The 57,671-nt window shown below is 41.6% G+C and carries 52 protein-coding genes and 2 riboswitches (2 of these 54 cut by a window edge); of the genes, 27 read left to right on the top strand and 25 right to left on the bottom strand.

The window, feature by feature from the left end; genetic code table 11:
- From GM920_RS16495 to GM920_RS16440, 12 genes are all read left to right on the top strand, one after another.
- On the top strand, positions 1-1,364 hold the 3' portion of the coding sequence (locus GM920_RS16495; protein ID WP_182959517.1) for a HAMP domain-containing sensor histidine kinase. 391 nt of this gene lie to the left of the window's left edge; the window shows 1,364 of its 1,755 coding nt (coding positions 392-1,755); its start codon lies beyond the left edge, outside the window; its stop codon occupies positions 1,362-1,364.
- Positions 1,365-1,422: 58 nt separating this feature from the next.
- Positions 1,423-1,614, top strand: a riboswitch (cobalamin riboswitch).
- Positions 1,615-1,780: 166 nt separating this feature from the next.
- A complete protein-coding gene (gene metE, locus GM920_RS16490; RefSeq protein WP_182959516.1) occupies positions 1,781-4,099 on the top strand; it encodes a 5-methyltetrahydropteroyltriglutamate--homocysteine S-methyltransferase in 2,319 nt (772 codons plus the stop codon).
- Positions 4,100-4,156: 57 nt separating this feature from the next.
- On the top strand, positions 4,157-5,161 hold the full coding sequence (locus tag GM920_RS16485; RefSeq protein WP_182959515.1) for a beta-ketoacyl-ACP synthase III: 1,005 nt from the start codon (positions 4,157-4,159) through the stop codon (positions 5,159-5,161).
- Between the two features lie 65 nt (positions 5,162-5,226).
- The gene (locus tag GM920_RS16480) at positions 5,227-5,613 is read left to right on the top strand and encodes an acyl-CoA thioesterase (RefSeq protein ID WP_182959797.1); all 387 of its coding nucleotides are present in this window, start codon (positions 5,227-5,229) and stop codon (positions 5,611-5,613) included.
- Between the two features lie 83 nt (positions 5,614-5,696).
- Positions 5,697-6,071: a hypothetical protein gene (locus GM920_RS16475; RefSeq protein ID WP_182959514.1), complete on the top strand. Its 375-nt coding sequence runs from the start codon at positions 5,697-5,699 to the stop codon at positions 6,069-6,071.
- 111 nt (positions 6,072-6,182) lie between these two features.
- On the top strand, positions 6,183-6,617 hold the full coding sequence (locus GM920_RS16470; RefSeq protein WP_182959513.1) for a hypothetical protein: 435 nt from the start codon (positions 6,183-6,185) through the stop codon (positions 6,615-6,617).
- Positions 6,617-7,255 (top strand): SCO family protein, encoded by a 639-nt coding sequence (locus GM920_RS16465; RefSeq protein ID WP_182959511.1) that lies wholly within the window; start codon positions 6,617-6,619, stop codon positions 7,253-7,255. Before GM920_RS16470 ends, GM920_RS16465 begins: the two co-directional genes overlap by 1 nt.
- An 11-nt stretch (positions 7,256-7,266) precedes the next feature.
- Positions 7,267-7,656, top strand: coding sequence for a hypothetical protein (locus GM920_RS16460; protein ID WP_182959509.1), 390 nt, complete (start codon positions 7,267-7,269; stop codon positions 7,654-7,656).
- Positions 7,657-7,782: 126 nt separating this feature from the next.
- Positions 7,783-8,631 carry an MbnP family protein gene (locus GM920_RS16455; protein ID WP_182959507.1) on the top strand — a complete coding sequence of 283 codons (849 nt, stop codon included), beginning with the start codon at positions 7,783-7,785 and terminating at the stop codon, positions 8,629-8,631.
- 6 nt (positions 8,632-8,637) lie between these two features.
- A complete protein-coding gene (locus tag GM920_RS16450; RefSeq protein ID WP_182959505.1) occupies positions 8,638-9,681 on the top strand; it encodes a cytochrome-c peroxidase in 1,044 nt (347 codons plus the stop codon).
- Positions 9,656-10,666 (top strand): transporter, encoded by a 1,011-nt coding sequence (locus GM920_RS16445; protein WP_317171553.1) that lies wholly within the window; start codon positions 9,656-9,658, stop codon positions 10,664-10,666. The genes GM920_RS16450 and GM920_RS16445 overlap by 26 nt, the downstream gene beginning before the upstream one ends.
- A 152-nt stretch (positions 10,667-10,818) precedes the next feature.
- Positions 10,819-11,940: an acyltransferase family protein gene (locus GM920_RS16440; RefSeq protein ID WP_182959504.1), complete on the top strand. Its 1,122-nt coding sequence runs from the start codon at positions 10,819-10,821 to the stop codon at positions 11,938-11,940.
- A 193-nt stretch (positions 11,941-12,133) separates the two neighbouring features.
- Here the strand turns inward: GM920_RS16440 and GM920_RS16435 are convergent, their stop codons facing one another.
- The gene (locus tag GM920_RS16435) at positions 12,134-12,328 is read right to left on the bottom strand and encodes a hypothetical protein (protein ID WP_182959502.1); all 195 of its coding nucleotides are present in this window, start codon (positions 12,326-12,328) and stop codon (positions 12,134-12,136) included.
- A gap of 126 nt (positions 12,329-12,454) precedes the next feature.
- On the bottom strand, positions 12,455-14,224 hold the full coding sequence (locus tag GM920_RS16430) for a hypothetical protein (protein WP_182959500.1): 1,770 nt from the start codon (positions 14,222-14,224) through the stop codon (positions 12,455-12,457).
- 136 nt (positions 14,225-14,360) lie between these two features.
- On the opposite strand from GM920_RS16430, the gene GM920_RS16425 reads away from it, so the two are divergent.
- From GM920_RS16425 to hemN, 4 genes are all read left to right on the top strand, one after another.
- Positions 14,361-15,545 (top strand): PAS domain-containing sensor histidine kinase, encoded by a 1,185-nt coding sequence (locus GM920_RS16425; RefSeq protein ID WP_182959498.1) that lies wholly within the window; start codon positions 14,361-14,363, stop codon positions 15,543-15,545.
- A gap of 8 nt (positions 15,546-15,553) precedes the next feature.
- On the top strand, positions 15,554-16,612 hold the full coding sequence (locus GM920_RS16420; protein WP_182959496.1) for a response regulator: 1,059 nt from the start codon (positions 15,554-15,556) through the stop codon (positions 16,610-16,612).
- Between the two features lie 84 nt (positions 16,613-16,696).
- Entirely contained in the window at positions 16,697-17,167 is a 471-nt protein-coding gene (locus tag GM920_RS16415) for a Rossmann-fold NAD(P)-binding domain-containing protein (protein WP_182959494.1), read from the top strand.
- On the top strand, positions 17,145-18,527 hold the full coding sequence (gene hemN, locus GM920_RS16410) for an oxygen-independent coproporphyrinogen III oxidase (RefSeq protein ID WP_202986132.1): 1,383 nt from the start codon (positions 17,145-17,147) through the stop codon (positions 18,525-18,527). Before GM920_RS16415 ends, hemN begins: the two co-directional genes overlap by 23 nt.
- Before the next feature lie 65 nt (positions 18,528-18,592).
- Here the strand turns inward: hemN and GM920_RS16405 are convergent, their stop codons facing one another.
- From GM920_RS16405 to GM920_RS16365, 9 genes are all read right to left on the bottom strand, one after another.
- Complete coding sequence (locus tag GM920_RS16405; protein WP_202986131.1) at positions 18,593-18,997, bottom strand: group III truncated hemoglobin; 405 nt, start codon at positions 18,995-18,997, stop codon at positions 18,593-18,595.
- Between the two features lie 31 nt (positions 18,998-19,028).
- Positions 19,029-19,691, bottom strand: coding sequence for a sulfite exporter TauE/SafE family protein (locus tag GM920_RS16400; protein WP_235964559.1), 663 nt, complete (start codon positions 19,689-19,691; stop codon positions 19,029-19,031).
- 20 nt (positions 19,692-19,711) lie between these two features.
- Positions 19,712-20,143, bottom strand: a complete 432-nt coding sequence (locus GM920_RS16395; RefSeq protein ID WP_182959790.1) for a FixH family protein — start codon at positions 20,141-20,143, stop codon at positions 19,712-19,714.
- A 4-nt stretch (positions 20,144-20,147) separates the two neighbouring features.
- On the bottom strand, positions 20,148-21,548 hold the full coding sequence (gene ccoG / locus GM920_RS16390; protein WP_182959490.1) for a cytochrome c oxidase accessory protein CcoG: 1,401 nt from the start codon (positions 21,546-21,548) through the stop codon (positions 20,148-20,150).
- A 1-nt stretch (position 21,549) separates the two neighbouring features.
- A complete protein-coding gene (locus GM920_RS16385; RefSeq protein ID WP_182959488.1) occupies positions 21,550-22,344 on the bottom strand; it encodes a cbb3-type cytochrome c oxidase N-terminal domain-containing protein in 795 nt (264 codons plus the stop codon).
- Positions 22,341-22,508, bottom strand: coding sequence for a hypothetical protein (locus tag GM920_RS16380; protein ID WP_182959486.1), 168 nt, complete (start codon positions 22,506-22,508; stop codon positions 22,341-22,343). The genes GM920_RS16385 and GM920_RS16380 overlap by 4 nt, the downstream gene beginning before the upstream one ends.
- 18 nt (positions 22,509-22,526) lie before the next feature.
- The gene (gene ccoN, locus GM920_RS16375) at positions 22,527-24,638 is read right to left on the bottom strand and encodes a cytochrome-c oxidase, cbb3-type subunit I (protein WP_182959484.1); all 2,112 of its coding nucleotides are present in this window, start codon (positions 24,636-24,638) and stop codon (positions 22,527-22,529) included.
- A gap of 76 nt (positions 24,639-24,714) precedes the next feature.
- On the bottom strand, positions 24,715-24,900 hold the full coding sequence (ccoS, locus tag GM920_RS16370; RefSeq protein ID WP_182959482.1) for a cbb3-type cytochrome oxidase assembly protein CcoS: 186 nt from the start codon (positions 24,898-24,900) through the stop codon (positions 24,715-24,717).
- Positions 24,897-27,296 (bottom strand): heavy metal translocating P-type ATPase, encoded by a 2,400-nt coding sequence (locus GM920_RS16365; protein WP_182959480.1) that lies wholly within the window; start codon positions 27,294-27,296, stop codon positions 24,897-24,899. Before GM920_RS16365 ends, ccoS begins: the two co-directional genes overlap by 4 nt.
- 209 nt (positions 27,297-27,505) lie before the next feature.
- Between GM920_RS16365 and GM920_RS16360 the strand changes: the two genes are divergently transcribed.
- From GM920_RS16360 to GM920_RS16340, 5 genes are read left to right on the top strand one after another with little or no spacing between them, the layout of a single operon-like run.
- The gene (locus GM920_RS16360) at positions 27,506-28,732 is read left to right on the top strand and encodes a Pycsar system effector family protein (protein WP_182959478.1); all 1,227 of its coding nucleotides are present in this window, start codon (positions 27,506-27,508) and stop codon (positions 28,730-28,732) included.
- A 10-nt stretch (positions 28,733-28,742) separates the two neighbouring features.
- Complete coding sequence (gene ppk1, locus GM920_RS16355; protein WP_182959476.1) at positions 28,743-30,740, top strand: polyphosphate kinase 1; 1,998 nt, start codon at positions 28,743-28,745, stop codon at positions 30,738-30,740.
- Between the two features lie 14 nt (positions 30,741-30,754).
- Positions 30,755-31,636, top strand: a complete 882-nt coding sequence (locus tag GM920_RS16350) for an SdiA-regulated domain-containing protein (protein ID WP_182959474.1) — start codon at positions 30,755-30,757, stop codon at positions 31,634-31,636.
- A 20-nt stretch (positions 31,637-31,656) separates the two neighbouring features.
- Positions 31,657-34,017, top strand: a complete 2,361-nt coding sequence (locus tag GM920_RS16345) for a GAF domain-containing protein (protein ID WP_182959472.1) — start codon at positions 31,657-31,659, stop codon at positions 34,015-34,017.
- 7 nt (positions 34,018-34,024) lie between these two features.
- Positions 34,025-36,637 (top strand): BamA/TamA family outer membrane protein, encoded by a 2,613-nt coding sequence (locus tag GM920_RS16340; RefSeq protein WP_182959470.1) that lies wholly within the window; start codon positions 34,025-34,027, stop codon positions 36,635-36,637.
- An 85-nt stretch (positions 36,638-36,722) separates the two neighbouring features.
- On the opposite strand, the gene GM920_RS16335 is transcribed toward GM920_RS16340, so the two are convergent.
- Positions 36,723-37,568 carry a CvfB family protein gene (locus GM920_RS16335; RefSeq protein ID WP_182959467.1) on the bottom strand — a complete coding sequence of 282 codons (846 nt, stop codon included), beginning with the start codon at positions 37,566-37,568 and terminating at the stop codon, positions 36,723-36,725.
- A gap of 86 nt (positions 37,569-37,654) precedes the next feature.
- Here GM920_RS16335 and GM920_RS16330 point away from each other — a divergent pair, with 86 nt between their 5' ends.
- Together GM920_RS16330 and GM920_RS16325 are read left to right on the top strand one after the other, a co-directional pair.
- Positions 37,655-38,287, top strand: coding sequence for an ABC transporter ATP-binding protein (locus GM920_RS16330; RefSeq protein ID WP_182959465.1), 633 nt, complete (start codon positions 37,655-37,657; stop codon positions 38,285-38,287).
- A complete protein-coding gene (locus tag GM920_RS16325) occupies positions 38,281-39,372 on the top strand; it encodes a hypothetical protein (protein ID WP_182959463.1) in 1,092 nt (363 codons plus the stop codon). The genes GM920_RS16330 and GM920_RS16325 overlap by 7 nt, the downstream gene beginning before the upstream one ends.
- Positions 39,373-39,396: 24 nt before the next feature.
- Here GM920_RS16325 and GM920_RS16320 read toward each other — a convergent pair whose 3' ends face one another.
- From GM920_RS16320 to GM920_RS16265, 12 genes are all read right to left on the bottom strand, one after another.
- Positions 39,397-40,506 (bottom strand): HesA/MoeB/ThiF family protein, encoded by a 1,110-nt coding sequence (locus GM920_RS16320; RefSeq protein ID WP_182959462.1) that lies wholly within the window; start codon positions 40,504-40,506, stop codon positions 39,397-39,399.
- Between the two features lie 4 nt (positions 40,507-40,510).
- Positions 40,511-41,623: a 2-iminoacetate synthase ThiH gene (thiH, locus tag GM920_RS16315; RefSeq protein ID WP_182959460.1), complete on the bottom strand. Its 1,113-nt coding sequence runs from the start codon at positions 41,621-41,623 to the stop codon at positions 40,511-40,513.
- Complete coding sequence (locus tag GM920_RS16310; RefSeq protein ID WP_182959458.1) at positions 41,613-42,395, bottom strand: thiazole synthase; 783 nt, start codon at positions 42,393-42,395, stop codon at positions 41,613-41,615. The genes thiH and GM920_RS16310 overlap by 11 nt, the downstream gene beginning before the upstream one ends.
- Positions 42,396-42,409: 14 nt before the next feature.
- Positions 42,410-43,054, bottom strand: a complete 645-nt coding sequence (locus GM920_RS16305; protein ID WP_182959456.1) for a thiamine phosphate synthase — start codon at positions 43,052-43,054, stop codon at positions 42,410-42,412.
- The gene (locus GM920_RS16300) at positions 43,051-43,845 is read right to left on the bottom strand and encodes a hydroxymethylpyrimidine/phosphomethylpyrimidine kinase (protein ID WP_182959454.1); all 795 of its coding nucleotides are present in this window, start codon (positions 43,843-43,845) and stop codon (positions 43,051-43,053) included. The genes GM920_RS16305 and GM920_RS16300 overlap by 4 nt, the downstream gene beginning before the upstream one ends.
- Positions 43,827-44,423, bottom strand: a complete 597-nt coding sequence (locus tag GM920_RS16295) for a thiamine phosphate synthase (protein ID WP_182959452.1) — start codon at positions 44,421-44,423, stop codon at positions 43,827-43,829. The genes GM920_RS16300 and GM920_RS16295 overlap by 19 nt, the downstream gene beginning before the upstream one ends.
- Positions 44,424-46,307, bottom strand: a complete 1,884-nt coding sequence (thiC, locus tag GM920_RS16290; RefSeq protein ID WP_182959450.1) for a phosphomethylpyrimidine synthase ThiC — start codon at positions 46,305-46,307, stop codon at positions 44,424-44,426.
- Between the two features lie 53 nt (positions 46,308-46,360).
- Positions 46,361-46,564, bottom strand: a complete 204-nt coding sequence (gene thiS, locus GM920_RS16285) for a sulfur carrier protein ThiS (RefSeq protein ID WP_182959449.1) — start codon at positions 46,562-46,564, stop codon at positions 46,361-46,363.
- A gap of 63 nt (positions 46,565-46,627) precedes the next feature.
- A riboswitch (TPP riboswitch) is annotated at positions 46,628-46,715 on the bottom strand.
- A gap of 56 nt (positions 46,716-46,771) precedes the next feature.
- The gene (locus tag GM920_RS16280; RefSeq protein WP_182959447.1) at positions 46,772-47,317 is read right to left on the bottom strand and encodes a hypothetical protein; all 546 of its coding nucleotides are present in this window, start codon (positions 47,315-47,317) and stop codon (positions 46,772-46,774) included.
- Between the two features lie 65 nt (positions 47,318-47,382).
- The gene (locus tag GM920_RS16275; protein ID WP_182959445.1) at positions 47,383-48,933 is read right to left on the bottom strand and encodes a DUF6850 family outer membrane beta-barrel protein; all 1,551 of its coding nucleotides are present in this window, start codon (positions 48,931-48,933) and stop codon (positions 47,383-47,385) included.
- 102 nt (positions 48,934-49,035) lie between these two features.
- Positions 49,036-50,355: a DUF4876 domain-containing protein gene (locus tag GM920_RS16270; RefSeq protein WP_182959444.1), complete on the bottom strand. Its 1,320-nt coding sequence runs from the start codon at positions 50,353-50,355 to the stop codon at positions 49,036-49,038.
- Between the two features lie 10 nt (positions 50,356-50,365).
- Complete coding sequence (locus GM920_RS16265) at positions 50,366-53,146, bottom strand: TonB-dependent receptor (protein ID WP_182959442.1); 2,781 nt, start codon at positions 53,144-53,146, stop codon at positions 50,366-50,368.
- Positions 53,147-53,314: 168 nt separating this feature from the next.
- Between GM920_RS16265 and GM920_RS16260 the strand changes: the two genes are divergently transcribed.
- Both GM920_RS16260 and GM920_RS16255 read left to right on the top strand, forming a co-directional pair.
- On the top strand, positions 53,315-54,469 hold the full coding sequence (locus GM920_RS16260; RefSeq protein WP_182959440.1) for an MFS transporter: 1,155 nt from the start codon (positions 53,315-53,317) through the stop codon (positions 54,467-54,469).
- 74 nt (positions 54,470-54,543) lie between these two features.
- Entirely contained in the window at positions 54,544-55,095 is a 552-nt protein-coding gene (locus GM920_RS16255) for a hypothetical protein (RefSeq protein ID WP_182959438.1), read from the top strand.
- Between the two features lie 328 nt (positions 55,096-55,423).
- Here GM920_RS16255 and GM920_RS16250 read toward each other — a convergent pair whose 3' ends face one another.
- Entirely contained in the window at positions 55,424-55,822 is a 399-nt protein-coding gene (locus GM920_RS16250) for a YtxH domain-containing protein (RefSeq protein ID WP_182959436.1), read from the bottom strand.
- Positions 55,823-56,006: 184 nt separating this feature from the next.
- Between GM920_RS16250 and GM920_RS16245 the strand changes: the two genes are divergently transcribed.
- A complete protein-coding gene (locus tag GM920_RS16245) occupies positions 56,007-57,167 on the top strand; it encodes an MFS transporter (protein ID WP_182959434.1) in 1,161 nt (386 codons plus the stop codon).
- A gap of 55 nt (positions 57,168-57,222) precedes the next feature.
- A protein-coding gene (locus GM920_RS16240) for a DUF1572 domain-containing protein (RefSeq protein WP_182959432.1) crosses the window boundary here: on the top strand, positions 57,223-57,671 show its 5' portion. 82 nt of this gene lie beyond the right edge of the window; only the first 449 of its 531 coding nucleotides appear in the window; it begins with the start codon at positions 57,223-57,225; its stop codon lies off the right edge, out of view.

The raw sequence follows: 57,671 nt of genomic DNA, 5'->3' as shown, positions 1-57,671 counted from the left end.
TGGCAGCAATTGTTCGTAAAAATGAGGTTGCACAAAAGGCGATAGAGAAAGCCGCGATGTATGTGATTTTTGCTGCTTCTATTTGTTTTCTCATCCTGTTTTCTTTCATTGTAAATTTCCCTGGATTTGTGGCCAATCCATTGCGGGAATTCTCCGAAGCCATCCGGGAAATTAGTCGCAAGAACTACAAACAGCGGCTGGAATTTAATGGTACGGATGAGTTTGCTGAACTCGCGATTTCCTTCAATACGATGGCCCAGGAATTGAATCAATGGGAAAATAGTAACCTCTCCAAAATTCAGTCTGAAAAACGAAGAATCGAGGCCATTATTGAACAGATGCAGGATGCAATTATTGGGTTAAATGAGAAAAAAGAAATCCTGTTTTTCAATAAGGTGGCTGCAGAGCTTTTAAACTTAAATGACGAGGAAGTAATTGGTCAGAATGTGCAGGAACTGATGAAAAGAAATGACTTGCTGACCCGTATTCTTGAGGACAAACCAACGGCAAAACCGATGAAGATTTATGCCGATCAGAAAGAGTCTTATTTTCAGCTGGAGAAAAGAGAAATTACGGTTCCCGCTTATGGTGCGGAAGCTGAGGTTGCCATGGCACAAACCGCAAAAGCAGCAGGGGAAGTGTATATTTTGAAAAATATTACCCAGTTTAAAGAATTGGATGAGGCAAAAACAAACTTTATTGCGACAGTATCTCATGAGCTGAAAACACCAATATCTTCTATTAAAATGAGCTTAAAACTCATGGATGATGAGCGGGTAGGGCCAATGAATGTGGAGCAAAAAGAATTGGTGCAGCATATTAAAGAAGATTGTGGACGGTTACTGAAAATTACTTCTGAACTCCTGGATCTGGCGCAGGTGGAAACGGGAAATCTGCAATTGAATTTCGTGAAATCGGATCCCCGGAAGATTGCCATCTATGCGATGGATTCTGTGCGCTTCCAGGCGGAACAGAAATCTATTGAGCTGGAGCTCGTTAGCCGGAATGACCTGTCTAAAATCTATGTAGATGTAGAAAAAACGGCTTGGGTATTGGTGAATTTCCTTTCTAATGCACTTCGTTATAGCCCTGAAAAGTCTAAGGTGATCATTCAGGTTATAGAAAATGCAGATCATATCGAGTTTTCAGTCCGCGATTTTGGAAAAGGAATTGAAGAGGTTTACCAAAAAAGGTTGTTCGAGAAATATTTTCAGGTGCCTACAGATGGGAATAATAAATCCGGATCTGGTTTAGGACTAGCGATTTCCAAAGATTTTATCGAAGCGGAAAGCGGAAAGATTTGGGTGGAAAGTGCCCTTGGGGAAGGTAGTAAATTCTGTTTTTCATTACCTATTGCCATATAACAGCTACCAGATAGAGATTTTTCGCTACATTTGTTTTTAATAAGTTCTTTAATTTTTTCAATCATCAACCGGAAGAGGTTTTACTTAGCTGTAGATTAATAGGGAATCGTGTGCAAATCACGAGCTGTCGCGCAACTGTAAGTAACACAAAAAGGTTTTTACCCACGAGTATCCACTGTTCCAGAAATGGAATGGGAAGGATGGTAAAAATGTTACAAGTCAGGAGACCTGCCTTTACCGAATTGACAATGCTTTCGCGAGATGAAGCATGGGTCAGGTAGGTGTATATCCCATACATGCCTTTATGGTATGGCTGTGCCTATGCATTTATTTTCCATATTTCTTCTTTTCGTCAGCATTGTGATTTCAGCACAAGAACTTTTAACTGATCTTTTCATCAATTAAAAAGCAAGACAATGCTAACAAACAATCTAGGCTACCCGCGAATAGGTAGTAACAGAGAACTCAAAAAAGCCTGCGAGCAATTTTGGGCAGGGAAGAGTACGCTTCAAAATCTCGTACAAGTAGGCAGAGACATCCGCCAGCAGAACTGGGAACTGCAAAAAGGACAGGGAATTGACCTGATTCCTTCCAATGATTTTTCCTTTTATGATCAGGTATTGGACCTGTCGCTAACCGTAGGTGCAATTCCTAAGCGTTACCATCAGGTGATTCTAAACCCCGCAAACTCAGAATTGGATTTGTATTTCGCCATGGCCAGAGGTTATCAAAAAGATGACCTGGACATTACGGCCATGGAAATGACCAAATGGTTTGATACCAATTACCATTACATTGTTCCTGAATTCACGAGAGATCAGCAGTTCAAGCTCTTCTCTACTAAAATATTAGATGAGTATAATGAGAGTAAAAGACTGGGGATTAAAACCAAACCGGTGATCATCGGTCCGGTAACTTATTTGCTGCTCGGAAAAGAAAAAGAAAGTGGTTTTGAAAGAATCGACCTGATTAAAAACCTGCTGCCAGTTTACCTAGAATTGCTTAAAAAACTGGAGGAACAACATGTAGAATGGGTACAGTTTGATGAGCCATTCTTATCCTTAGACCTAACAGAAAAAGATAAAGCTGCTTTTAAATATGTCTACACAGAGATTAAAAGAGCTTTCCCTAAACTGAAGACTTTACTGACTACCTATTTCGAAGCTTTAAAAGACAATACTGAACTGGCCCTATCGCTACCTGTGCATGCCTTACATATTGACCTGGTGAGGAATCCTGAGCAATTGGAAAGTATGCTGACTGCCATTCCTACTTCACTTAAACTGTCTTTAGGCGTAGTAGATGGTCGTAACATCTGGAAAAATGATTTCCGCGCTTCACTAAAATTGATTGCGCTGGCAAAAGAGAAGCTGGGTGCCAACAGGTTGTTGATTAGCCCTTCTTGTTCGCTAATCCATTCGCCATGCGATCTGGATCTGGAAACTAATGATGCGGTTTTAACACCAGAAATCAAGCAATGGTTGTCATTTGCGAAACAGAAAGTGGAAGAGCTGGTGACCTTGAAGAAATTGGCCGAAAATGACCCTGAAGCATTGCCTAAATTGGAACTTAACATCCAGGCACAGGAGAACCGTAAAACTTCTGCGCTAATTCATAATCCTGCGGTTAAACAAAGGGTCGCTGGGATTACCAAAAAAGACGAACACCGTTCACAGCCTTATGCACTAAGAAGTGTGGCGCAGAAAGCAGCTTTAAAACTTCCTTTTTTCCCAACTACAACGATTGGTTCCTTTCCACAAACGCCAGAGGTAAGAAGCTGGAGAGCGAAGTATAAAAAAGGATTGCTGAGCCAGCAGGAATATGATGCGTTGATCGCCGAAGAAACGAAGGAAACCATTTTATTCCAGGAAAAAACAGGAATAGATGTGTTGGTTCATGGTGAATTTGAACGCAATGACATGGTCGAATATTTTGGAGAGCAACTGGCTGGATTTGCTTTCAGTAAAAACGGTTGGGTTCAAAGTTATGGCAGCAGGTGTGTGAAGCCGCCAATCATTTATGGGGATGTATACCGTCCGGAACCGATGACGGTAAAATGGTCCGCCTATGCACAGTCGCTCACCGAGAAATGGGTGAAAGGAATGTTGACCGGTCCGGTAACGATTTTACAGTGGTCCTTTGTCCGCAATGATCAGCCACGCTCAGAAACCTGTACACAAATTGCCTTGGCGATCAGAGACGAGGTGGTAGATTTAGAGCGCGCAGGTATAAAAATTATCCAGATTGATGAGCCTGCAATTCGCGAAGGATTGCCGCTTCGGAAGGCAGATTGGCAGGATTATTTGCAATGGGCGGTACGCGCTTTCCGTATTTCGGCCAGTGGTGTCGAAAATGAGACACAAATTCATACACACATGTGTTATTCTGAATTTAATGACATCATTCAAAACATTGCTGATATGGATGCCGATGTCATCACCATTGAATGTTCGCGTTCTCAGATGGAATTATTGGATGCTTTTGCAGACTTTAAGTACCCAAATGAAATAGGACCAGGGGTTTATGATATTCATTCGCCAAGAGTTCCTTCCAAAGAAGAGATGGTTTTTCTGCTTGAAAAAGCCCGCGCAGTGATCCCTGCTGCCCAACTTTGGGTAAATCCGGATTGTGGTTTGAAGACCAGACATTGGGAGGAAACAAAAAAAGCACTAATAGAAATGGTCGCTGCTGCAAAAGTACTGCGGGAATATGTTGAAGAAGCTGTAACTTTGTAAAAAAAATATAACAGGCAAGTGGCATGCTTGCCTGTTTCAATAGATACAGCACACAGAATGAGAATACGTAAAAATGCGGTGATAACCGGAGTTGGTGGTTATGTTCCGGAAACTGTTTTAAGCAACCATGACCTGGAAAAAATGGTAGATACCAACGAAGAGTGGATCGTGTCCAGAACCGGGATCAAGGAGCGAAGAATAGCAAACGATGTGAATATGGCCACTTCGGATATGGCTACAAAAGCCTTGTTGAGGTTAATGGAAAATGGGAATGTAAATCCGGATGAAATAGACTGTGTGATTGTATCGACATCAACTCCAGACTATGTGATGGTTTCTACAGGGAGTATCGTGTGTGAAAAAGCAGGCCTGAAAAATGCCTGGGGTATTGATACCAATGCCGCTTGTAGTGGTTTCCTTTATGCATTGACTTTAGGGGCAAGTATGATTGAAAGTGGCCGTTGCAAACGCGTTGTGGTTATTGGTGCCGATAAAAACAGTTCGATCATTAACTATAAAGACCGCAATACCTGCATTCTTTTTGGTGATGGTGCCGGAGCAGTTTTATTAGAACAAACAGAAGAAGAAGTTGGATTAATTGATAGTTTTTTCAGAACTGATGGAAGCGGTAAGGAAAACCTGATTGTAACTGCCGGTGGCTCTAAATATCCTGCAACTCAGGAAACATTAGACCAGAAATTGCATTATGTGCGCCAGGATGGTCGTGTGGTGTTTAAAGCAGCAATTCAGGGCATGACAGATACCTGCGGAGAAATCTTAAGAGCAAATGATCTGGACATCAAACAAATCAATTACCTGATTCCTCACCAAGCTAATTTAAGGATCATTCAAGCCGTAGGAGAACAGCTGGGCTTAACGGAATCGCAGGTAAAAGTGAATATCGAGCGTTACGGAAATACCACTGCTGCAACTATTCCATTGGTTTTATGGGATTTTAAAGACGATTTCAAATACGGCGATAAACTACTGCTAACCGCATTTGGCGCTGGATTCTCCTGGGGTGCTACCTATTTAAAATGGGGCAAACTGAGAGGGAAATAGTATTTCTCCCGAAGGGAAACGATTAAAGAAAAAAAATGATAGTAGAAGATAGCATTAAAGAAAGCATTACTGTAGAAGACAGAATTAAGGCTTCTGAGACACGGATTTTTAAAGCTGTGTTTCCTAATACAACCAACCACTACGACACTTTATTTGGCGGAACAGCCATGCACATGATGGACGAGGTAGCTTTTATCACCGCTACACGTTTCAGCAGACAGATCATGGTGACTGTAAGCAGCGACAGGATTGACTTTAAAAGGCCTATTCCTGCCGGAACCATTGTTGAGCTTATCGGTACCGTCACGCATATCGGGAATACCAGTTTGAAGGTGAGAGTCGAAATATATGTGGAACAGATGTACTCCGAAGACCGTGAGAAAGCGGTAACCGGAGAGTTTTCATTTGTAGCCATCGATGAACACAAGAAACCGATTAAAATATTAAAATAATCAATTGAAAAGCAGGCTCTGGCCTGCTTTTTTTATGCTTTTCTTGGTAAGATCCCCGTATTTGTTCCTTATCTTTGCGCCAGATGTTAATCAAACCAACAGCCATATTGCTTTTGCTCAGTTTACTTACCGTAAATTTCGCCAATGCGTTTGTATTTGCTGGTTTTGAAATGAATCAGCGCTATATCGCCGCTGAACTCTGTGTCAATAAAGACAAACCCCAATTGCAATGTAACGGGAAGTGCTATTTAATGAAAAAATTAAAACAAGCACAAGACAAGGAACAAAAGCAAGAAAGACAAGCACAGAAAACACAAATTCAAGATGCATTGGTGGTGACGCCATTCGTGTTTAATCAATATCCCTTTTCGGAAATTACCCTACACGTTCCTGTTTCTACAGGAATGCCGCAGGCCATTCGTAATTCCATTTTTCACCCGCCTCAGTTTATCGGATAATCTTTAAAGAATGCGCTATAAATGCGAAAACTGAAGCTTGAAATGAGCTTCTGATTTTCCTGGTATGCGCTGTTTTTTGACCTACCTACCTGTATTTATTAAAATAATAAGATGAAAAAATTAGTTGGAGCAATGCTACTGGCCATCACTGCTATGGCCTGCACGCAAACTGTAGATTATAAGAAAGAACGCGATGAAGTTATGAAATTTCATGACCTGGTGATGGGCGACCATAGTATGATTGTAAACTATCAAATGAAATTAGATACGTTACAGCAGCATATGGCGGCTTTGAAAACAAAGTTCCCTGAAATTGATACGCTAAAAGAAAAGGAAAATATCAAGGGACTTTTGAAAGATCTCTCTACTGCTGAGGATAGTATGAACGATTGGATGCACAAATTTGAACCGGATATTACCGGTAAATCAAATGAAGAAGCTGTCCGGTATTTTCAAAAAGAAAAAGCAAAGATTGTGGCGGTCGACAGCCTCTATAAAAAAGAGATTAAATCATCGGAGGCCTACTTCAATAAATTCAAAAAATAATGAGGTTAATTTTAGCTGGCCTGAGTCTCTCCACCTTGTTCCTTTTTAGTTGTAAAGAACAACCAAAAAGACTTCCTTTTCTACAATTGGAACAAATAGAAAGGGTGGTTGATGGCAAAACGGTAATAGATAGCGTTTTTAGGACGATTCCGGCCTTTAAACTCTTTAATCAGGATAGTACGGTGGTAACGGAGAAAGACTTCGATGGAGCGATCTATGTGGCCGATTTCTTTTTCACCTCCTGTCCCACGATCTGCCCAACCATGCACCGCAACCTGATGAAGGTATACGAAAAGTATAAAGGTAATCCGGAAGTGAAATTCGCCTCCCATACCATTGATGTGAAATATGATACGCCTTCCCGAATGAAAGCTTACGCTGAAAAACTGGGTGTTAAAGGTACCCAATGGGAGTATTTATGGGGGAGTAGGGATGAAATTTATGCCCTTGCAGAACGCAATTATCTGGTTTCCGCGCAAGAAGATCAGAAGGCACCTGGTGGTTTTATACACCAAGGGTACCTGGTGTTGGTAGACAAAGAGAAACGCATCAGAGGTGCCTATGATGGTACGCTGGATACCGAAGTGAAACAACTGATGACCGATATGGACGTCCTGTTAAAGGAGTATGAAAAATAAATAGGAAACCCATGCTCAAGCGCTTTACCGCAGTCTTATTATTGATCACCTTGCTACTGGCTCAGTTCAGCAGGGTGTTCGTATATGCTGGTTTTGAGCTCAATGAGCGGTATATTGCGACGGTGCTTTGTGAAAATAAAGACAAGCCAGCCATGCATTGCAACGGTAAATGTTACCTGGCTAAAAAGCTGAAACAGGCAGAAGAAAAAGAAAAGAAACAGGAAAGAGATGCGCAAAAGAAAAATGCGCAAGATGTTTTCTTTGTCAGGTCTGCCGCTTTGCCTATTCTGCCTTTAATTGTTCAGCAAACTGAATTTCCTATGGAAGCTTCTTTTGAGCTACCAGTGCACAATAACGAGATCCCCCATCCGCCACCCAGCTCAATTTTCATTTTTTCTTAGCAGCGTAGCGTTGTTCTTTTGATCAAAAAATTCCTACAACGCTAAATTTCTTCAATTATCAATTAATCATAAAATGCCGCTCTTTCGGCTTAACGGAAGAGTTATGGCCCAGCCATTTCAAATAAAATGAAAAGAATACTTACTTCAATAATCTTAATTTCAGTGCTTTGTATCGGTCTTGTTGGATGTTCTAAAAAGGATAATCCTGTACCCGAATTTCAGGAAACAAACCTGGCGCCTTTATCCATTGAGTTCGACAATATTGTGGGCGCCCGGACTTTCACATTAAACAATACCGGAAGTCCCTATAAAAATGCCGCAGGAGAGGAGTTTACCATTTCTTTTCTCCAATACTTTATCAGCAATATTAAAGTAGAAACTGCTGCAGGAAAAAGTTATACTGTAAACCCGGATAGCAGTTATTTTCTGATTAAAGGGGCAGATAAAGACAGTCGCTTTGCAAAGGTAAGGGTGCCCGAAGGAGATTATGCCAAACTGACTTTTACGTTGGGGGTAGACAGTCTGCGGAGTACCATGCCAATCGATAAACGCACTGGTGTCTTAGATCCGGCTGCGGGCGCTGACCACGAAAATGGTGGCATGTATTGGGGCTGGAATAGCGGCTATATTTTCTTTAAATATGAAGGCAATTCGAAGGTGATTTCTGATGATGCCAATGGAGATCCTACCGGTAAGAAACAATTCAAATATCACATTGGATTTTTTGGCGGTTATTCAGTGCCTACCATCAACAACATTAAAGTGATTACCATGGATTTAAATGCCGCAGGGATCGCCAAAGTGAGGAAAGACAGACAAAGCAATGTGCATCTTTTTGTGGACCTGATGAAGGTTTTTAATGGAAAAACTCCTTTTAGTATTGCAGCGCATCCAAACGTGATGTTCAATGATTTTAGCAGTACCGTAGCAGGGAATTACGTAGAAATGTTTAAGCACGACCATACTGAAAATTAATTCCTGATGACTAAGAAACATTGGATGGTTTTACTGGTTTTTGGCCTGTTTGTACTGGCTTGTAAAAAGGACCATCCCATTAAAGAAGAAATAGAAAAATTTTTGGGCTTTCAGAAGCCCTCAAATTTTCCGGAACCGGTGTATAATTTCGCCAATAACCCGCTGACAAAAGAAGGTTTTGAGCTGGGAAGGGCCTTGTTTTATGAACCGAGACTTTCCCGTAACAATACCATCAGCTGTGGCTCCTGCCACATTCAATCATCCGCATTTACACAACATGGGCATGATGTGAGTCATGGAATTGACGACCGCTTAGGGACGCGAAATTCTCCAGCCATTATGAACCTGGCTTGGAGTAAGGCTTTCATGTGGGGAGGTGGGGTTTATGATTTAGATCTTCAACCGATCACACCGATTACGACCCATGAAGAGATGGATGAAAACCTGGAAAATGTATTGAAAAAAATCAGTGTGCTGCCGAAGTACAGGGCTTTATTTAAACAGGCATTTGGGACTGAAGAACTGAGCACTGCAAGATTTATGAAAGCACTTTCGCAGTTTATGCTGATGTGTGTGAGTAGCCATTCAAAATATGATCAGGTGATGCGAAAAGAAGGCGCAGTCTTTACCGCTGAAGAACAGGAAGGTTATGTGCTATTCCAAGAGAAATGTGCTTCCTGCCACTCAGAGCCGCTGTTTACAGATGGTTCCTTCCGGAACAATGGTCTGGGAGTTAGTGCTGTTAATGATCAAGGTTTATATGCGGTTACGCTGATTGAAACCGATCGTTACAAGTTTAAAGTGCCTTCACTAAGGAATTTGAAGTATACGGCTCCTTATACCCATGATGGTCGTTTCCTAACACTGGACGGCATGCTGGAACATTATAATTCCGAAGTAAAAGATACGCCAAATCTGGACCCTCTACTTCGTAAAAATGGCAGATTGGGCATCGAATTATCAGGTACAGATAAACAAAAATTAGCAGCCTTTCTAGGGACCTTAAATGATGAAGCATTTATCAATGATAAACGCTTTTCAGAACAATAATAAAACAAAAGAATACACGATGCAGTCCAGCGGACGACTGCTTAATAGCGAGATGAAAATGAGAAATAAAGTAATATTGGTAACTGTATTGATGCTTTTTGTAGTCATTGCAAGTCGGGCCTGTGACATTTGTGGATGTGGGGTAGGGAGTTATTACCTGGGGATTTTACCGGAATACAATAAGCGTTTTATCGGCTTGAGGTATCAGCATAAAAGCTTACAGACCCACCTTGGCCCATTGGGAGAAAGAACGCCAATTACTGCGGATGAAACTTACCAAAGCATGGAGCTTTGGGGAGGCTGGAATTTCGGCTCTAAATTCAGGGTATTGGCTTTCCTTCCTTACAACTTTAACGATCGGGTAAGTCAGACCGGAAATGGTACAAAAACAGGTTTAGGAGACATCGCATTGATGGGGTACTATAAACTGCTGGACCAAACCGGAACGCTTGGCGATCGTTTATTGGTACAGTCGGTCTGGATTGGTGGAGGGGTCAAAGTACCTACCGGAAAATATGAACCAACCGAGCGTTTAGCCGTTAGCGAATCTCCAAATAACTTTCAATTGGGAACAGCCAGTACAGATTTTACGTTAAATGCTGCTTATGATATCCGTTACAATGACCTGGGCTTAAATGCCAATGTCAATTATAAAATGAACACGGAAAATAAATATGATTATCGGTATGGTAACAAGCTAACTGCAAATGTCTTGGTCTATTATAAGTTGAGGGTCGCAGAGAAAGTAACACTGGCGCCAAATGCCGGGGTATTGTATGAAACCGCTCAAAAAGATGTAGAAAACAACAAGTATGACGTACAGGTATCTGGTGGTTATTCGCTCTCCGCAGTGGCAGGGGTAGAGGTGGCCTTGAAGGGTTTGTCATTTGGTGCAAACTATCAAAATGTACGTTCACAGAACCTGGCAGATGGTAGAGCAAAAGCAGGGAATCGGATGATGGTTCATGTTTCTCTTCCTTTTTAACACCAGGAGAAATTGATTTGAGCAGCGCAAATTGTCCCGCTGTTTAAAAATAAAATACAGGATTGTAATGATTATTATTTCCAGTATATTTAATAAAGGAGCGGCATTGCCGCTCTTTTATTACCGTTAAATTGAACCCTAACCTTTATTTGATGAACCAAATACAACGTTTTTTATCTCTGGATGTATTTCGGGGGATGACTGTCTGTTTTATGATCATTGTGAACACGCCCGGAAGCGGAGCACAGCCTTTCTCTATGTTGGAACATGCTGCCTGGCATGGATTTACACCCACAGATCTGGTCTTCCCTTCTTTCCTATTTGCTGTAGGGAATGCGATGAGCTTTTCTATGAAAAAGTTTGCGCTGATGAAGGATAGCGAAGTGCTTTTCAAAATATTTAAACGAACACTTCTGATCTTTCTGATTGGTTATCTGATGTACTGGTTCCCGTTTTTTCACTATAATGAAGCCGGCGGAATCAGTTTTGCGCCAATCGGTAATACGAGAATTATGGGGGTATTACAGCGGATTGGCCTATGTTATGGAATCGTTTCTTTAATGATTCATTATTTGTCTACCAAATGGCTAGCCTTACTTAGTGCCTTGTTTTTAATCGGTTACTGGGGGGTGTTGCTGTACGTTGGGGATTCAACGGATCCTTTAAGCATGACTGGAAACGCTGGACATCACCTGGATCAGTTTTTACTGGGAAATGCACACCTGTACCATGGCGAAGGTATTCCTTTTGATCCTGAAGGGATTTTAAGTACCATTCCATCCTGCGTAAATGTGTTGATTGGCTATTTTGCCGGTAAGTTTATCCAAGAGAAAGGTAAAGGCTTTGAAAGTATTGCCAAGCTGTTACTGGTAGGGGTCGTATTGGTATTTCTTGCCTGGTGCTGGAATTTTGCCTTCCCGATCAATAAGAAACTTTGGAGTAGTTCTTTTGTATTGATTACTTGTGGGCTGGATTTAATCATTATCGCTGCCTTGATCTATCTGATTGAACTGAAATCTTATGTGCGCTGGACCGGATTCTTCACCGTTTTTGGTAAAAATCCACTGTTTATATACATTGTAGCAGATCTTTTGTTGGTGATTGTCAACACGATATTCCCAAATTCAGATTTTAATGTTTGGATCAATACCGTGCTTTTTCAGGCAATTGCCCCCGGACCTGTTGGCTCCCTATTATTTGCCATCAGCTTTATGCTGGTGTGTTGGGTAATCGGTTATATTTTGGATAAGAAGAAAATATACATCCGTGTTTAATTAAGGCCATTAACGAATTGCTAGTGATTTTAAATAAAAAAAACAGGGATGAATCGGAGAGATCTATCCCTGTTTTAATAATGGCTGACCCACCACAGATCAACCTAAACCAAACAAACTAATCCTATAACGGATGGGATCATTAAAAAGTTTTAAGGTTGAAAAATAAAAACAATTTAATGACAAAATCGCCTTATTCCTTTTCGTCATATAAAAATTCCATCCCTTCAGGAGTGATAGAAGCAGCGTGTTGAACACGGTGACGGTTGATTTGGATGTACCCTAGTTTTTCTAGTTCTTCATACTGCTCTTCCATTCCTCCTAAAATCGAAGAACTAACTTGCTGGTCAATGATGCCCAGTAATGATTTCATAGCTTCTTTTTCCATGGTATTTTTGATTATGGTATCGAAATTCCTTTTATCTAATATAGTAAAAAAATGTACTTCATAAAAGCCAGAGAAAGGCTATAGGTCATAAACACATTAAGGGGTATTTTTGTGGTATTTATTTGATTAATCCAAACTTTTTTCTGCGATGAGTAATTGTTTTAACATTTCTTCAACGGATAAACTGTCCTGGAATTTTAACTCCGGAATGAGCGCACGATAATAAGCGATACCATCCAACAATTGCATTTTAAACTTGTGGAAGTATTTGTCTTTTTTAGCGGTTATTTCTTCCAGTTGATTGGCGATGTCTTTCTTCAGATAGTCGACATATAAATTGAGTTCATTGACGAATAAGTTAGGACGGGAAACATTCGCAAGTAGGTTCTCGCGACCGTATATATGATTGATCATCTCTTTTAGCGAGTATTTTCCTTGAAAAAAGGCCAGGTTTGGCCCCGGACATATGCTCACTGCTTTATTTTCCCTCGGTTTTAAAATGCCAACTTTCATATAGGTAGAGGCACATAGACCTTCACATAAACATACTTTTTCTGTAATGGCTTCAAATTGGCGTTTGTAATTATCCTCCTCAAGCTGCTGCGCCTGGAGTTGTTTTATTTTCAGATTTTGATATGCTCTGGATGCAGTACAAATAGGTTCTGTCGTAAATTCTGTATTGGTACATAAGAATTTCTTGGTGCAGGGGCTTCCCGGGCGCCCTTTTTCGATGCGTTGTAGCCGTTGTTCCTCCGCAGTGCTCTTTTTGAAATTATTGAAAAGCACCCCCAAAGGAGAAGAATTGCTCAGGTAATAATCATCGGACGCTGCAGTAGCCAGATGATTCAAGGTTTCTTCATCCACATTGGTAGCTTCTGGTACCAATAGAAATGGGCTACCCCATCCAGCGGCATCCAGCTCATAATAATTGAGCAGAAATTGATGCTCTTCAGCAGTTCCAATTCCACCTTGTGCGGTAATGCGTTGCTCCGGTAAAGCGATTTCCTCCATTTCTTTCCCTTTCAGGGCGTTAACATACATTTGGTAGAGTTCTTCTGCCAGTTCCTTCCTTTTTTGTTTAAAATCTTCCAGAATAGGTCCCAATAAAAACCCTTCTGTGGCAAAGGCATGTCCACCACAATTTAATCCGGATTCTACCCGGAATTCTGTGACCCACAATCCTTTTTTTGCCAGCATCTTTGCCTGAATTAATGCGGAGCGGAAATCACTTACCTTAAGGATTATTTTCTTTGCAAATGTGCCGTTTTGATCTGGATAAAAAGCGCTGCATTTTTCCATGTAGGCATACAGACGGGGGTTCAATCCGGCAGAAATAATGACTGAAGAATTCAAAGTGCTGTTTGTAAAACCTCGCATCGCTGCCAATGCATCTGTAAAATCATCTCCTTTACTTTCGTGATTATCGTTGTAGTTTACCTTGTCCACTTTAGACATAATGTTCACGTCAATTGCCCCTGGGCTCATGGCCAGCAGCAATTCAGCCTGAGCTGCGGTTTTCTCCGGTCCTGCTGATAAACTTTTCATTTCCTGGTGCCTTTGCTTCAATGGCGAGTGTTCAGGTAACAGCTCGAAATAGTGATTCAGGTCTGTTCCTTCCTCAAATGACGTGGCTTTTAATGCCCTAAACTGATCCTTTACCTGGGTATCGAGTAAGTTGAGATAAGCTGTAATCCTTCTGGCTCTGCTATCTGCTGCTTTTTTATCAATCCATGTAAATGTTCCTGCGGTTTGTTCCTCATGGTATTTTCTCATGCGCTCCGTCAGTTCGTCATCAACGATGGAAACAACAGAAGAAATGCCATATCTGGCCACTTTTAAAGGGGTGTCAATTGAATAGCCTAAGCCTAAGACTGGGATGTGAAAAGTATGGTTCATTGGGTCAGATAAATTGTACTTGAATCGCAAATGAACAGACTATTTAATTTTAAAAACATGATATTAGTCACACTTTTGCATGATTGAGGTTATTAGCCCTGTGCAATCGTATTATTATATTTGTAAAAAGTACAACATGGAAGAGGCGAGGTTATTAAAGGCCATTATTGAAACTGCAATTGATGGGATTATTACCATTGATGACAGAGGTAGAATTGAAAGTCTTAATCCGGCAGCATTGCGATTATTTGGATATTCTTTTGAGGAGGTACAAGGAAAGAACATCTCTTTTCTAATGCCGGAACCAGATCGCAGTGGTCATGATGGCTATATTCACCGTTATCAATCCACTGGTGAAAAGAGAATCATTGGAAAAGGCAGAGAGGTGAAAGGGCTGAAAAAAGACCGGAGTACTTTTCCTTTTCGCTTGGCTGTAAGTGAAGTACAATATGAAAACCGCATCATTTACACTGGGTTTATCCATGACCTTTCTAAAGAAAAGGAAGCAGAAGAACGCTTGAAAGAGTACGCTGCAGAATTAGAAGAATTGGTGGAAGAGCGGACAAAATCACTTAAAAAAACCGTGACGGCTTTAAGTGAAGCTAAGGAAGAGGTCAGTCTTTCTCTTGAAAAAGAAAAAGAACTGAATCAATTGAAAAGTAGGTTCGTATCTATGGCCTCCCATGAGTTTAGAACACCGTTAAGTTCGGTGCAGCTTTCCGCATCACTGATCGATAAATACGCAGAGCCTTACGACAATAAAAACATCAGTAAGCATGTCAGTAAGATAAAAAATGCAGTGAGCAACCTGACCACGATCCTGAATGATTTCCTATCGCTGGAACGACTGGAAGCCGGAAAAGTGGAACCTACCTTTGTCCCTTTTAATTTGGTTAAACTCTCCGAAGAGATCACCGAAGAAATGCAGATGATGGCCAAGCAAAATCAAAATATCATTTATCAGCATACCGGACTGGAAAGTACGGTAATGTTGGATCCCAATCTGCTGAAAAACTGTATGATCAATCTGATCTCCAATGCGATCAAATATTCCGGAGAAAATACCTTTATTGAATTCAATACAGAAATTACAGCTGCGCAATGTGTAGTCACCATAAATGACAATGGAATTGGGATTCCTGAGTCCGATCATAAGCATTTGTTCCAGCCATTTTTCCGTGCCCACAATACCGGGAATATTCCCGGAACCGGATTAGGATTGAATATCGTACTCCGTTACGCAACTTTAATGAAAGGCGAACTGTATTTTGAAAGCACGCTCCATACCGGGACTAAATTTGTTTTGTCCTTTAATAAATAAATACACAAATGAAGAAGACACTGATACTCATTATAGAAGATAACGATGACATCCGGGAGAGTACCGCTGAGATCCTAGAACTGGCAAATTATGAAGTTCTACAGGCCATCAACGGCCGGACTGGGGTAGATTTGGCCATCAGTCATCTACCGGATGTGATTTTATGTGACATCATGATGCCAGAGTTGGATGGCTATGGCGTGCTTTATTTGCTTCATAAAAATGAACAAACCGCCACCATTCCGTTTATTTTCCTGACGGCAAAAGCCGAACGCCTGGACATGCGTAAAGGGATGGAAATGGGCGCGGATGATTACCTGACAAAACCTTTTGATGATGTAGAATTGCTGAATGCGATAGAAAGCAGACTCAGCAAAAGAGATAAACAACAGATTTTTTATAGCCAATCGTTGGAAAAACTGAGTGTTTTATTTAGTAATACCTCCGGTTTACAAGAACTGGAGAAAATCATCGCCGCAAGAAAAGTCCGTGCCATTAAGAAGAAACAAGTGGTGTACTATGAAAGCGATAATGTTTCTGGCGTTTACCTGGTGATGAATGGAAAAGTGAAAACTTTTAAACTCAGTGAGGATGGAAGGGAACTGCTCACCGGAATGTATGGCCCTGAAGACTATTTTGGGATCACTTCCTTATTGCTGAATGCGCCTTATAAAGAAACTGCAGAGGCATTGGAAGACAGTACAGTATGTATGTTGCCAAAGGATTTAATGGATGATTTACTCAGCCGCTATCCGGATGTAGCCCGACAGTTTATTCAATTGATTTCTAATAACCTGCAGGATAAAGAAGAGCAGTTGCTGCAACTCGCGTATCATTCTGTTCGGAAAAGAATGGCCGAAGTATTAGCCAGGCTATGTAAACAAGAAGAACAAGGCCTGGAAATGATCTTAAGAGTATCCAGGGATAACCTGGCTGCAATGGCTGGAATGGCTACGGAAACGGTAAGCCGCATCCTTAGCGATTTTAAAGATGAGGGTATTATAGAAAGAAAAGGCAGTCAGATCATTGTGCTTGATCAAATGAAATTGCAACATATGAAAAACTGACGAAGATCACCTTTTCAACTGACCAAACTCATTCCCCCTGCTACCGCTTCCTGCTAACTTTGATTATTAATAAATCGAACCAGCATGAGAGTTGTCGCATATAGTATAAAGTCTTTTGAAAAAGAACCACTGGCCATCGCCAATAATAAAAAACATGATATTACACTGATATCCAATTCTTTGGGTTCTGAGACAGCTTCTTATGCCGCAGGTAAAGAAGCTGTAATTGTATTTAGTGAAGACGATGTTTCTGCTCAGGTAATCAACAGGTTAGCTGATCTTGGGGTGAAATTTATTGCGACACGCTCTACCGCTACACGTCATATCGATCAGGAAGCAGCCAACCTAAGAAATATCAAGATTGCCAATGTTCCTATGGAAGCGTTATCAACGCTTTCCGAAAAGGAATTACCCATGGCATTGGCTGTAGAAACGATTGTCAACCTCGATAAATGGCAGCAAAAGAAGTGCTTGGGGAATGCCTGTGTGTGTTCCAGATCCTGCGATCAGGTACATCCGGCATTAAATCCAAATGGCAAACCTCAACATCATTAATATGAATCAGCTGATCTCAAAATATCATGTTGCCGCCCCACGTTATACCAGTTATCCTACTGTCCCTTATTGGAATACAGCAGATTTTACGGTGAACGACTGGGAAAAAGCTGTTGTCCAATCTTTCAGAGAAAGTAATGACAAGGAGGGGATTAGCATTTACATCCATCTTCCTTTTTGTGAAAGTCTGTGTACTTATTGTGGATGTAATACCAGAATCACTAAAAACCACAAAGTAGAATCACCTTACATTGAAGCTTTATTGAAGGAATGGCAGTTGTACCTAAATCTTTTTGTGACGCGGCCCTTAATTAAGGAGCTGCATTTAGGTGGTGGCACACCAACTTTCTTTAGTGCAGCGAACCTGAAGCTGTTGATGGAGGGGATTTTAAAGTATGCGGACCTCCATGAAGCCGCAGAATTTAGCTTCGAAGCGCATCCAGGAAATACAAGTGACGCACATTTGGTGATTTTGAACCAGTTGGGTTTTAAAAGATTAAGTTTAGGTATTCAGGATTTTGATCCGCAGGTGCAATTGGTGATCAACCGGATGCAAACCTATGAAGAAGTGGAGCAGGTGACCGCCAAAGCAAGAGCTCTGGGATATACTTCTATTAATTATGACCTGATTTATGGCCTTCCTCAGCAACGAATCCAAGGACTTTCGGACACCCTGGATGCTGTTTTAGCGTTGAGACCAGACCGCATTGCCTTTTATAGCTATGCGCATGTACCATGGGTCAAACCCGGACAAAGAAGGTATACAGAAGCAGATCTTCCTTCCCAAAGTTTAAAGCAGGAACTGTACGAACTGGGCTGTAAAAGACTGAAGGATGGTGGATACCTGGATGTTGGTATGGATCATTTTACACTCAAATCAGATAGTCTATACGAAGCTGAAGTCACAGGGAAACTGCACCGAAATTTCATGGGTTATACCCATCAGTACAGTAAGTTAATGGTTGGATTGGGAGTGTCTTCGATCAGTGATACCTGGACTGCATTTGCACAGAATGTGAAAACAGTAGAAGCGTATTTGAAGATCGTTAACGAAGGCAAACTACCGGTAGTCAAAGGACATTTGTTAAACGAACAGGACATGATCACCAGAAAGCATATTTTGAACATCATGTGTAAAGGCTATACCAGTTGGACAGCGCAGGAAGCAAGTGCTCCGGAGTTTTCAGCCGCATTGATGCGGATGCGTTGGTTGGCCCAGGATGGATTGGTATTCTTGTCTGAGGACAATCTAAGGGTGACAACATTAGGCAAAAGATTCTTAAGAAATATCTGTATGGCATTTGATTATAGGTATTGGGCAGATCAGCCGAAAACAGAGCTGTTTAGCCTTACCGGATAAAGATTTTAGTTTTACGTCTCAAATGTGAATTTTGGTGACCGCAACAAGCGGTCGCCAATTTTTTTTTATAAGCCAGTAGTATTTGTAGCCTGTTTGATCTTGTATTGCATTAACTGCCCGATGGAAGAGGCTCTGGAGATCGCCTGGTCTGCAACCGGCCCTTCAAAATGAGTCCTGATCGTCTCTTCCCAGATTTTCATCCAGCGTTCAAAGTGTTCGCCTTTTAGGGGTACTTCTTGGTTTAAAGCAATGTGCTTGAGCATCGGGTTTCCTTTATACGTGACTACATCCAATAAGATCGTTTCCCAGAACTTGACCATCACTGGAATGTGCGCTTCTAAAGAGAAGTTAGCTGCTTTGAATACCGGCCCGATAACCAGATCTGCTAAGGCCTGATTGTAAAATTCGATCACCAGAAAACGAATGTCTTCCTGATCTTTAATATCTCTTTTAATTAGGTGAGTTGTCATTTTGGTACTAATTTACGATGATTTCTGGAGATTACCTGCATTCTGCTACGCCCTGAGTGGTACTTGCCGGACTTAAATAGGGGATGTTCAGTTCCATTCCTCTAAGGATAAACCAGATTCCCAGAAAGAGCATGAAGTAAGGAATCACACGGTTGATTTTCTTGCGGACTAAAGCGCCGGTAAAACCAATACCGACTGTGGCGATGAACATCAGGGGTAAGGTCCCCATGCCAAACCAGAACATATAGATAGCCGAATTACTGACGCTGCCAGTATTTAAAGCGCCCGCCATGGCCAGGTAAACGAAACCACAAGGTAAAAAGCCATTGATGATCCCAATGATCAAATGATTGGCTTTATGCTTTAAGGCATAGCCAAACAACTTGTTAAAGGGTTTGAGGAAGGCAGCAGGGGTGTTTTTAAGCATTTGAATTTTGAACAGCCTGGAACATGCCGCCATCACAATGAGGATACCGCTAAATATGCTGATGACTTGTTGTAACCCAGCCATCCACAACTGTTGTCCGATTAAACCGATAATCAGGCCTAAAAAGCAATAAGAAACAATCCTTCCCAATTGGTACAGCAATTTGTCCAATACCAGAAAAACCCATCCTTGTTTTAAGGATGGGACGGCAAAGGCAAGGGGACCGCACATGCCAATGCAATGCACGCTCCCTAGCAATCCGATCATGAAGGCGAGTTTTTCGTTGCTCATTCTACCATGACCTCCTGCTCATCCAAATAGGATTTACCTGCACTAGTCCAGTTGATGATGAGCTTCCAACGGCCTTTTGCAATTCCTGTTAAAGGAATTGCCACCCGATTTTGCGCATCTGTTTTGATGGGAATGACTTTGTCCATTCGTTTGTCCGCGCTGCGGACCAGGTTTATTTTGCCCTCAGCAGGAGCTTTAAAAGTCAGGATGATCCCTACAGTGCTGACCTGTACATCAGGTTGGGCATGGTCGGTTTTCACCTGTTCTTTAAGCTGATATTCTTTGTCGTAATCCAATCCTTTTTCGTAATAATCATTGTCTACCAGCGCATCAGGGCTGCTGTTAAACATTTTTATGGCAAGGATGATGATAAAGCTCATAAAGCAAACCATCCCGATCACTAATTTAGTCCCCCAGTTCCATTTCATTTCTTTAATCATTAAGCGGTGCGATGAAGGTCGTTTCAAAGGTGTCTACGACTTTTCCATCCGACACCAGTTTAAAACCAATATCTGACTTGTATTTCTTTAATTTTCCTTGCGGCATGATCACAAAAAAAGTAAGTTTTGCTACACCACCATATGCGATGGTATCTTGTTTTTGAATGTATTGAATCTTCACTTGTGGATCATCTGGTACAATTTCAAATTTAAGGCTTTTACTGGTCTTATTGATCAGTTCCGCGTTAAACAAGTTGCTCACTGCCTGTTCTTTAGCTCTCAATTGATACAGGGTGCCACTCGCACGTAAGATGGTCGTTTTAACCTCCGTTCTGGTAATCAATAAGTAGGAGAGAACTGAAATTAGCACTAGTAAAACAGCAGAATAAGCATAAACTCTTTTGTTCAGTTTAAAAGGCTGCTTTGTTTTGATCTCATCTTCAGATTTGAAGCCAATCAGACGGGTTGGGCGTTGAATTTTCTCCATCACCATATCACAGGCATCAATACAGGCCGTACAGTTCACGCATTCCATTTGCGTACCATTCCGGATGTCTATTCCTGTCGGACAAACCTGCACGCAGAGTTTACAATCAATACAGTCTCCACCAGAGTTTTCAACTCCTTTTACCCGTTTTTCACGCGGTTCTCCCCGCTCATAATCGTAAGCAACAATGATGCTTTGGTTGTCTAGTAAAACCCCTTGCAGGCGTCCGTAAGGGCAAACTACAGTACAAACCAATTCTCTCATTCTGGAGAATACCAGATAGAAAACCAGGGTAAATACACAGATGGAAATGAAGCCTGTCCAATGTAAAGCTATAGGTTCCGTCATGATGCTGATCAGGGTAGCCGAGCCAATTAAATAGGAGAGGAAGATGTTCGCGATTAAAAAGGATATCAATAGGTAAATCGCATGTTTAATCCCTTTTTTGAAGAATTTCTCGCTGGTTAGCGGCCCTTCATCCAACTTTTTACGCTTAGTCGGTTCTCCTTCTATCCAGATTTCTATTTTACGGAAAACCATTTCCAGGAAAATGGTTTGTGGACAGGCCCATCCGCAGAAGACCCGTCCAAAAACCACGGTAAACAATACAATAAAGACCATAAAGGTCAGCAAAGCCAATACAAACAGGTAGAAGTCCTGAGGCCAGAAAATCACCCCAAAAAACACAAACTTCCGCTCTAAAACATTAAGTAACACCAGTTGCTCCCCATTTAGTTTAATAAATGGGGCAACAAATAGTAGGGTCAGAAAAAAATAGCTGACCACCGAGCGATACTGATATAACTTTCCTTTAATCACTTTCGGATACAGCCATTTACGGCGCTGTCCGTCGTCTGTTAAAGTAGAGATCTGGTCCCTGAAATGACTTGGGCTTTGTGATGACATATTAATCTTTTTTGCCCTGTGGAGCTTTCGCACCCGCAGGATTACTTCCTTGAATAGAAAGAATATAATTGGTAATGTCTGAGATTTGCTGGGCATTCATAGATTTCTCCCATGCCACCATCCCTTTGTCAGGAACACCATATTTGATGGTCTTGAAGATGTTTTTTGGCGCACCGCCATGCAGCCAATACTCATCCGTTAAATTGGGGCCAACGGCACCTTCTGCATGTTCCCCATGACAAGGGGTACAAGCCGTTTTGAATAGTGCGGCGCCTTTTTGGATCATCGCTGGATCATCGCTTTTCTCAAAGTTATTCTCGTTGATCTTAGGACCGCCAGAGCCAGGTTTTTGAAGGAACGCAATGCGGTCTGCTTCTGCCTGACGGAGCTCTACAGCATACTCTTCTTCCTGTAACTTACCCCAACCAAATACATGGTAGTTGAGCATATAGCCGATGGCAAAAATGATGGTTCCATAGAATAAGACCATAAACCAGGCAGGAGTAGGGTTGTCCAGCTCCGCAATGCCATCAAATTTATGTTCCATCATGATGTCTTTCTCCTCAGAAATAGGTCTTAATCCCATTAACTTCGTCCAGAAAGATGGCTGCTCCGCTTTTTCCGCTGCCAGTTGCTCTTGTGCTTCCCAGTATTTTTCCCTTTCTGCTTCAGAAGCGAATTTGGTAGGATGAAGTGTTTCCTTGACGTAGACTTTGATGACCCTCAATACCAGTATGGAAACTACAAGTATGAGTACTGCAGTGAATAGCAGGGCCCAAATTAATAAATCTGTCATTGTACATCGTCTTTTAAAGGTAATTCACTCATATATTTAATTTCTTCTTTTTTCATGGTCAGCAAGAGAATGCCGACCAGGATAAAAAAGAGCAGGAATATGCCAAGGGAGGTGATTAAATACACCTGGCTTCCATCTACTTGATCTAAAAATTGCTTAAACATAGCGTTGTTGTTTAGGTTTTATTGGGCTTTAATGTCTACTCCTAAGCGTTGCAAATAGGCAATCAGCGCAATGATTTCTTTGTCATCTTTCACTTTGATGTTGTTCTGTCTAAGGTCTGCAGCAATGGCCTTGGCCTGTTTATCCAGGTCGCGGTTTGCTTTGTGTTCATAACCTTCTTCATAAGGAACACCCAGGGTACGCATCGCATTGATTTTGCTGATGGTGGTGCTGGTGTCCAGTTTCTGCGTAATCAGCCATTCATAAGGAGGCATGATACTTCCAGGCGACATCGTTTGTGGGTCTAACATGTGGTTGTAATGCCATGCGTTACCATATTTACCGCCTTCACGTTGTAAATCCGGACCGGTGCGTTTAGAACCCCATAAATGTGGATGGTCATACACAAATTCTCCGGCTTTACTGTATTCGCCATATCGTTCTGTTTCTGAACGGAATGGACGAATCATTTGAGAGTGACAACTCACACAACCTTCTCGGATGTACAAATCACGCCCTTGTAACTCTAAGGGACTATAAGGATGTACACTGGCAATCGTTGGAATGTTCGACTTGATGGTGAACGTTGGCATCATTTCAATCATACCACCAATCAGGATGACAATTAAAGAAAGTACCATGAAAACCATTGGTTTACGTTCCAATACCCTGTGGAATTTTTTCTCAGATCCCTGAGGAACGTAGTCTGCCGGTAATGGCATTGCTTCTGCTGGTTCATCGGCTAGTAGTTTACCTAAACGAACGGTTCTGATCAGGTTATAAGTCATCACGATTACACCGATCAGATATAATGCACCACCTATAGCTCTAAGCACGTACATAGGAAGAATTTGAATCACGGTTTCCAGGAAGTTAGGGTAACGTAGCATGCCATCTTCCGTGAACTCTTTCCACATCAATCCTTGAGTGAAACCAGCGAAATATAAAGGTACCGCATAGAAAATGATACCTAGTGTTCCAATCCAAAAATGGAAAGAAACCAGTTTTTTAGAGTACAATTCTGTTCTGTAGATTCTTGGAATCAACCAATATAAAATACCGAAGGTTAAAAACCCATTCCAGCCAAGCGCGCCAACATGTACGTGTGCAACGATCCAGTCGGTATAGTGTGCAATCGCATTGATCTGTTTTAAGGCAAGCATTGGGCCTTCAAAAGTGGCCATACCATAAGCGGTAATCCCAACCACCATAAATTTAAGCCTGGAATCTTCTCGTACTTTGTCCCATGCACCACGGAGTGTCAGCAATCCATTGATCATACCGCCCCAACTTGGTGCGATCAGCATGATAGAGAAGGCTACACCTAATGATTGTGCCCAGCTTGGTAAAGAGGTATATAGTAAATGGTGTGGTCCTGCCCAGATGTAAATGAAAATTAATGACCAGAAATGGAGAATACTCAGTTTATAAGAATAAACAGGGCGATTGGCCATTTTTGGAAGGAAATAATACATCATTCCCAAATAAGGAGTGGTTAAAAAGAAGGCCACTGCATTGTGTCCATACCACCACTGTACCAAGGCATCCTGTACACCAGCATATAAATAATAACTTTTAAAAGCAGATATTGGAAGCTGAAAAGAATTTACAATGTGTAATACGGCAACGGTAACGAAAGTAGCAATGTAAAACCAAATGGCTACATACATGTGTTTCTCTCTTCTTTTGATGATGGTACCAAACATATTGACCCCAAAAACAACCCATATCAGCGTAATGGCAATGTCTATCGGCCATTCCAGCTCCGCATATTCATGGGAAGAGCTAAATCCCAGAGGAAGGGTGATCACAGCGGAAATAATAATCAGTTGCCATCCCCAGAAGTGTATTTTACTGAGTACATCACTGAACATCCTCGCCTTGAGGAGTCGTTGCAGGGAGTAGTAAACACCCATAAAAATTGCGTTCCCTACAAAGGCAAAGATCACTGCATTGGTGTGTAACGGCCTGATCCGGCCGAAAGTTGTGTACTGGGAGCCCATGTTTAATGCAGGTTTGAAGAGCTGCATTGCAATGAGCAATCCGACCGTCATTCCGATGATGCCCCAAATGATGGTGGCTACTGCGAAGTTCCTGACGATCTTGTTGTCGTAGTAAAATTTTTCAGTCATGTTAAAAATTGGATTGCTTGTTTATGGATGTAAAATTAGGTCGGTGCGTTTAGGTACAGAATGACATCAATTGTGGCTATACATGATCTTCGTCACTTTTTATGTCCTCAATTTTCTCCTGAACCTCATCATCAAAGAGCATCCTGACCGCAGGGGTATAGGTGTCGTCATTTTGGCCGCTCTTACTGGCCCAGAAAAAAGCGGCAAGAAAGATCAATGCCAATAAAATGCTAAAGCCAATCAGGAGGTAGAGGATGTTCATAGGAGCTGGTTTTTCTTGGCATACAGTCTTACTGCGATGCTGGTGAATAGGATGATGGTGATGGTACTAATCGGCATCAATACCGCGGCAATGAGCGGAGAAAGCATGCCTTGTACGGCAAAATATAAGCCGATAGCATTATAGGTTAAAGAGATCCCAAAGCTGATGTGAATCACTTTTACGGCATCTTTTGCCTGTTTGATAAACATAGGAATCTTTTGAAAACTTGCACCGTCCAGAATGGCATCGCAGCCGGGAGAGAAATTGTTGATGTTATCGGTTACTGCAATACCTAAATCGCTTTGTTTTAAAGCTCCGGCATCATTCAGTCCATCGCCAAACATGAGTACTTTTCTTCCGGACTGTTGCAGGTTGTGGATGTAATCCAGTTTGTTTTGCGGACTTTGGGCAAAATGCATTTGTTGTGCTCTTGGAAAGAAGGGGATCAGCGTTTGTTTGTCCTGATCCTGATCACCGGATAACAGGTGTAAATCAGCATCTTTACCCAGTTTGAAAATCAGGTCTTTAAATCCGGATCTCCATTGCTGTTTCGAACAGAAAAAGCCGAGATACCTGTTGTTGATGATGATATGAACTGCGGCCCCCTGTGTAGGAGACTTCATTTTCAGGCCAAGGAAAGAGGCGCTACCCAGTTTCAGCTCATTCCCATTAATCATTCCTGAGATTCCGCGGCCCACCTTCTCCATGTATTTTACCGCAGTATATTTAGCAGGTCGGTTCAGCCATTTCACCAATTCCCTGCTTAAAGGGTGCCCGGAGTTTCTGGCCAGGTCATTTACCCATTGCTTTTCTTCTGCTGTAATGTGTCCTTCAAAGGTGAAACCCGTGTTTTCTGGATTGGTAATGGTGCCTGTTTTATCGAATACAAAGGTGTTGATGCGGGCGAGTTCTTCAACTACAGCCGTATTTTTAAGGTAAAATTTGTTTTTATCGAAGATGCTCAACACTGCAGAAAGCGTAAATGGTGAGCTTAAAGCCAAGGCACATGGGCAGGCGATAATCAGCACTGCAGTAAAAGAGGCCACCGCTTTACTGGGGTCGTCATGCAGCATCCAATAGGCAGCAGCACCCATGGCGATGCTCAGTAAAACAATGCTGAAGTACTTGCTGGCCCTATCGGCGAAGGTCCTGATCATGGTTTTATCACCAAAAAACGCCTCATTGTTCCAGAGTTGAGTGAGGTAACTTTGAGACACTGGCTTGACCACCTCCAACTCTATTGCGCCCTTCAATTGCCTTCCACCTGCATAAACGACTTCTCCCAATACTTTTTTAACGGGTAAGGATTCCCCGGTGACAAAACTGAAGTCCATTTCTGCCTCTCCTTTTAACAGGATTGCATCAGCCGGAATGATTTCATTGCTGCGGATGAGGATCCTGTTGCCAACTTTTAATTCATTTAAAGGTAATGGTCTTTCTTTTTCTCCTTCGATCAAAGTGACTGCAACCGGGAAATAGGAACGGTAGTCTCTTTCAAATGATAGGTGGTGGTAGGTATGTTGTTGCATCCATTTCCCGATCAACAGGAAGAAAACAAGTCCACATAGTGTATCTACAAAACCGGCTCCGGTATTGCCCACAATTTCCACGATAGAGCGTATAAACATGACAGCAATCCCTAAAGCCAAGGGGAAATCAAGGTTTAAAATGCCATTTTTAAGGTTATTCCAGGCAGAAATGAAATAGTCACGGCCACTGTAAAACACCACAGGAAGGGCAAAGGCAAGGTTTAACCAGCCAAAGAAGGTTCTGAATTCCTGTTCCAGAGCACTCAATCCGAAGTAATCCGGAAAGCTGAGCAACATGACATTTCCGAAGCAAAATCCTGCTACCGCAATTTTGCGGATCAGATGGCCTTCTGAATGATCGGACTTTTGCTTTTTAACCACATCCTGAAGGCTGATCAGTGGTTCATAACCAATAGAAGCGAGGATTTCTATAAGTTTCCGCAAGGATAATTCCTGGTTTTTGAAGGTGATGACCACCTGTTTCTTTAGAAAATCAATCCTGGACTGTATTACTGCTGGGTTAATCTGGTGTAAGTGTTCCAGCAACCAAATGCAGGAGCTACAGTGAATAGCGGGGATGTAAAGCGTGATGACACTCACTTTTTCATCGGTATAATCCACTAAATTTGCGGCAATTGCTGCTTCATCCAGGTATTCAAAATGGGAAGCTTTGTTTTTTTGTGTTTGTCCGGGTACATCGTTGTACGCGTAGTAATTTCCCAGGTTATGATTGGAAAGTAATTGATAGACACCTTTACAGCCAAGACAGCAGAAAGACTTGCTGTCCACCATATAAGGCGTATTTGGAAGGTCATCACCACAATGATAACATTGGGTTTCCTGGGCTATGTTTTTTTCTATAATCATAGGGGCAAATTGATGTGGTCAAAGTTCTACCTTCCCCTTAATTATAAATATGACGCTCATCACTTTCGGCCCTGATAGAAATCAGAAAAACTCTCGTAATGACATCTTTTAAACTTTCTATTAGATATAAAAATTAAAACCCTCATATTTATATCATCAACCAAAAATGAAACAGACTGTTTTAGGAATGAGAAACAAAAAGATACCGCATGAATTATAGGGAGATATTAGATCAGTTAAGGTTACATGTTGCAAACGTATTTCAGGCTCAAAGCGATTCCAGACTGATCTACCATAATTTAAATCACACGGAGCAAGTGGTGGAAAATGCAGTGAAAATTGCCAACCATTACCAGCTTTCCGATGAAGATTTCTTTGTGGTAACTGCAGCGAGCTGGTTCCATGATCTGGGCTATTTCTTTGATTGTGCCCATCATGAGGCAAGCGGAGCAGGTTTAGCTGGGGATTTTTTAAAGGAAAAAGGGCTCAGTGAAGAAGTTACGATGAAAATTGTGAAGTGTATTCTGGCCACTAAAATGCCTCAACAGCCGGAGAGCCTACTGGAGCAAATTGTGTGTGATGCCGATTTGTACCATTTAGGAAGCGATAGTTTCAAAGAAAGAAATAAACTGATGCGTAAGGAAGCAGAAGCTTTCTGTGCTAAAGCATTGGATAAGGATGAGTGGAGGCTGAAAACCATTCAGTTGTTTAAAACGCACCATTACCATACCGCTTATTGTCAGCAGTTACTGAATGGAAAAAAAGCGGAAAACCTGGCCGAATTGGAAAATAAAGCCGAAGAAGCAAGGGCTAATTCAAGCGTGTTAACTGCCAGTAATCCCCCAATCTTAACAGAGAAAAATAACCCTTTGGAAATAAAAAAAGATAAAAAGAAAAAGAGCGATCGCCCGGACAAAGGAATTGAAACCATGTTCAGGATCACTTCCGGGAATCATCAACGACTGAGTGATATGGCTGATAATAAGGCGCATATCATGATTTCTACCAATTCCATTATATTGTCAGTGATTCTGAGTATCCTATTGCGGAAACTGGAAGATAATCCCCATTTGATCATTCCAACCTTGATCTTATTGATCATTTGTGTGGTGACCATGGTATTCTCTATTCTGGCCACCCGCCCATCCATTCCAAAAGGGGTCTTTACGCCTGAAGATATCGCTCAAAAGAGAGTAAATCTCTTGTTTTTTGGGAATTTCTATAGAATGTCCCTTCCGGAATATGAAGGGGGGATGCTTAAAATGATGGAAGACCGGGAATTTCTTTATGGCAGTCTGATCAGAGATTTATATGCCCAGGGTGTGGTATTGGGTCGTAAATACCGACTTTTAAGGATCGCTTATAATGTGTTTATGTTCGGGATTATTGCGGCTGTTCTGGCCTTTATTACCGCTTCAGTTTTAGTGACTTTATAATTAAGCTGATATGGGCTCCGATGTTTATTTTAACCGGGATATTAGCTGGCTGAGCTTTAATGAGCGCGTGCTCATGGAGGCAGGAAGGGCAGGTGTACCCATTTTGGAGAGCATCCGATTTTTAGCCATCTATTCCTCTAATCTTGATGAGTTTTACCGGGTAAGAATGCCGGTCATGATGTGGGATTATGAGCTGGCAAAAGCGAAAATCGACCAGCAGCAACAACGCTACGGAGAGATTATCGGTACGCAAATTTTGCCTGCATTGGAAGCCCAAAATATCTATTGGCTGTATAATAAGCCAATTCCATCGGCTATCTCCGGACAGGTAATCGAGCTCTTTTTCAATGAAGTTCTGGCTTATATTCATGCAGAATGCATTGATCAGGGATTGGCAGATTTCTTTGCGGAAAATAACAAACTCTATCAGGTCGTTGTGCTGCGGAATTCAGAAGGGAAGGAACGGATGGAGCTCATCAGTATTCCTTCTGAAGATTTACAACGTTTATATGCGATTCCAATAGATGGCAAACAATATGTGGTCTTTCTGGAGGATATCATCAAATATAACCTGGCTTATCTATTTCCTAATGATGAAATCCAGGGTGCTTACAACCTTAAAATTACCCGAAATGCAGCGTTAAAAATAGGACAGGATTATTCCGAAGACATCACGATTGCCCTGGAAAAGGAATTGGAAGCGCGAGACTATGGTTTTGCTACCCGTTTTCTTTTTGAGCCGGGTATCCCTTTAAGGAATCTTTATCGGATGATCTACGCCTTAAACCTGCAAAAAGCAGCAGTAGTACAAGGAGGAACCTATCATAACCTGAAAGACCTCAGTGCCTTTCCTTTAGATGAAAGGCTTTTTGGTTATCCCAAATGGCCGGCAGCAAAGGCAGTGAATATTGCAGAAAAGGAGACTTTATTCGAGCATATGCTTCGGAAGGATATCTTGGTCAATGTTCCATACCAGAATTATGATGCGGTATTGCGCTTCTTCAATGAAGCTTCCAATGACCATCATGTCAGCGAAATTTATGTGACGTTGTATCGCGTAGCCCGCAATTCAAGGATTGTAAATGCACTCATGACCGCCGCCAAAAATGGTAAAAAGGTGGTTGTACTGGTTGAGCTGAAAGCCAGATTTGATGAAGCAAATAACATCAAATGGGCCAAGCAAATGAAATCTGCAGGGGTAAAGATCATTTATAGTAGTATTGACCTTAAAGTCCATGCTAAAGTAGCCCTTGTAAAAAGGATGATCAAAGGAGAAAATCAGTACCTGGGCCTGATGGCTACAGGAAACTTGAATGAAAGTACAGCTAAGTTTTATACAGATCATATCTTATTGACTGCACATCAACCGATGCTGCAAGAATTGGAGTTGTTGTTCGACTTTCTAAGTAGAAAGGATAAGACTACTGTGGTTGCGGAACCCATCGAGTTTAAACACTTGCTCGTTGCGCAGTTTAACCTGCATACCCGCTTTCTCGAACTGATTCAGCGGGAGATAGACCATGCTAAAAATGGCTTGCCTGCCGCTATTACCATTAAAATGAATAACCTGGAAGAGCAGGTTTTGATCGCCAAGTTGTATGAGGCTTCAGCAGCAGGAGTGAAGATACAGCTCATCATCCGTGGTATCTGCTGCTTAATACCAGGAAAAACAGGACTCAGCGAAAATATTACCGTAAGAAGAATTGTAGATCGTTTCCTGGAACACGGAAGGATCTTTATCTTTGAGAATAATGGCCAGGAAGAAATGTATATGGGCTCTGCGGATTGGATGAACCGTAATATTTACAGCAGAATTGAAGTTTGCTTCCCTTTATATGACGCAGATTTGAAACGTCTAATCCAGGAATTTATTACCTTGCAGCTTCAAGATAATATTCAGGCAGTAAATATGACCGAACAACTGCAGAATCAAGAAATCAATGGTTCGCCTGCAATACGTTCTCAGGAAGCTATTTATCATTTGTTACAAGTGTTTAATAAGGAGTAAATGGACCTATTTTTATGAAAAAAATCTCTACTAAATTATTATACATCATGCCCGTTGTGGCATTAATCGCATTTTATGCCTGTAAACCGATTGCCTCTAAGTTTAGCAGTCCTGTAGGTTACGATCTGGAACATCCAGAGAAATTCAATATGCCGGAAAGCTTGCTGGAAATCTCAGGGATCGCCTTTTATAAGGGGATGCCAGATACCATTTATTCTATACAAGATGAAGAAGGTAGCGTTTTCCGACAAAAATGGGATGTGAAGACGCAGAAGAATGTTCGCTTTGCAGGTAAGGGAGATTATGAGGATATCGCGATTTTCAATGAAAAGGTGTTCGTTCTAAAAAGTAATGGCCACCTGTATTCGTTTCCTTTCTCGGAAACGGTAAAAGAAAAGGCGGAAAACGTGAAAGAGCGCAAAAAATTGGTTCCAAAAGGGGAGTATGAGAGTCTATATGCCGATCCAGAGACCAATAAAGTCTATGTATTGTGTAAGTCATGCCCGGTAGATAAGAAAAAGAAAACTTCAACGGGTTATGTGTTAAACTACGATTTAAAACTGGATAGTTTGATTCCTGAAAGTAGCTTTAGCATTGATCTGGAGCAGATAAAAGCACTAAATCCTAAGTTGAAAGCAAGTCTGAGCCCTTCTGCACTGACCAAAAATCCAAAGACAAAAGAATGGTATATCCTGGCATCCGCCAATAAGTTATTAGTCATCGCAGATGAAAATTGGAAAGTAAAAGAAGTACACCGTCTCAACTCTTCTATCTATAACCAACCAGAAGGCATAGCTTTTGATAAAGATATGAACTTGTACATCTCCAATGAAGGAGATGAATTGACCAATGGAAATATCCTGAGGTTTAAATACTCGACATCGGTAAAAAAGTAAAACAATAAACAGTACGAAAAATGCAAGCTATCACGCTGGATTTGAACAATAGTATTAATGGCTTAAAAGAGCGTTCCCCTTTGGGAGCAGAGATTAAGTTGTCTTTGCAGCCGTTTATCACTTTTGTGGAAGAGAAGGCAAATACTGAAAAGACCGCGAAAATTAACTTCTACCGCTACATTCTTGAACAATTTAAACAGTATCCTGAACTGAAGGACCCCATTCCAATGGAGAATGTCCATAAGTATAATACCCTGTTTGAATTGATTTATACTGCTTTATCGCCAATTATTAACGAAGAGAAAGAACATTTTTGGGCGATTAGCACCCCATTGGCTGCTTGTTTTCATTATGGTACCAATGCGTTTTACAATGTTTTGCTGGAGCCTTCTACCTGCACCCTGAAAGCAGACCTCTCGCTTCCTTCAAAATCAGAAATGAAGAAAAGCGTGCTGTCTGCGTTTTATAATATGGTGCTGCATCGTTTTTATAATTTTTCATTAACAGCCAATGAGTTTACGGTAAATTCAATTGTTGATCCGGAAACAAAACTGCCTAAATATTACCGCTTAAATGTAGACACACGGTTTCTTACCATTACCGCAAATGTGGAATTGCCGGAATATGACCTGAACATCGTGAAGGATTATATTCAGGATGAGACCAATACACTGGATATACTGACTAAGCTAATCCCACCTGAAATTTTTACGGTTGAGGGTATTTCCATTGTCACCTTAACCGATGTCACAGGGGAGTATGCGCTGGAGTCGATTAAGAATGTGATGATTGATCATCACGAATCAAAGAATGTAAACTATGGTAAGGAGATTAGCAATGCCCTAAAAGCATTGGCCGGATCTGATCATCTCGAATTCGGTCTGCTGCCTTATCTGAAGTTAAATAATAAGCTTTTAATCAATGAAAAGTCTGGTTTTCATAGCATCCTGATTAAGCTGGCTGAAGAGGCCGGATGGAAGGATGAGGAAGAATTTGACCTGATAGAGGATTATCTAAAGCATCCAAGAACGTTGATTTTTCCTGAAATCACAGAGGAAGAACAGGAGAAGTATCCGATACTTCGTTTGTTATGGGCAAAAGGAATCAAGTCCTACGCCTTGTTTCCATTATATTATAATGCGAAACTGGTGGGTTGCCTGGAATTGCACACCAAGGAATCCAGTCATTTTAATGGCAATGCCCTCACCAAACTAGATCTTGCTTTTCCTTTATTAGCACAGTTATATCAAAATATTATCACTGATTTTAATCAGGAAGTTGCAGAAATTGTGACAGATAAGTTCACTGCTTTACAGCCCTCGGTACAATGGCGCTTCAATGAAGCAGCTTACCATTACCTCAGATCTGGTGGGAAAAAGCGCAATCTCCCTGTAGAACAGGTGTTCTTTAAGAATGTACACCCATTTTATGGTGCTGTAGACATCAGGAATTCCAGCATATTGAGAAATATGGCGGTTCGTAAAGACCTGAGTGTGCATTTTGAAATGCTGCAGAAGACCTTGGACATCATCAAAAAGAAGGTCTGCGAGTCATTGGAAAATGACCTGCCTAAGAAGTACGAAATATGGAGTAAATCCAGGTTTGAAGACCTGACCGACCGCGAAATTCTCAAAACAGAAGATTACCTGCAAAGGCAGATTCCTGCGGCTTTAGTGCACCTGAAAGATACGCATCCAGAGCTTAAACCCATCATCGACGAATACTTTGTCTGGACTGCTGTGGATGGAAAAAGCTATGAGCACCGCGATCGGTACGAAAAAAGTTTACAGATGATCAATCTGGCAGTGACCAGGCATCTGGATGTGTTTAACAGAGAAATTCAAGAGATTTTCCCTTGTTATTTTGAAAAATTTCGTACCGATGGGGTGGAATTCGATATCTATTTAGGGCCTTCCATTGCCCCTGATGCTGATTTTTCAGAGGAAATCTTATATCAATTCCGCTTGAAACAGTTAAAAGTCCTGGCAGAAGTAGCGCAAACCAGTCATAGTTTAGCACCTTATTTCTCTTTACCATTGGAAACTACGCAGTTGATCTTCGTCTATGAGAAGCTGATCGATATCAGTTTCAGGATTGATGAGCAACGCTTTGATGTAGAAGGGAGTTATAATATCCGCTACCAGATGGTGAAGAAACGGATTGATAAAGCCCATGTAAAAGATACTACAGAGCGGATTACCCAACCTGGAAAGATCGCTATTGTCTATTTCAATAGCTGGGAAGCCAGAGAATATCTTGGATATATCAAAACGCTTCAGGAGATTGGTCTGTTAAACGATGACCTGGAGTATCTGGATATTGAGGAATTGCAAGGAGTGGAGGGATTAAAAGCCCTCAGAATAGGAGTAACGCTTAAATAAATTCAACATGCGTTTTAAAAAGGAGCTGCAAGCGGCACTAATCATAAATATGGCGCTTGGAGCCATCCCCGCTGTGGGTTTCGCACAACACGCAGTAAAATCAGACTCTATTACGGTGGCAATCGCTCCGGAATACGATAAAGTAAGTAGCTTTCACCGATTTTGGTTAGGGGAAAGTTACCGTAAGCTATGGGCAACGCCGGTAACCTTGCGGATCATCGACCTTCAGAAAGAAAAAGGCGGATTAAAAATCATAAAATTAGGCGGTGGTATGCAGACCCGTTCCCTACGTTTGGTAGATCCAACAGGAAAGGAATGGGTATTGAGGACCGTTCAGAAATATGCAGATCGGAGCTTGCCGGAAAACCTCAGGGCTACGATTGCCAAAGACATTACACAGGATCAGGTCTCTACAAATCATCCTTTTGCCTCCTTAATTGTGCCGCCATTGGCTGAAGCACTGGAGTTGCCGCATGCGAAACCGGAAATGGTGTATGTGGGTGATGATCCAGGTTTAGGGGAATACCGTAAGGAATTTGCCAATGCAGCCTATATCTTCGAGGAAAGATCCCCTTCGGAGGAGAAAACCGACAATACAGAGAAGGTACAAAGGAAAATTCAAAAGGATAATGATACGAAGGCAGACCAGAAAATGACGCTTAGGGCGCGTTTGCTGGACTTCCTACTAGGAGATTGGGACAGACATGAGGACAATTGGCGTTGGGCGGCGGATAAAACAGTAGATGGTACAACCTATACGCCGGTACCAAGAGATCGCGATAAGGTTTTCTATAAAACTTCCGGGGTATTCCCTTGGATATTGAGTCACCAATGGCTTAAATCACATTTGCAGCCCTATTCTCCAACAATTAGAGATGTGGAGCACTGGAATTTTAATGAAAGGTACTTCGATCGGTATTTCTTAAATGAGCTGAACGAAGCGGATTGGAAAGAGGCGGTGAAGCTGGTGCAAGGAAAAATGACGGATGAATTGATTGTTAAAGCATTCAGGGAAATGCCGGATCCGATTTTTAAGCAGTGTGGTGATCAGTTGATTGCTGATTTTACTTCCAGAAGAAACCAATTGGAACAACTGGCTTTGAAATACTACCGCTTCCTGTCGATTAATGTAGATATTCCAGCTTCCGATAAGCCGGAACTCTTCGATGTAAAACAGGAAGAAGGCGGGAAAGTAAGGGTGCATGTCTTCAATATTAAGAAGGATGGCAGCAAGGGACGCCGCTTTTTTAGCCGTACTTTCGATCCTCAAGTGACCAAAGAAATCCGTTTATTCGGACTTGGTGGTAAGGATGTGTTTGAGGTACATGGCAAAAATGAATCGCCAATAAAGCTGAGAATGATTGGTGGGGAAGAAGTGGACGACTTTAAAATAGCTGAAAATGTCCCTAATAAGTCGGGTTTGTTCATTTATGACCGTTCCGATGAAACCAATGTGCTTCCAGCAAAAGGATTTGCTAAACTCAGATTGGCAAAAGATTCAGCAGTAAATCAATTCAATAAAAATGGCTTCTTATACGATAGAAAAGGAATTCTTTTTGATGCAAATTACAATATAGATCAGGGAATCCAGATTGGATTGGGCTATATCTTAGAGAAACAAGGTTTTAGAAAATCCCCTTATGCTTCTAAACAAGAGATCTGGGCGCATTATTCTACTGGACGAAAGTCCTTTATTCTGGATTACACCGGAGATTTTAAGAAGGCAATAGGTAATAATGACCTGAATGTCGCGATAAATATGTTGGGTCCCAATAACCTGAGCAATTTCTTCGGATTGGGAAACAATACAGTGTATGAAAAGGGTGATCATGATGATTTACCCGGGGCTCATGATCGCGAAGATGGGATCGCTTATTACCGAAACCGATACAATTACCTGAATGCTAATGTGAGGTTAAGAAGAGCCTTGGATAAGGCCTGGACTGTAGAAGGTGGCGTGTTATTGTCCTATTATGCCAGTAACCGCAAGGAAAATGAAGAACGCTTTTTGTCTGATTATGATTTGCAGTTCCCTGAGCAAGGCGTGTTTGATAATCGCATCTATGCTGGTTTAACAGCTGGATGGGCTTATGATACCCGCAATAATATCGCAATTCCTACAAAAGGTGTTTTCTGGAAAACGACTATTTCTGCGCAACAACGGGTTAACGGAGGGGATCAACGGTATGGTGTGCTGAATACAGAATTCCGCTTTTACCTAAATCCCGGGAAATCAGGTTTTGTGATTGCCAATAGAATTGGTGGGGGAACAACAGTTGGAGATCCGGCATTCTTTCAACAGATTCAGTTGGGTGGCGTAAATAGCCTCAGAGGCTTTAACAGCAGACGTTTTACAGGTCGTACGGGCTTGTATCATAACCTGGATCTGAGGATGAAGTTGTTTAATTTTACCTCGTATCTGGTGCCTGGAACAGTGGGTATGATTGCCTTTAATGATGTAGGTAGGGTATGGGTGCCAGGAGAATCCAGCGGCAAATGGCATCAGGGCTATGGCGGTGGCTTGTACGTAATGCCAGGAGATCAGTTCCTGATTCAAGGAACATTGGGCTTCTCTAAAGAAGCAACAATGCCATATTTCTCTGTGGGTTTTAATTTTTAAGCAGCTGATTTAGCATCATATAAAAACAAAAAGGCCGGTTATTTCTAGAAATAACCGGCCTTTTTTATACGTTATACTTAAGGTATTAATCTGCTTCTTCGTCCACGAATAACTTAATTTCGTGATCAGAGATGGTGATTAAACGGTCTCTGTAAAGACCACCAATTACCTTTTTGAAAGCACTTTTGCTGATTTTAAAACGGTCGTAGATGTCGTCTGGTGCACTTTTATCACCCAAATGAACCACACCACCACAAGCTTTAAGTTCATCCAGGATCACGTCTTTGTTCTCCAGAATGTGACCATAACCCATTGGTTGCAGGCTTAAATCTATTTTACCTTCTACACGAATCTTTTTGATCCATCCCTTTCTGATTTCACCTGGACTTAACTGATCAAACAGCTCATTAGTGTACAATAGGCCAATGTATTTGTTGTCTACAATAGCGTTGTAACCTAAATCAGAGCGGTCAATGATCAATAAACTAACCTCGTCACCTTCTTCAAGGTCGATGTCTTGATCTTCCACGTAGTTGGTTAGGCGGGAAGAGGCCACCATACGGTCATTGCTCTCATCCAGGTACACATAAACCACATGGTTGTCACCTTTAAACATCGGGCGTTTTTGCTCACGTTGAGGAACATAGATGTCTTTGTCGATACCAAGATTCATGAAAACACCATCTTCACCATCGTCAACAACGGTTAAGTAAGCGAAATCACCTACACAGGCAAATGGTCTTTTGGTGGTACCCATCAATCTTCCGTCCTTGTGCATATACACGAAAACATTGATATTCTCCCCAATTTCGACGTTTTTAGGGACATCTACATAAGGTAACAATACCTCTTTATCACCTTCGGTTAAGATGAGGCCGTTTTCGGTTTTATTTATAATTCTTAGATCGTTATATCTTCCTATTTCTATCATGTTCTTGCAGGCATTTTTGCAAAGGTAGCGATATAGCAAGTAACATATCCATCATAGCCGCATCTAAATGTAAAAAATAAACGAAATTGATCAGACTCGCGTTACATCAGATTGATAAAAAGTACGGGAATCATGCGATATTTTCTTTTGAGAACTGGCAGTTGGATCATGGTATTTACTGGCTTAAAGGGGGAAATGGTACCGGTAAGACAACGCTGTTTAAAATGATCGCCGGGCAAACGCCTTTCGAGGGTTCGCTGATTTTAAATGACATTAGTCTTAAAAATCAACCGGTTAACTATCGGTCAATGATCAGTTATGCGGAAGCGGAACCACAATATCCAGCATTTATCACTGGAAATGAGCTGCTGAAATACTATTTAGATGTTCGTCAAGCCAAATCTGAGGACTCCAGATCCTTGGTTGAAGCTTTGGGGATGGCTAATTTTATGGATCAAAAAGTTGGAAGTTATTCCAGTGGGATGCTTAAAAAACTATCTTTAATCTGCGCATTTGTAGGTGATGTCCAGCTTTTTGTACTGGATGAGCCTTTGATTACGATCGATACCGCTGCGGCGCAAGTGCTTTATCAGGTGATCAATGCCCGCCATGCGCAGGGTTCTTCCTTTTTACTTTCTTCTCATCAGGAGTTGGAAATGAATCATTTACCGATCAAACAGGTGTTTCAAATTGTAGAACGACAGATTCAGCCATGCTAAAGCTGATTTTAAAAACCTTAAGTAAAGAGTTTTATGGAGCCCATGCCGGTCTCTTTCTATTTGGTTTTTACCTCGCTTTTGGTGTAGTAGAAGGCGGTCAACTGTTGAGTTACCATAAAACATTGATGTTGATGGTGTACGCTTCTCCGCTAATTCTGGGAGCAGTGTATTGTTTTTGGGCACTATACTTGCTTAAATGTTTTTTGTTCATTAGAAAACAATTGAAAATGAGGGGATATCATTTCGTGTTTCTTTTGGGCGCTACCACGCGGAAAGATCAATTCAAGCTGTGGTTTAAGACGTATCTCGTATTGTTCTTACCGATTTTAGGCTATATCATTCCCTTTTGTTATGTCGGGTTAACCGAAGGATATTACATCGGGGTGTTGACAAGTGTCAGCTTTGTATTTATTGTTTTAAGTCTCGTGTCCGGTTATATGTACCGGATTATTAATTATAGCCATGTTCCAGTAAAGGTTTATTTTTCCTTCCCTTGCCCCCAATTGAAGAAACCTTACTGGACATGGCCTTTGTATTCCTTGGTGATGGAACAAACACTCATGCTGTTTTTGAGTAAAATCCTTTCTTTTTCTTTGTTTTCTATAGTGATGTGGGTGTTTGCTGATGTCCCAAATGACGGGAGAGTAGCCTTAATCGGGATACTGGCCGCAGTGCTTGCTCATAGTATGGTGATCCAGGTTTTGTTGAAGCAGGAAAGGGATCAGCTTGCTTTTAATAAGAGCTTGCCCATAAAATTAACCACCAGAATGGGGCAGACCCTGCTTGTTTTTCTGATGCTTTTTCTGCCTGAAATTCTATTTTACTTACGCAGTGTAGCAGGGGATGTCCAGTCTTTTTTTGTTGGATTCCTGTTTGGTCTGGCTGGATTGATGGGCCTGAGGATGGTGCTGTATTGGATTAAACTGGATCTGGATCGTTACTTCAAATGGTTGCTGGGTTTCTTCTTTATCAGCATGTTTGTGATCCTGAGCGGTTACGCCATCAGCTTTAGTTTGTTGATGTTGACTGCTTATTTTCTTTACTTTTACTGCTTCTATTACCGGATAGATCTTCAGGAAGTGTAAAAGGGTTTTAGTTTAACTTTAAGATTAGGTTTGTTGATTTAATAGGCTGATAATAAATAGTTTTTCTGTTCTTTTTGTGCCGACGATTTTGGTGGCCATTCTACTTTTTCCACCGGATGTACAGCAAAAAACGAGGCGATGTTGAAAGGGCAACTCGTCGATTTTCTCCCCAAGTTCATACAAGGAAATGTGAATTCCGCCAATGTTTTGCATTTCAAACTCATGGGCTTCCCGAACATCTATCAAACAAAATGGCAGCTTATTTGCCTCCCATTCCAGAAGTTCTTCCGGGTAAACTTCCTCATAGGCGATCGCTTTTTTGAGCAAGGGTTTACTGTTTTGATCAGCGTGCTCAGTTTCCTGCCGCTGCGGTTCAGTTTTTTGATCTGAATTTCCGGATTTAAGATCCTGGTGTTCTTCTGGTTGAATGTTAAAGAGCTGCATATCGTAGTTTAGTGCATTGAAGATAAGGAGTTTTCCGGAAAGACAATCACCAAAACCGCAGATAACTTTGATCGCTTCATTCGCCATCATGCTGCCGATAATCCCTGGTAATGGTCCTATGACGCCAGCTTCAGCACAGTTGGGGATGTCATGACCAGCTGGTGGCTCAGGGTAACAATTGCGGTAATTCGGGCCGCCCTGATAATTAAAGACCGAAACTTGCCCTTCAAACCGGAAAATGGATCCAAATACCAGTGGTTTTTTAAGGGATACGCAAGTGTCATTGACGAGATAGCGCGTTGGAAAATTGTCCGATCCATCGATGATGAGCTCATATCCCTGAATCAAGTCAGCAGCATTTTCTGAGGAGATATGGAAAGGATATGCTTGTAAGTCAAGACTTGGATTGAGGAGTTTTAGCCGTTCTATAGCCTTTAAAGCCTTATTTTTACCCAGGTCTTCTTGTTGGAAAAGGATCTGCCTGTGCAAATTGCTTTCGTCAACGGTATCGCCATCAACGACTCCGATTTTACCTATTCCTGCTCCGGCGAGGTAAAATAGGAGGGGGCAACCCAGTCCGCCAGATCCAATAACCAAGACCGCTGCTTTCTGTAGTTTTTCTTGCCCTGCTGTCCCAAGCTCTTCCAGTAAAATCTGCCTGTTGTATCTTTTAAGTGCTTCTTTTTCCATGTGTTTATTTCATTAAGCTCAAGTCCCAATCCTTCCATACGGGTTCATATCCTTGTTTTTGAATCATTTCTGCGATTTCAAGGGCTGTTCTTTCGTCAGATATTTCGAATTGTTCCAGGGATTGTGGCTCCACTGCATAACCTCCCGGATTGGTTTTCGAACCGGCGCTGATGGAGGTAATGCCCAATTTGATGATGTGATCACGGAAAATAACGGATTCTCTCGTAGAAATCGACAATTCTACTTCTTCATTAAAAAGGCGGTAGGCGCAGATGAGTTGTACCAATTCGCGGTCGTTCATGGCTACTTTTGGCTCTAAGCCTCCACTAAAGGGCCTTAATCTTGGAAAGGAGATGCTGTATTTGCTTTGCCAGTACTTCTTTTCCAGGTAATCCAGGTGCATTGCAGTGAAAAAGGAGTCCGTTCTCCAGTCTTCCAGTCCAATCAACACACCCAATCCCATTTTATGAATTCCGGCTTCTCCCAGACGATCTGGGGTATCTAAACGGTATTGGAAGTTGGACTTTTTACCTTTTGGGTGATGTTTTTTATAGTCTTCCTCATGATAAGTTTCCTGATAAACCAAGACGGTATTTAGCCCATAGGGGGTCAATTCCTGATAGTCGGCCAGGTCTAATGGTTGCACTTCCATGGAAATATGGGCAAAATGTGGCCTGATTAGGTCTAAAACCTTTTTAAAGTAATCTGTGTGTACGGTTTGATTGGCCTCACCAGTCACCAGCAACACATGATGATACCCCATTTCTTTGATCACGGCCACTTCTTCCATGATTTCCAGCGCTGAAAGTGTTTTACGCTTCACTTTGTTGTCGTAGCTGAAACCACAATAGGTGCAGATATTGTTACATTCATTACTTAGATAAAGCGGCACATACATTTGTATCGTTTTCCCGAATCGCTTCAAAGTAAGCTCCTGGCTCAATTTAGCCATGCTTTCCAGGTAAGGAGCCGCCGCAGGTGAAATCAGGGCTTTAAAGTCCTCCAATGTTCTTTTGGGCGTATTTAAAGCCTGTTCTACATCCTTAGCTGTCTTTGCATAGATACTTTTACTGGTTTCTTCCCAGGATTGGTTTTCAAAAAATTCGTTAAATCTCATCTTCAAGAAAAGCGGTTAATGGGCTGCTGGCTACAGCTAGTGAATTGATGGTGCCCAATCGGGCAAGGTAGGCCATTCTGCCTGCTTCAACGGCTATTTTAAAGGCTTCGGCCATGAGCACGGGGTTTCCTGAAACGGCAATAGCAGTATTTACCAATACCGCATCCGCACCGATTTCCATGGCCTTTGCAGCATCAGAAGGAGCGCCAATTCCGGCGTCAATGATTACAGGAACCCGACTTTGGCTAATGATGATTTCCAGAAAATCAATGGTTTTTAACCCTTTATTGCTGCCAATAGGTGATCCTAATGGCATTACTGCGGCGGTACCTACATCCTCCAGGCGCTTACAAAGTACCGGATCTGCATGGATATAAGGAAGGACTACAAAGCCTAGTTTGGCCAGTTCCTCTGTCGCTTTTAAGGTCTCAATAGGGTCTGGCATCAGGTATTTCGGATCTGGATGGATTTCCAGCTTAATCCAATTGGTTTCCAGCGCTTCTCTGGCCATTTGGGCGGCAAATACCGCTTCTTTGGCATTTCTTACCCCGGAGGTATTCGGAAGTAGGTTTAAATGAGGGTGGTTGAGGTGTTTCAACAGCTCATCAGGCTGCTGGTTTGCACTGGGATTTAAGTCCACACGCTTTAGTGCAACAGTGACCAGCTCGGAAGCGGAAGCCAGTAAAGCGGCTTCCATAATGCTGCTGGAACTGAATTTTCCAGTGCCCGTAAACAGGCGGGAATGGAAGGTTTTATCTGCTATTTTTAACATGATTTCATCGGGGTTTAAGAGGTTGGGAATGGGTGGTTTTGTAGCTCCTGATAGAGCTGTTTGATGAGCAGGTTAGTGCCGTTTTTATTCGTGAGAATACCTGAAAGCGCCAGTCCGTAAACACCCGTTTTCAGGAGCTCTGGAAGGTCCTCTGGAGTAAGGCCGCCAATGGCGATCACGGGGATGTTGATGTTCGCGTTTCTGACCTGATCCATGATCTTTTTGTAACCTTCCAAGCCTAGAATAGGACTTAAGTTCTTCTTAGTGCTGGTAAAGCGGTAGGGGCCCAATCCAACATAATTTGCACCTTCTTCAACTCTTTTTTGTAAGTCTGCAAAAGTGTTTGCGGTTCCGCCAATAATTTTATTATTACCTACTATTAATCTGGCATTTACGATATTTATATCATTTGATCCTAGATGTGTTCCGTCTGCTTCAATTGCCTTCGTTACCCTTGGAAAATCATTGATGATTAATTTGCTTGCAAATTTTTTGCAAAGGTCATTTGCAGCTTTAGCGAGGCTTAAAACCTCATTTTCCGGTTGGTCTTTGACACGAAGCTGAATCCATTTTCCGCCGGCCTGAAGTACCTGCTCGATGGCTTCCAAATGACCGATTTCGGCATTGGATTGGGAGATGTAATGTAGTCTGTCAATCATGAGTTGTGAAAGCCTAAAAGGCTGTTGTTGCTGTTTAAAAATTTCTCGATATACTGCTTGCCTAAAAAGCAGGATTTTGGGAGGGAATTGCCCAAGGCCAGTTGGGCGGTAATGGCAGAAGATAGGACACATCCGGAACCATGTTTTTGGAAGACAGTTGTACTGCCGGATTTGAATTCTTGTTGTTCGTTTTTCTCGAACAACACATCGGTGCCAAGCTTGTCAGGGTGGTGCCCACCCTTGAGTAACACTGCGCAATCTGCCGACCAAATTTGACACACCTGGTCAATTTCCAGGTTATGCTCCAAATCATGCCCTTTCAACTCCTGGAGCTCCAGATAATTTGGTGTAATCAAAAACAGCCGTTTTAAGACCTTATTGAAAATACTTGACGTTCTATTCCACTCATGGAACTTATATCCAGCACTGGCCTTTAAAATAGGGTCTAGCACGATTTTAATCTTGGGATCAAATGAGATTAAAAATTCGCAAACCGCCAATAAGGTATCCAGATCTTTGATCAAACCAATCTTGACCGCCTGTATCGGGAATTTTTCAAGCAATGGTTTCAACTGCTCCATGACCTGTTCCTTTTCTAACCAATCAATTTTTAGGAATGCGGTATCGGTCTGGACCGTCAATGCCGTACAGACTCCGAATCCATAAACCCGATGTGCTTCGAAACATTTCAGATCGGAGAGGAGTCCGGCTCCGGCACTGGGATCCAGGCCGGCAATGCTGATCACATAGGGCCTGTCCTTTGGTCCCTTTTCTAGGTTGTAATTTGACATGCTTTCTGTAACGCTTTAAAGTTTTTTAAGGCCAGTTCCGGCGCATTCCATATGGCCCCTAAAACGGCTGCCCCATCAAAATTCATTTGCTGAAGTAGCTGGATTTTTGAAGCAGTGATTCCGCCCAATGCGATCACTTTTGTACCGCCGAAATGTTTCAATTGAAAATCCAGGGGAAAGGTCCCAGGATAGTTTTCTTTTGATATGCTCTGGAAAATTGGTCCTAAAAAAGTATATTTAAAATGATGTAAATCAATTATTTTATTGATTGAATGTATAGAAGTGCTTAAGGTTATGGAGCGATTGTCAATGAAAGGGGACTGTTTGGACGCCATGCGTTCCAGCTCTTTGAAATGTAACCTTTGGATGTCAAACTTAAGAGCCAGTTCATGAAACTGATGCAAGGCAATGCGATCCCGGTACCGGGCATCAATATCACCTAAAAGCTGCTCGTAAGCTGGCCTGTTATCAGTTGCTTTTCTCAGGTGAAAGCGCTGCATGCCCATGTCAAATAATGAGTTGATCAGCTGCGCTTCCCCTTTAAAAAAGCTGGGTTGTGAAATGACAATCAGTTCCAATTACAAATAAATTTCACTTCCTTTTTCTGCAAACTCTTTAGACTTCTCAGCCATCCCCTGATTTAATGCTTTCGTTTCTTCGAGGCCTTGCTTAGCAGCATAGTCTCTCACATCCTGCGTAATTTTCATCGAACAGAAGTTCGGCCCGCACATCGAACAGAAGTGTGCAATTTTAGCACCGTCTGCAGGAAGGGTTTCATCATGAAACTCTTTTGCAGTATCAGGATCTAGAGAAAGGTTGAACTGATCTTCCCATCTAAATTCAAATCTCGCCTTGCTCAAAGCATTGTCGCGGTATTGCGCACCCGGATGTCCTTTGGCCAAATCTGCCGCATGTGCTGCAATTTTGTAAGTGATCACCCCATCTTTTACATCTTTTTTGTTTGGTAGTCCGAGGTGTTCTTTTGGCGTCACATAGCAAAGCATCGCCGTACCGAACCAACCGATCATTGCTGCACCAATAGCAGAAGTGATGTGGTCATAGCCAGGAGCAATATCTGTAGTCAAGGGGCCCAAAGTATAAAATGGCGCTTCCGAACAATGTTCCAGCTGTTTCTCCATGTTTTCTTTGATCAGATGCATCGGCACATGACCAGGACCTTCGATGATGGTTTGGATGTCGTGCTTCCAGGCAATTTTCGTCAACTCTCCTAAAGTTTCTAATTCTGAAAACTGTGCCTTGTCATTTGCATCGGCAATACAGCCTGGACGTAAACCATCTCCAAGCGAAAAGGCCACATCATAAGCTTTCATAATTTCACAGATTTCTTCGAAATGGGTATATAGGAAGCTTTCTCTGTGGTGCGCCAGGCACCATTTTGCCATGATCGAGCCACCACGGGAAACAATTCCGGTCACTCTCTTTGCCGTTAGTGGGATGTACCTGAGCAATACCCCGGCATGGATGGTGAAATAATCTACGCCCTGTTCTGCCTGCTCAATCAAAGTATCCCGGAAAATCTCCCAGGTCAGGTCTTCGGCTTTACCGTTTACTTTTTCTAAAGCCTGGTAAATCGGAACCGTACCAATCGGAACAGGGGAGTTGCGGATGATCCATTCTCTGGTTTCATGAATATTCTTTCCGGTACTCAGGTCCATGATCGTATCTGCGCCCCATCTGCAAGCCCACACGGCCTTTTCTACTTCTTCCTCAATGGAAGAGGTCACTGCAGAGTTTCCGATGTTAGCGTTGATCTTAACGAGGAAATTTCGGCCAATGATCATCGGCTCTAATTCCGGGTGGTTGATGTTACAAGGAATGACTGCCCTGCCGGAAGCCACTTCTGATCGTACAAATTCAGGTGTGATGTATCCTTTTGGTGTATTTGCCCCAAAGCTATGGCCTTGGTGCTGGTGTGCCATTACGCCATATTGCGCACCCAGTTGTTCGTTCAAAAGGTCAATCCTTTGATTCTCTCTGATGGCGATGTATTCCATTTCTGCGGTAATGATTCCTTTTTTTGCATAATGCATCTGGGAAACATTCATGCCTGGTTTTGCCCTATATGGCTTGTTCAGGTGAGCAAAGCGGAGGCTGTCCAACTTTTCGTCCGCCAATCGCTCCTGACCGTAATCAGAAGAAATCTGATCCAGCTGATCTACATCTGCTCTTCCGGTAACCCAGCTTTCTCTTAATCTGGGTAAACCTTTTTCGACATCGATCTCCGCATTCGGATCGGTATATGGACCACTTGTGTCGTAAATTGTTACCGGTGGATTGACTTCTGTGGCGCCAAAGCCGTTATGGATTTTAGTCTCCGATAAAGTGATTTCACGCATCGCTACCTGGATGTCATGAATTTGTCCAGGTACAAATATCTTTTTTGAAGCTGGAAATGGAGTACGACTGATGACTTGTTCGTTGGGAGTCTTTTCTTGTTTCATATGGTCGGTTTCTTATTGAAGAAAATGAATAGGTGTGTTTGTGGGAAATGAATTTATCCGCCTTGAGTGGCTTTAATGAGGGTGAGGCGATCACCATCCTGCAACAGCCTTTTTGGCCATTCCGCTTTTGAAATGATGGTTTGATTGATGGCTACAGCAATGCCCTCTGCAGGGATTTTTAGCACTTCTTCGAGCAAATGTGCGATGGAACACGTTTCGCTAATTGGATAGGTTTGTTGATTTACAGTTATTTCCATTTTTTTAATAAATAGGAAAAACTATAGGCATGACCTTTTTACAGGCATGAAAAGACGGCAAACGGATTTGCTTCTACTTTTCCCTTCGGCAGTACTAACTGCATCAGGTTCAAAGGGTATTTCTCAGCGCAAGGCACCCCTAAAGTTTTTTTGTAAAACTAGGCTATTTTTTTGAAAAACAAAATCTGCAGAAAAAAAACGGGGAAACTAAAGCGGGTTTTGCCCAATAAAAGAGGGGCTTGGAGCACTGGATACAATCAAAACCCCATATTTTTTATTATTTATACGAAAGTTTCTGATCAGGTCTCTTTTACTAAGAATTTTAATGGTCTTAAAAGTATCGTCTTTAATGGAAGCAAGGTCTCCTTCAAAATCACGCTTCAGTATTTTGCCATTCAGTATGTACTGAATACTGTTATCCTCATTCACTTTTGGAATTAAATTGGAATAAGCGATAGATTTACTTTTAAAATAATTCCAATACCTTTTCTTCGCGAAGCCTTTTGTTTCCATATAGACCACGCCATTTTTCGCTTTTTCTCCCAACAATTCAACCGCAAACTGTCCTTTCAACATACTGATGACCGCAATGTCATCTGGATCAAAATTGATTAAGTCTATCTGGTCAATAAGCACACTGTCCAGAAAAAACAAAGGGATAGGTTTATGTTTTTTAAGCGGCTCTTCAGGAAACTGGCCAAAACTCAGCAGGACAATGAAATTGAAAGCAAGCAGGAGGAGTATCTTTTTCATGAGCAGAGTGATTACCTAACTCAATGTAGTCATATTTATGTCACAAAACAATAGCTCATACGGTTTTAAAAATAAAAGTTCAAAGATAAGCTCATAGAAAAGCGCTGGTTGCCCGGATGGGCTAACAGCTCCCTGTCTAAACGTTTAAACTGAATCGCCTCGTTATAAGTTAGCCCCAGTTTGATACCAGTTTGAATTTGTTTATAGCTCGGAAAATTATAGTCCGCCTGGAAAGAACCACTGAAATAGTCAGCCGTATTGTACAGGTAATCATGGTATATGACGGTTTTTGTAAAGGTGCCTTGAGAAATAACCGGCACTATAAATTGATCGTCAATGTTCTTGGAAAAGATTCCTTTCACATTTACTCCGAAACTCTGGTTTCCTGGAAGCTGTTTGCTGAAACCAAAGCCCAATCCAGGTTTAATGGCATTGTAAGCTACCAGATTTCCCCGCAGGCCATCCTGACGTTCTTCTCCATCTTTTTTCAGCTCTATCACGTAATTGAAACTTGTTTTTCCTGCCTTACTCAGCACCGCTTTTATTCCCCATTGCTCGCGATTATAGAGGTAATTGTTAGCCATAACCGCATAGCTAAAGTCCTGGCCGTCTAAATTATCATAGTTAGCCAATAGCAACAGCTGGTAGGTGTCTAATTTTTTCTTCCAGACCAGCTCAAAATGATAAGTAGTCAAATCATAGTCGTTGTAAAATTGCCCGTTTTTTTTGTCTGGAAATCTGTTAATGAAATTCTGAGTTTCCTGGAGGTAAGTTCCTGACCAGGCTAAGGTCCCAAAACGAGGACTTTCATAAGTCAGGTAGGCATCCATACCCTTACGCGATTGTTCGTTTCTAAAAACCCGATTGATTTCTATCGGTATCGGATCTCCATAGCCATTGATGATGTGGGTAATGTAATCCATTTGCGTTGTATTGTTTTCATTTTGCTTGTTTTTATAAGCCACATCTGTTCCCTCTTCCCCATAACCATATCTAGCACCCAGGCCTAAGGTTAGCCCTTTAGAAAGGCGGTAACCAAGACTTGCCTGCATGTTAAACTGATAATCACCGAGTTTTGCTCTGGGGTCATTGGTAGAGAAATGATCTCCAATTCGGTAATCAATTCCAAGTGCAAGAGGTAGGTTGTTCCCCATCATGTTTCGCTGTGCCATCGCATTAAATTGATAGATAGCACGTTCATAATTCACATTTCTGCCAGAACCAAAGTACATGGGAGCAGTCGGGTTATTCCTGGTTTGATGTGCCCATCGGGTACTATCCTCCTTTATTTTATGATAAGCTAAGGAGCCCCACAATGCAACACCAGAAAGGGTCGTTTTCCCTTCGGTGGCAAACTGCGTGTCATTCGTCTTGCTACTTTCCTGGTAAGGCATGAACCTCCCTTTAGTCAATTGATGTCCAATACTCAGCGTATTGAAACCATCAGGCATGGTAGCCGTGAAAAAACTCTTGTTTTTCGCAAAGTTGTAGAATGTGTAAGCCGCAGAATCAGTAACAAATAACCTGGATTGTAGCATTGATGTCGAATCTATCTTTTGAGCATAGACCGCAAGCGTACAACATTGCAGGAGTACAATACTATATATTTTTTTCATCGGAGAATCAGAATGTTTAACGGTTATGAAGCTGATGATCATCAACTCATAACCGTTATTTAGTAGATCAGCACACTGCTGTTTTTTTTGAATACGCTGTTTTTATTTGAAACCTCTTGGCTGTGCCCTGTCCAGGTAATCGAAATCCTGGCTGGAATTGTTGGTGTCTTTTAATATTCTTCTGCCATTTACAGTTTTCTCTGTTTTCCTAACCACCGACTGAGAACTGTAATTTCCTGCAGGAACAAACGTAAATCCGGCATCAATACCAGGGTTTAGTTTCTTTGGGTAACGGCTCGCAGGAAGATTGGGTTGGATTTCAACGCCATCAATCAGGTGTTTTATTGGAATCTGGAAGTATTTTTTTGCAGTTGCTGATGGTGCAGTCTTTAGTGGTTCAGGGTATTGAGGCCATTCTCTCACTTTTTGCGTACGGTCAACTTTAAAAATTACATAGCCATCTCTTCCATTAGCATCCAGAATCATATCATTTCCTGATGGGGCAATGATTTCAATATTAGGAACCTGTGGGTTGTCTACGTCGGAAGCAAATGGTTTTCCACCAGAGATGTCTCCATAATAAGCTTCGAAATCTGCAGTGCTAAGGTCGATTGTCAATTCAGGGTTTCTTACCGAGATCACTTTACCATCATTTCCAGTGAAAGGGGATTTGTGGTTTATTGCAGTTTGTGCCACAATAATACTTGCGCCTGGTTGTACAGGGTATTGTTTTCCTGTACCCGGGATCATGTACAAGCTTTTAGCATAGACATAATCACTGTTGGCATTCACACCAGGATCCATATTCAATGATTTGCTCCAATCCATCTGTCCCGTGGAGGTGTAATTCATATTTGCCGATACACTGGATACCCTGCCGTAGATCTGAGCGAAATAAAGACTATCAGCATATAAAACCTGATTGGTGTTATTGGAGAATTCTAAAAACTGATCTCTAAATACCGCACCATTTGTGTTGTCAGAACCGGCATAATAAATCTGTTTGATCAACCAGTCTCCTGATTTTCCTACAATTAAACGCAGATCTAATACGCCATTAAGTGTGGCATCAATTTGTTTTCCTTTTTCAGAGGCATTAAAAGTAACTGGATTCTCTGTTGGAATCCCTGTAATTCTGGTGTATTCTATTGCAGAGATCGTTACAACGGCGTCAATGTCATATAAGCCAGAAGGAATAGACTTAAAAGCCACTTTTCCTGCGGTATCAGTTGCTAACTCCTGACTGGCGTTGGTGTGCGTATTTGTGATTTTAACAATGATCTTTTCAATGGGTAACTTATAAGTTGCGATTTCATAAGAAAGCTTAACATCCACATCTATGGGTTGAATTCCAGGAGTTTTGTCTTTTTTACATGCCAGTAAGCTGGCCACTAAACATAGGCTAAGTACTAGTTTTTTCATGGTATTTATATTAGAGTTTTAATGATAATTCTGCACCGAAAGAAGGAGCGGGGTTAGGGTATACTAAAGTCCCCGCGGAAGTTGTGTAAGTGGGTTGATAGTTGAAAACATTGTAAACATTGAAGGAGAATTTGAACCTTTTCTTAATTTCCTTTCCAATGCTCATGTGGTAATTTGGGAGGATTCTAGGCAGGTTTCCTTCTTCATAAGCGCTCTTAGGGACTAGTAAATGGCCATACAAAGGATCTTTTGGATTGAAATCTGTAATGGTCACATAATCAAGGTTATTGTTGAGGTAGGCGACAGGAACCCCGGCATCCGCTGAAACTATAGTTTTTTGAAGTAAGGCGAATTCTGCTGTAAACTGCGCAATAAGGCTAATTTTTGGAATGTGTGTAGTGGCAGAAATCCGGGCATTGCTTTGATAAGTAATGGGTGTACCTCGCTTGTAATAACCTACCCGGGCATAATCTGGGTTGGTGTTGTTGTTTTCAAGCGGGTTGTTTCTGATGATCGATTGGTCCTTTGTTGCCGTTCTGAAAATTCCGCTGCTCAGGTTAAAGGAAGTAGAGATCGCTTTAATAGCCGGTGTACTCATCATGAACTCAATCCCGGAACTGTTGGATTTTAAAATGTTTTCAAAGGAGTAATACGATAGTAATTGTCTTTTCGTACCTACTTGTGTGACCGTTGGCTGCTGCCCTGGGACAAAAGTCGCAGTGTAATCAGGTAAGGAAACTACCCGCAATTGTTCTACAGTATTGATGCCATTACGGGCAATTTTATGGAAAGCTGACATGGAGAGGTTAAAATCATTCAGTTTCAATTGCGAAGTAAACTCCATCGTTTGATTTTGTGATGATTTCAGGTTTTTGTTGGTTGGGTCGTATCGATCCAGGTATAAGAGGTATATACTCTCCTTTACATTTCCGTTATAACTAACTAAAAGTGGTACTTCCATATACGTCGGACCAGGAAAGCGTTGTGCCAAGCCAGGCGCTTTGAACCCTATCCCATAAGCCAGACCTAACTTGAAATTCTTACTCAGCTCATAGTTGACATTTGTTCTCGGTGCAACAGAAGCGAAGCCATTCTGGATATCTAACCTCACACCGCTACGTACATTCAGTGCTCTATCCGCTACTTTTAGTTTGAATACATCTTCTAAATATAAACCAAGATCCTGTTGTGCTAGGGCCAATCTGAAATCATAATACCTTTCGGATCCCGTGGATTTAAAAAGGGAAGCTCCTCCTGGTTTCATGGCGGCATCAGGGCGAGGTCTGGTAGGATCTGCCATGCGACCTTCACCTTTGTTGGCGCTGTAGTTAAAATTTGTTCCAAAAGAAAGGTAATGAATGGTGCTGCCTGTGCTGAGCTCCGCGTTGAGATCCAGCAATGCCGAAAAGTTTATCGGCCGGCCATCTACTTGTGAAATGGCATTGTAAATCCCTGAATCAAACTTGCCCTCAGTAATGCCGGTCTGAGTCGCTTCAGAATACATTACAAAAGCCACATTCCTCAATTCTTCAGTGTAAGTTTGCTGATGTCCTTCACTGTACTTCAGATTTAGGCCAATATTTTTCAAGAAATCTGTTTTTAATCGGTAATTCATCCGGTTTCCAATGCTTAGATTCCAGCTGTCAAATCTGGTTTTAGTGGCTTTGGGATTATCTGGGTCTTGTTTAATCCCATCTAAATTCCTTCCGTAATCAAAACTGAAAGTGTTTTTTAATTGCTTTTCTCTGCCAAAGGAATTCGTCCACATGGTATTGGCGTTGATTCTTTGGTAAGCCTTCATCTTTTCTCTGTTGTCAGAAAATGAATTGACATAATTTAGACCTACGTTTAAAGCGCCCAGATCATGATCCAACTTCAGTCCCTTTGAAAATCCATATGAAGTGGCATTATTTCTAAGTTGCATGCGGAGATAGGTTGGCCCAACCCCAGCTTGGCGTTCTATGATGACCGCTCCATCAGAAAGATCCCCATACTTTGCAGAAGGAACTCCCGCTATAACTTCTATGTTTTCAATGTTATCCGCAGGAATCTGACGAAGGTCAATGCCTCCAAAAGCATAATCTCCAGAATACTCCGCATTCCTTCCTCCGCTTAGACCCCAACTTGAGCCACTTTTGATGGTGGAGCCTGATAAGCCGGCTAATCCAGGGTTATAGCTCTGCATATTGGCGTTGTTGCTAATTGCTTGTCCATCTAAAATAATGGCTACCCCGAAAGAATTATTCAGCGTAAAAGCATCTCTGCCATTGTTACGGTCTGGATAAGCGGCCCTTAACGTTAGATTCTGTACATTTTGCAAAGAAGGCGGACTGGTTGTTCTATTGGGAATCAGGTTGAGTAAATCATTTAAACTCAATGCCGGAGTTTGTTCAATCATATCCCGGTCAATGAGCAAGGAAGAGTTGGAGCTTCCTTCACCGTTCCTTTTGGCGCTAATCGAGATTTCCTTTAAGCTCAGGTCAAGTGTTTTTAAGCGGATCACACCCAAATCAATTTTCTCCTTGTCGACTAAAACTTGTTTTGTCAGTTTTTTAAAACCAATGTAACTGAACTCCAAAGTGATCTGTTGATCGTTTACTTCAGACACCTGAATCGTAAAAGTTCCGTCCTTTTTAGTGATGGTATACTGATTGGTTTCCACCATTTTGATGTTGACCAAATCAAGTGGTTGTAGATTTTCATCTTTAACCTTTCCGGTAATAATCGCTTTTTTTTGTGCGTAAATAGCCGTTGAGGCTAGTATTAGCAATGTGGTGTATAGTAATTTCAATTTAGACTTATTCTAATCTTCGCCGCAAAAGTGTATTTTTTACACTAATAAAACAAGCTATTTAGAATAATTCTATACAATTGATTTTAAAATCCTAATGTTGTCTGGGAAAATAGAGGAAATGGTCCAAAATGAATGCTTACTTTTGTAAAATAATTCTTGCATCTAATGATTTCTAAGCAAAAACATCGTTTCTATTTAAGTCTTTTCTTTTTCATGTCTGGTTTTAGTTTCGCGACTTGGGCATCAAGGATTCCAACGATAAAGATGGCGTTCGACCTAAATGAAGCGGAGTTGGGGAGTGTTTTGCTAGCCTTGCCCATAGGATCATTACTTGGCTTGCCGATCTCTGGATGGTTGATTTCCAGGTTCAATAGCAAGGTGCCATTGGCGGGTGGATATGCATTAAATGCCTTTTCGCTAGCGTTGATTGGTTTTGCTCACAACATCTATAGCTTGGTGGGCGCAGTCATTTTATTTGCTTTTACCACCAGGATCTTTAATATTTCCGTGAACACACAAGCCTTGACTTTACAGAAGCAATTTGATAAAAAGATCATTGGATCCTTTCATGGCTATTGGAGCATTGGTGGAATCGCGGGAATTGCCCTGTCTACTTTTTTACTGGCAATTAACGTTTCTATTCAACTTCATTTTACCATCGTAGCAGTGGCCATGTTGGCAATTACGATGTATTCTTACCAGTTCTTATTAAGTGGCGACCGAGCTAAGACCGGTAACAAATTAATTTTGAGTAAACCTGACCCTTACATTTTTTACCTCGGGATAGTCGTATTTTTATGTGCTATTTGTGAAGGAGGGATGTTTGACTGGAGTGGTATTTATTTCCAGGAAGTGATTAAAGTGGAAATTTTCACCTATGGCTACCTGATTTTCATGACCTTCATGGCAGCATCAAGATTCTTATCTGACATTATCATCGGTAAAATCGGAATGCCAAAAACCTATATCATGAGTGCCGCATTTATTGTTTCAGGGATTAGTCTGGCGATTATCTTTCCGGTTTTCTGGCCAGCAATGATTGGTTTTTCTTTGGTTGGTTTCGGAACAGCATCGATTATTCCCATGTCTTATGCTTTAGCCGGTGCCTCAAAAAAATACTCGCCAGGAATGGCGATCTCAATTATTGCCACTTACTCAATCACAGGGATGCTTTTAGGTCCACCATTGATCGGTTACCTGGCTCATGCTTTTAACCTGAGGGTTTCTTTTATCATCTTTGCCTTATGTGGATTGATGTTGATTCCGATCACCAGAATGTTTTTCAACCATCAGAAAATCGCAAACCAAGAGCCGGAGTAAATACAAAGATTTGAATTGCCCTGGTGATTCAATCTTATTTAGACCTTTAACCATAGACTTACGAAACCATTCCAATGAGAAGATTTTTATTAGTTCTTATATTCCTTTTTCCATTTTTAATAAGTAATGCGCAGAAGATTACTGCAGCTAATTTTGTGCTTTCTAAGCAAGGAAAGGGCTTTCGTACCATCCAGTTGCTGTTAGATGATAAAATAGAAATAGTGATTACCGGAGCGGGAAGAATCAAGTATATCGGAACGACTGATGGTTATCCCATTGAAAATCTGGATCAAATGGGACCACGTGTGGAGTACTATACTGATTTTGATATCCATGATGTAAAAGGAAAGCTGAAATCTATAGGTAATTTGGTGTTTAAATATAACAACACCTTTGATATACATGATGTTAAAGGTACACTGAAATCGGTTGGAGATATCAACATCACTTATTACAACACCTTCGATATTCATGATCCACAAGGTCATGTGAAATCTGTTGGCAATGTTCAAGTTAAATATTACAATAAATTTGACATTAATGACAGGTTTGGTGAAATCAAATCGATCACTGGAAATACTGATGAGCTATCCGTTACCACCAGACCAATTTTGTTTCGTCAATAATCCCATTTTTCATTTGTTGATCTTGCAAGTTACCAGGCTCAATATGTGTTTATATTGTTACCGTATTGTGCTTAAGTTTTCTTAATCTCTGATAGGAGGTTGATAGGTCTCTAATAGGACCTTAGTAGGTCTAAATGACCTATCAACGATGGTATAAGAACCTGTTAAATATGGAGAAAAGACCTGCGCAATTGGGAATTATCCCGAGCTCAGGTCGAAGACTGGGTTTCTGCTGCGGGTCAAAGCCGAAAAATAGCAAAAGCCTATTCGATTACACCGTAAGGAATAGGCTTTTGCAGATGGATAACAATAAGTTGGAAGGGGGGGATTAGCTATTCAGGACTTTTTCTGCAGTAGCTTTTGCATCAGATTCCAGACCTTTTGCTTTAGACTTTAATTGATCTACAATCCCTTCGGCAGCATTTAATGCCTCTTTTGATTTTGTTTTTGCTTTGTCAATAGCCTCATCTTTAAGCTCCGCCAATTGATCTGCTTCTGACAACACTTTGCGCTTTGCAAGATGTAGTTTGTCTTTCGCAGTATCAGTAAGATCTTTCGCCTTGTCAGCTATTTTTGTTCGGATATCTGCCCCTCTTTGTGGTGCGAATAGGACACCTATTACTGCGCCAATCGCTAGTCCGGCTAATAATGCCACTACCGGCAAGGTTGAATCAGTTTTTTGAGCGGTTAATGAAGAAAGTGCATTTCGATAATTATTGTATTTCATGGGAATAGGTTTTGTGGCTTCATCTAATTGGATGATAACCTGTGTGATATAGCAACAAGTGCGATTCCAAAGTGTTTGAAAAAAAACAAATTAACCGGATTCTATTTGACAGAATGAAGACTTAAAAAAGCAAATGATTTAGTTAATTTTGCAGTGTGTATAAATTACACTAACTTAATTGATCATGAAGAAAAGCTTACTTACTTTAACCCTTGGTGGACTTGGAATTGGCATTACAGAGTTTGTAATGATGGGCCTGTTGCCTGATATTGCCAAAGATTTAGCCATTACTATTCCACAAGCGGGTCACTTGATCTCTGCTTATGCCTTAGGGGTTGTGGTAGGTGCACCAGTGTTGGTGGCAATTGCAGGTAGTTATCCTCCAAAAAAGATCTTAATAGCATTAATGGTGATGTTCACTGCATTTAACGCGTTATCTGCTTTTTCTCCAGATTATACCATGATGCTTGCCGCACGTTTTCTTGCCGGGCTTCCTCATGGTGCTTTCTTTGGGGTAGGATCCGTAGTAGCGAGTCGAATTGCAGGTAAAGGGAAAGAAGCACAGGCGGTTTCCTTGATGTTTGCCGGTTTAACAATCGCAAATGTTATTGGGGTTCCTCTTGGAACCTATATAGGTCACCATTATTCCTGGAGATATACCTTTGTCATCATCGTTGTTGTTGGTTTAATTACGCTTTTGAGCTTGAAATTGTGGATGCCTAACCTTTCTGCAACTAAAGATAGAGACCTGAAAAAAGAATTGGCCTTTTTCAAACTTCCGGAAGCCTGGTTGATCATCTTAATGATTGCCATTGGTACCGGTGGATTGTTCTCTTGGTACAGCTATATTGCGCCTTTGTTAACCGATGTTTCTGGGTTTTCAGCTGATTCCATCACTTATATCCTGATACTTGCAGGTTTAGGGATGTTGGTGGGTAACTTTATCGGCGGTAAATTGGCCGATCGATTCTCTCCGGCTAAAGCTTCAGTTTCTCTTTTGATTGCGATGGCGATTTCTTTATTTATCGTCCATTATGTTTCCTATAACCAGACGCTTTCCTTAGTAATGACCTTCATTACCGGTGCAATTGCTTTCGCAGTAGCTGCCCCAATACAGATGTTGATGATCAATACCGCTAAAGGTTCTGAGATGATTGCCGCCTCAGTGAGTCAGGCTAGTTTCAACATCGGAAATGCTTTAGGTGCCTTTTTAGGAGGATTACCATTGGCCGCAGGTTATGATTATACTTCACCGGTATGGGTAGGAACGGTGATGGCCTTAACAGGGGCTGTGTTTGCCTGGTTGCTGATTTCAAGGACTAAAAGATTGGCTGTAGCACAGTAATTTAAAATGCTTTCATTTGTATCGTAATATTAATATTTCATTGTATTTTTATTTGATGATGGAAGCATATCTTAAAAGCGTTCAGCATCAGCTGGCATATTATAAAAAAATAGGGGAGCAAGCGATGGCGCAACTTTCTGATGCGGAATTGTTTTGGCAGTATAACACAGAAAGCAATAGTATCGCCATCATCGTGAAGCACCTATCAGGGAATATGATATCCCGGTGGACTGATTTTTTTACCAGTGATGGAGAAAAAGAAAACAGGCACCGGGATATTGAATTTATACCCGATTTTTCTTCCAGAGCTGAGGTTTTAGCTTGTTGGGATCAGGGATGGAATTGTTTCTTGGGCGTAATCAATGCTTTAAAAGAAGAAGACCTAAGTAAAGAAGTTACCATTAGGCAGGAAAAACATACTGTAATTGCCGCAATAAACCGTCAATTGGCTCATTATCCTTACCATATTGGTCAAATCGTGTTTATCGGTAAAATGCTCCGCGC

Source organism: Pedobacter gandavensis (assembly GCF_014172405.1).
In the GTDB taxonomy this organism is placed as follows: Bacteria; Bacteroidota; Bacteroidia; order Sphingobacteriales; family Sphingobacteriaceae; genus Pedobacter; species Pedobacter gandavensis.
Note: the sequence above shows the minus strand (reverse complement) of the source record. Positions and strands in the feature narration are given on the sequence as shown.

Bases quoted from the DNA above. Each gene is read 5' to 3' on its own strand.
- metE (WP_182959516.1), top strand. From the start codon at position 1,781: ATGCTAACAAACAATCTAGGCTACCCGCGAATAGGTAGTAACAGAGAA.
- GM920_RS16485 (WP_182959515.1), top strand. From the start codon at position 4,157: ATGAGAATACGTAAAAATGCGGTGATAACCGGAGTTGGTGGTTATGTT.
- GM920_RS16475 (WP_182959514.1), top strand. From the start codon at position 5,697: ATGTTAATCAAACCAACAGCCATATTGCTTTTGCTCAGTTTACTTACC.
- GM920_RS16470 (WP_182959513.1), top strand. From the start codon at position 6,183: ATGAAAAAATTAGTTGGAGCAATGCTACTGGCCATCACTGCTATGGCC.
- GM920_RS16465 (WP_182959511.1), top strand. From the start codon at position 6,617: ATGAGGTTAATTTTAGCTGGCCTGAGTCTCTCCACCTTGTTCCTTTTT.
- GM920_RS16460 (WP_182959509.1), top strand. From the start codon at position 7,267: ATGCTCAAGCGCTTTACCGCAGTCTTATTATTGATCACCTTGCTACTG.
- GM920_RS16455 (WP_182959507.1), top strand. From the start codon at position 7,783: ATGAAAAGAATACTTACTTCAATAATCTTAATTTCAGTGCTTTGTATC.
- GM920_RS16450 (WP_182959505.1), top strand. From the start codon at position 8,638: ATGACTAAGAAACATTGGATGGTTTTACTGGTTTTTGGCCTGTTTGTA.
- GM920_RS16445 (WP_317171553.1), top strand. From the start codon at position 9,656: ATGATAAACGCTTTTCAGAACAATAATAAAACAAAAGAATACACGATG.
- GM920_RS16440 (WP_182959504.1), top strand. From the start codon at position 10,819: ATGAACCAAATACAACGTTTTTTATCTCTGGATGTATTTCGGGGGATG.
- GM920_RS16435 (WP_182959502.1), bottom strand. From the start codon at position 12,328: ATGGAAAAAGAAGCTATGAAATCATTACTGGGCATCATTGACCAGCAA.
- GM920_RS16430 (WP_182959500.1), bottom strand. From the start codon at position 14,224: ATGAACCATACTTTTCACATCCCAGTCTTAGGCTTAGGCTATTCAATT.
- GM920_RS16425 (WP_182959498.1), top strand. From the start codon at position 14,361: ATGGAAGAGGCGAGGTTATTAAAGGCCATTATTGAAACTGCAATTGAT.
- GM920_RS16420 (WP_182959496.1), top strand. From the start codon at position 15,554: ATGAAGAAGACACTGATACTCATTATAGAAGATAACGATGACATCCGG.
- GM920_RS16415 (WP_182959494.1), top strand. From the start codon at position 16,697: ATGAGAGTTGTCGCATATAGTATAAAGTCTTTTGAAAAAGAACCACTG.
- hemN (WP_202986132.1), top strand. From the start codon at position 17,145: ATGGCAAACCTCAACATCATTAATATGAATCAGCTGATCTCAAAATAT.
- GM920_RS16405 (WP_202986131.1), bottom strand. From the start codon at position 18,997: ATGACAACTCACCTAATTAAAAGAGATATTAAAGATCAGGAAGACATT.
- GM920_RS16400 (WP_235964559.1), bottom strand. From the start codon at position 19,691: ATGATCGGATTGCTAGGGAGCGTGCATTGCATTGGCATGTGCGGTCCC.
- GM920_RS16395 (WP_182959790.1), bottom strand. From the start codon at position 20,143: ATGAAATGGAACTGGGGGACTAAATTAGTGATCGGGATGGTTTGCTTT.
- ccoG (WP_182959490.1), bottom strand. From the start codon at position 21,548: ATGTCATCACAAAGCCCAAGTCATTTCAGGGACCAGATCTCTACTTTA.
- GM920_RS16385 (WP_182959488.1), bottom strand. From the start codon at position 22,344: ATGACAGATTTATTAATTTGGGCCCTGCTATTCACTGCAGTACTCATA.
- GM920_RS16380 (WP_182959486.1), bottom strand. From the start codon at position 22,508: ATGTTTAAGCAATTTTTAGATCAAGTAGATGGAAGCCAGGTGTATTTA.
- ccoN (WP_182959484.1), bottom strand. From the start codon at position 24,638: ATGACTGAAAAATTTTACTACGACAACAAGATCGTCAGGAACTTCGCA.
- ccoS (WP_182959482.1), bottom strand. From the start codon at position 24,900: ATGAACATCCTCTACCTCCTGATTGGCTTTAGCATTTTATTGGCATTG.
- GM920_RS16365 (WP_182959480.1), bottom strand. From the start codon at position 27,296: ATGATTATAGAAAAAAACATAGCCCAGGAAACCCAATGTTATCATTGT.
- GM920_RS16360 (WP_182959478.1), top strand. From the start codon at position 27,506: ATGAATTATAGGGAGATATTAGATCAGTTAAGGTTACATGTTGCAAAC.
- ppk1 (WP_182959476.1), top strand. From the start codon at position 28,743: ATGGGCTCCGATGTTTATTTTAACCGGGATATTAGCTGGCTGAGCTTT.
- GM920_RS16350 (WP_182959474.1), top strand. From the start codon at position 30,755: ATGAAAAAAATCTCTACTAAATTATTATACATCATGCCCGTTGTGGCA.
- GM920_RS16345 (WP_182959472.1), top strand. From the start codon at position 31,657: ATGCAAGCTATCACGCTGGATTTGAACAATAGTATTAATGGCTTAAAA.
- GM920_RS16340 (WP_182959470.1), top strand. From the start codon at position 34,025: ATGCGTTTTAAAAAGGAGCTGCAAGCGGCACTAATCATAAATATGGCG.
- GM920_RS16335 (WP_182959467.1), bottom strand. From the start codon at position 37,568: ATGATAGAAATAGGAAGATATAACGATCTAAGAATTATAAATAAAACC.
- GM920_RS16325 (WP_182959463.1), top strand. From the start codon at position 38,281: ATGCTAAAGCTGATTTTAAAAACCTTAAGTAAAGAGTTTTATGGAGCC.
- GM920_RS16320 (WP_182959462.1), bottom strand. From the start codon at position 40,506: ATGGAAAAAGAAGCACTTAAAAGATACAACAGGCAGATTTTACTGGAA.
- thiH (WP_182959460.1), bottom strand. From the start codon at position 41,623: ATGAGATTTAACGAATTTTTTGAAAACCAATCCTGGGAAGAAACCAGT.
- GM920_RS16310 (WP_182959458.1), bottom strand. From the start codon at position 42,395: ATGTTAAAAATAGCAGATAAAACCTTCCATTCCCGCCTGTTTACGGGC.
- GM920_RS16305 (WP_182959456.1), bottom strand. From the start codon at position 43,054: ATGATTGACAGACTACATTACATCTCCCAATCCAATGCCGAAATCGGT.
- GM920_RS16300 (WP_182959454.1), bottom strand. From the start codon at position 43,845: ATGTCAAATTACAACCTAGAAAAGGGACCAAAGGACAGGCCCTATGTG.
- thiC (WP_182959450.1), bottom strand. From the start codon at position 46,307: ATGAAACAAGAAAAGACTCCCAACGAACAAGTCATCAGTCGTACTCCA.
- thiS (WP_182959449.1), bottom strand. From the start codon at position 46,564: ATGGAAATAACTGTAAATCAACAAACCTATCCAATTAGCGAAACGTGT.
- GM920_RS16280 (WP_182959447.1), bottom strand. From the start codon at position 47,317: ATGAAAAAGATACTCCTCCTGCTTGCTTTCAATTTCATTGTCCTGCTG.
- GM920_RS16275 (WP_182959445.1), bottom strand. From the start codon at position 48,933: ATGAAAAAAATATATAGTATTGTACTCCTGCAATGTTGTACGCTTGCG.
- GM920_RS16270 (WP_182959444.1), bottom strand. From the start codon at position 50,355: ATGAAAAAACTAGTACTTAGCCTATGTTTAGTGGCCAGCTTACTGGCA.
- GM920_RS16260 (WP_182959440.1), top strand. From the start codon at position 53,315: ATGATTTCTAAGCAAAAACATCGTTTCTATTTAAGTCTTTTCTTTTTC.
- GM920_RS16255 (WP_182959438.1), top strand. From the start codon at position 54,544: ATGAGAAGATTTTTATTAGTTCTTATATTCCTTTTTCCATTTTTAATA.
- GM920_RS16250 (WP_182959436.1), bottom strand. From the start codon at position 55,822: ATGAAATACAATAATTATCGAAATGCACTTTCTTCATTAACCGCTCAA.
- GM920_RS16245 (WP_182959434.1), top strand. From the start codon at position 56,007: ATGAAGAAAAGCTTACTTACTTTAACCCTTGGTGGACTTGGAATTGGC.